At 61.8% G+C, this 57671-nt stretch carries 51 protein-coding genes and 2 pseudogenes (1 of these 53 running past the window's edge); 36 read left to right on the top strand and 17 right to left on the bottom strand.

The features are described 5' to 3' along the window. Positions 1–79: 79 nt before the first annotated feature. Genes AACV02_RS26930 through AACV02_RS26995 form a run of 14 tightly spaced genes read left to right on the top strand, consistent with a single transcriptional unit; the run spans position 80 to position 13228 of the window. Positions 80–814, top strand: a complete 735-nt coding sequence (locus AACV02_RS26930) for a glycosyltransferase family 2 protein (protein WP_119738022.1) — start codon at positions 80–82, stop codon at positions 812–814. Next, a complete protein-coding gene (locus AACV02_RS26935) occupies positions 811–1746 on the top strand; it encodes an LpxL/LpxP family acyltransferase (protein ID WP_119738024.1) in 936 nt (311 codons plus the stop codon). Before AACV02_RS26930 ends, AACV02_RS26935 begins: the two co-directional genes overlap by 4 nt. After that, positions 1730–3271: an HAL/PAL/TAL family ammonia-lyase gene (locus tag AACV02_RS26940; protein ID WP_106577546.1), complete on the top strand. Its 1542-nt coding sequence runs from the start codon at positions 1730–1732 to the stop codon at positions 3269–3271. The genes AACV02_RS26935 and AACV02_RS26940 overlap by 17 nt, the downstream gene beginning before the upstream one ends. Beyond that, positions 3264–3692 (top strand): acyl-CoA thioesterase, encoded by a 429-nt coding sequence (locus tag AACV02_RS26945; RefSeq protein ID WP_119738026.1) that lies wholly within the window; start codon positions 3264–3266, stop codon positions 3690–3692. The genes AACV02_RS26940 and AACV02_RS26945 overlap by 8 nt, the downstream gene beginning before the upstream one ends. After that, positions 3686–4369: an outer membrane lipoprotein carrier protein LolA gene (locus AACV02_RS26950; protein WP_119738028.1), complete on the top strand. Its 684-nt coding sequence runs from the start codon at positions 3686–3688 to the stop codon at positions 4367–4369. The genes AACV02_RS26945 and AACV02_RS26950 overlap by 7 nt, the downstream gene beginning before the upstream one ends. Beyond that, positions 4359–6671, top strand: coding sequence for an MMPL family transporter (locus AACV02_RS26955; protein WP_119738391.1), 2313 nt, complete (start codon positions 4359–4361; stop codon positions 6669–6671). Before AACV02_RS26950 ends, AACV02_RS26955 begins: the two co-directional genes overlap by 11 nt. A 33-nt stretch (positions 6672–6704) precedes the next feature. Then, on the top strand, positions 6705–7952 hold the full coding sequence (locus AACV02_RS26960) for an NAD(P)/FAD-dependent oxidoreductase (protein ID WP_119738030.1): 1248 nt from the start codon (positions 6705–6707) through the stop codon (positions 7950–7952). An 11-nt stretch (positions 7953–7963) separates the two neighbouring features. Then, positions 7964–8698, top strand: a complete 735-nt coding sequence (locus tag AACV02_RS26965) for a class I SAM-dependent methyltransferase (RefSeq protein WP_177413688.1) — start codon at positions 7964–7966, stop codon at positions 8696–8698. Next, on the top strand, positions 8695–9177 hold the full coding sequence (locus AACV02_RS26970; RefSeq protein ID WP_106577541.1) for a hypothetical protein: 483 nt from the start codon (positions 8695–8697) through the stop codon (positions 9175–9177). Before AACV02_RS26965 ends, AACV02_RS26970 begins: the two co-directional genes overlap by 4 nt. Beyond that, positions 9174–10340 (top strand): beta-ketoacyl-[acyl-carrier-protein] synthase family protein, encoded by a 1167-nt coding sequence (locus AACV02_RS26975; protein ID WP_106577540.1) that lies wholly within the window; start codon positions 9174–9176, stop codon positions 10338–10340. Before AACV02_RS26970 ends, AACV02_RS26975 begins: the two co-directional genes overlap by 4 nt. Continuing rightward, positions 10337–10798 (top strand): ApeP family dehydratase, encoded by a 462-nt coding sequence (locus tag AACV02_RS26980; protein WP_119738035.1) that lies wholly within the window; start codon positions 10337–10339, stop codon positions 10796–10798. Before AACV02_RS26975 ends, AACV02_RS26980 begins: the two co-directional genes overlap by 4 nt. Next, complete coding sequence (gene fabG, locus AACV02_RS26985; protein ID WP_106577538.1) at positions 10795–11523, top strand: 3-oxoacyl-ACP reductase FabG; 729 nt, start codon at positions 10795–10797, stop codon at positions 11521–11523. The genes AACV02_RS26980 and fabG overlap by 4 nt, the downstream gene beginning before the upstream one ends. After that, positions 11523–12749: a beta-ketoacyl-ACP synthase gene (locus AACV02_RS26990; RefSeq protein ID WP_119738037.1), complete on the top strand. Its 1227-nt coding sequence runs from the start codon at positions 11523–11525 to the stop codon at positions 12747–12749. The genes fabG and AACV02_RS26990 overlap by 1 nt, the downstream gene beginning before the upstream one ends. A gap of 26 nt (positions 12750–12775) precedes the next feature. Beyond that, positions 12776–13228 carry a hypothetical protein gene (locus AACV02_RS26995; protein WP_119738040.1) on the top strand — a complete coding sequence of 151 codons (453 nt, stop codon included), beginning with the start codon at positions 12776–12778 and terminating at the stop codon, positions 13226–13228. Between the two features lie 213 nt (positions 13229–13441). On the opposite strand, the gene AACV02_RS27000 is transcribed toward AACV02_RS26995, so the two are convergent. Continuing rightward, a complete protein-coding gene (locus AACV02_RS27000) occupies positions 13442–13828 on the bottom strand; it encodes a type II toxin-antitoxin system PemK/MazF family toxin (RefSeq protein WP_119738041.1) in 387 nt (128 codons plus the stop codon). A gap of 87 nt (positions 13829–13915) precedes the next feature. Further along, complete coding sequence (locus AACV02_RS27005; RefSeq protein WP_119738043.1) at positions 13916–14809, bottom strand: LysR family transcriptional regulator; 894 nt, start codon at positions 14807–14809, stop codon at positions 13916–13918. Between the two features lie 124 nt (positions 14810–14933). Between AACV02_RS27005 and AACV02_RS27010 the strand changes: the two genes are divergently transcribed. Next, positions 14934–16208, top strand: coding sequence for an MFS transporter (locus AACV02_RS27010; RefSeq protein ID WP_119738045.1), 1275 nt, complete (start codon positions 14934–14936; stop codon positions 16206–16208). 120 nt (positions 16209–16328) lie between these two features. Here AACV02_RS27010 and hemE read toward each other — a convergent pair whose 3' ends face one another. From hemE to pilM, 10 genes and pseudogenes are all read right to left on the bottom strand, one after another. Further along, positions 16329–17396, bottom strand: a complete 1068-nt coding sequence (gene hemE, locus AACV02_RS27015; protein ID WP_106577532.1) for a uroporphyrinogen decarboxylase — start codon at positions 17394–17396, stop codon at positions 16329–16331. A 242-nt stretch (positions 17397–17638) separates the two neighbouring features. Further along, positions 17639–19057 carry an FAD-dependent oxidoreductase gene (locus AACV02_RS27020; RefSeq protein ID WP_003171228.1) on the bottom strand — a complete coding sequence of 473 codons (1419 nt, stop codon included), beginning with the start codon at positions 19055–19057 and terminating at the stop codon, positions 17639–17641. A gap of 32 nt (positions 19058–19089) precedes the next feature. Continuing rightward, entirely contained in the window at positions 19090–23535 is a 4446-nt protein-coding gene (gltB, locus tag AACV02_RS27025) for a glutamate synthase large subunit (protein ID WP_119738047.1), read from the bottom strand. A 348-nt stretch (positions 23536–23883) separates the two neighbouring features. Continuing rightward, positions 23884–25452: an SPOR domain-containing protein gene (locus AACV02_RS27030; protein WP_106577530.1), complete on the bottom strand. Its 1569-nt coding sequence runs from the start codon at positions 25450–25452 to the stop codon at positions 23884–23886. A 10-nt stretch (positions 25453–25462) separates the two neighbouring features. Next, complete coding sequence (gene aroB / locus AACV02_RS27035; protein ID WP_119738049.1) at positions 25463–26563, bottom strand: 3-dehydroquinate synthase; 1101 nt, start codon at positions 26561–26563, stop codon at positions 25463–25465. A 124-nt stretch (positions 26564–26687) separates the two neighbouring features. Next, positions 26688–27206, bottom strand: a complete 519-nt coding sequence (aroK, locus tag AACV02_RS27040) for a shikimate kinase AroK (RefSeq protein WP_017138567.1) — start codon at positions 27204–27206, stop codon at positions 26688–26690. Between the two features lie 4 nt (positions 27207–27210). After that, a pseudogene (locus AACV02_RS27045) lies at positions 27211–28464 on the bottom strand (type IV pilus secretin PilQ); the annotation flags it as partial. 141 nt (positions 28465–28605) lie between these two features. Beyond that, positions 28606–29577 carry a pilus assembly protein PilP gene (locus AACV02_RS27050; RefSeq protein ID WP_119738053.1) on the bottom strand — a complete coding sequence of 324 codons (972 nt, stop codon included), beginning with the start codon at positions 29575–29577 and terminating at the stop codon, positions 28606–28608. Beyond that, on the bottom strand, positions 29574–30125 hold the full coding sequence (locus tag AACV02_RS27055) for a PilN domain-containing protein (RefSeq protein WP_106577526.1): 552 nt from the start codon (positions 30123–30125) through the stop codon (positions 29574–29576). Before AACV02_RS27055 ends, AACV02_RS27050 begins: the two co-directional genes overlap by 4 nt. Beyond that, a complete protein-coding gene (gene pilM / locus AACV02_RS27060; RefSeq protein ID WP_119738393.1) occupies positions 30125–30778 on the bottom strand; it encodes a type IV pilus assembly protein PilM in 654 nt (217 codons plus the stop codon). The genes AACV02_RS27055 and pilM overlap by 1 nt, the downstream gene beginning before the upstream one ends. Before the next feature lie 221 nt (positions 30779–30999). Here pilM and AACV02_RS27065 point away from each other — a divergent pair, with 221 nt between their 5' ends. Further along, on the top strand, positions 31000–33465 hold the full coding sequence (locus AACV02_RS27065; RefSeq protein ID WP_372239723.1) for a penicillin-binding protein 1A: 2466 nt from the start codon (positions 31000–31002) through the stop codon (positions 33463–33465). A gap of 211 nt (positions 33466–33676) precedes the next feature. Here AACV02_RS27065 and AACV02_RS27070 read toward each other — a convergent pair whose 3' ends face one another. Together AACV02_RS27070 and rpmE are read right to left on the bottom strand one after the other, a co-directional pair. Beyond that, the gene (locus AACV02_RS27070; RefSeq protein ID WP_071497103.1) at positions 33677–34945 is read right to left on the bottom strand and encodes a malic enzyme-like NAD(P)-binding protein; all 1269 of its coding nucleotides are present in this window, start codon (positions 34943–34945) and stop codon (positions 33677–33679) included. A gap of 287 nt (positions 34946–35232) precedes the next feature. Beyond that, entirely contained in the window at positions 35233–35463 is a 231-nt protein-coding gene (gene rpmE, locus AACV02_RS27075; RefSeq protein WP_049710411.1) for a 50S ribosomal protein L31, read from the bottom strand. A 437-nt stretch (positions 35464–35900) separates the two neighbouring features. On the opposite strand from rpmE, the gene AACV02_RS27080 reads away from it, so the two are divergent. From AACV02_RS27080 to AACV02_RS27125, 10 genes are all read left to right on the top strand, one after another. Next, entirely contained in the window at positions 35901–38120 is a 2220-nt protein-coding gene (locus AACV02_RS27080) for a primosomal protein N' (RefSeq protein WP_119738057.1), read from the top strand. A gap of 204 nt (positions 38121–38324) precedes the next feature. Next, positions 38325–40061, top strand: a complete 1737-nt coding sequence (argS, locus tag AACV02_RS27085) for an arginine--tRNA ligase (RefSeq protein WP_119738059.1) — start codon at positions 38325–38327, stop codon at positions 40059–40061. A 1-nt stretch (position 40062) separates the two neighbouring features. After that, the gene (locus AACV02_RS27090; RefSeq protein ID WP_053253947.1) at positions 40063–40764 is read left to right on the top strand and encodes an SPOR domain-containing protein; all 702 of its coding nucleotides are present in this window, start codon (positions 40063–40065) and stop codon (positions 40762–40764) included. Between the two features lie 258 nt (positions 40765–41022). Further along, a complete protein-coding gene (gene hslV, locus AACV02_RS27095) occupies positions 41023–41553 on the top strand; it encodes an ATP-dependent protease subunit HslV (RefSeq protein ID WP_010563201.1) in 531 nt (176 codons plus the stop codon). Positions 41554–41590: 37 nt separating this feature from the next. Beyond that, complete coding sequence (gene hslU / locus AACV02_RS27100) at positions 41591–42928, top strand: ATP-dependent protease ATPase subunit HslU (protein WP_119738061.1); 1338 nt, start codon at positions 41591–41593, stop codon at positions 42926–42928. 171 nt (positions 42929–43099) lie between these two features. Beyond that, on the top strand, positions 43100–43477 hold the full coding sequence (locus AACV02_RS27105; RefSeq protein ID WP_119738063.1) for a gamma-butyrobetaine hydroxylase-like domain-containing protein: 378 nt from the start codon (positions 43100–43102) through the stop codon (positions 43475–43477). 249 nt (positions 43478–43726) lie between these two features. Then, the gene (gene phaC / locus AACV02_RS27110) at positions 43727–45406 is read left to right on the top strand and encodes a class II poly(R)-hydroxyalkanoic acid synthase (protein ID WP_106577521.1); all 1680 of its coding nucleotides are present in this window, start codon (positions 43727–43729) and stop codon (positions 45404–45406) included. A 152-nt stretch (positions 45407–45558) separates the two neighbouring features. Continuing rightward, positions 45559–46404: a poly(3-hydroxyalkanoate) depolymerase gene (gene phaZ, locus AACV02_RS27115; protein ID WP_106577519.1), complete on the top strand. Its 846-nt coding sequence runs from the start codon at positions 45559–45561 to the stop codon at positions 46402–46404. An 88-nt stretch (positions 46405–46492) separates the two neighbouring features. Then, positions 46493–48175 (top strand): class II poly(R)-hydroxyalkanoic acid synthase, encoded by a 1683-nt coding sequence (gene phaC, locus AACV02_RS27120; RefSeq protein WP_119738065.1) that lies wholly within the window; start codon positions 46493–46495, stop codon positions 48173–48175. 27 nt (positions 48176–48202) lie between these two features. Next, positions 48203–48823: a TetR/AcrR family transcriptional regulator gene (locus AACV02_RS27125; RefSeq protein ID WP_119738067.1), complete on the top strand. Its 621-nt coding sequence runs from the start codon at positions 48203–48205 to the stop codon at positions 48821–48823. Positions 48824–48998: 175 nt separating this feature from the next. Here AACV02_RS27125 and AACV02_RS27130 read toward each other — a convergent pair whose 3' ends face one another. The 3 genes from AACV02_RS27130 to AACV02_RS27140 form a co-directional block, all read right to left on the bottom strand. Further along, positions 48999–49982, bottom strand: a complete 984-nt coding sequence (locus tag AACV02_RS27130) for a phasin family protein (RefSeq protein WP_119738069.1) — start codon at positions 49980–49982, stop codon at positions 48999–49001. Positions 49983–49994: 12 nt separating this feature from the next. Next, entirely contained in the window at positions 49995–50417 is a 423-nt protein-coding gene (locus AACV02_RS27135; RefSeq protein WP_106577515.1) for a phasin family protein, read from the bottom strand. Between the two features lie 105 nt (positions 50418–50522). Continuing rightward, positions 50523–50798, bottom strand: a complete 276-nt coding sequence (locus AACV02_RS27140) for a polyhydroxyalkanoic acid system family protein (RefSeq protein ID WP_106577514.1) — start codon at positions 50796–50798, stop codon at positions 50523–50525. 145 nt (positions 50799–50943) lie between these two features. Between AACV02_RS27140 and ubiE the strand changes: the two genes are divergently transcribed. From ubiE to AACV02_RS31030, 10 genes and pseudogenes are all read left to right on the top strand, one after another. Then, the gene (ubiE, locus tag AACV02_RS27145) at positions 50944–51714 is read left to right on the top strand and encodes a bifunctional demethylmenaquinone methyltransferase/2-methoxy-6-polyprenyl-1,4-benzoquinol methylase UbiE (RefSeq protein WP_106577513.1); all 771 of its coding nucleotides are present in this window, start codon (positions 50944–50946) and stop codon (positions 51712–51714) included. Continuing rightward, a complete protein-coding gene (locus tag AACV02_RS27150; RefSeq protein ID WP_106577512.1) occupies positions 51714–52337 on the top strand; it encodes a ubiquinone biosynthesis accessory factor UbiJ in 624 nt (207 codons plus the stop codon). The genes ubiE and AACV02_RS27150 overlap by 1 nt, the downstream gene beginning before the upstream one ends. Further along, a complete protein-coding gene (ubiB, locus tag AACV02_RS27155; RefSeq protein ID WP_106577511.1) occupies positions 52334–53938 on the top strand; it encodes a ubiquinone biosynthesis regulatory protein kinase UbiB in 1605 nt (534 codons plus the stop codon). The genes AACV02_RS27150 and ubiB overlap by 4 nt, the downstream gene beginning before the upstream one ends. A 41-nt stretch (positions 53939–53979) precedes the next feature. Beyond that, positions 53980–54372 carry a phosphoribosyl-AMP cyclohydrolase gene (gene hisI, locus AACV02_RS27160; protein ID WP_012721796.1) on the top strand — a complete coding sequence of 131 codons (393 nt, stop codon included), beginning with the start codon at positions 53980–53982 and terminating at the stop codon, positions 54370–54372. Between the two features lie 2 nt (positions 54373–54374). Further along, complete coding sequence (locus tag AACV02_RS27165; protein ID WP_003209299.1) at positions 54375–54707, top strand: phosphoribosyl-ATP diphosphatase; 333 nt, start codon at positions 54375–54377, stop codon at positions 54705–54707. Positions 54708–54732: 25 nt separating this feature from the next. After that, positions 54733–55023, top strand: a complete 291-nt coding sequence (locus tag AACV02_RS27170; RefSeq protein WP_106577509.1) for a twin-arginine translocase TatA/TatE family subunit — start codon at positions 54733–54735, stop codon at positions 55021–55023. A 10-nt stretch (positions 55024–55033) separates the two neighbouring features. After that, positions 55034–55462, top strand: a complete 429-nt coding sequence (gene tatB, locus AACV02_RS27175) for a Sec-independent protein translocase protein TatB (protein ID WP_119738072.1) — start codon at positions 55034–55036, stop codon at positions 55460–55462. Beyond that, positions 55459–56250, top strand: coding sequence for a twin-arginine translocase subunit TatC (tatC, locus tag AACV02_RS27180; RefSeq protein WP_106577507.1), 792 nt, complete (start codon positions 55459–55461; stop codon positions 56248–56250). The genes tatB and tatC overlap by 4 nt, the downstream gene beginning before the upstream one ends. Continuing rightward, the gene (locus tag AACV02_RS27185) at positions 56247–56954 is read left to right on the top strand and encodes a 16S rRNA (uracil(1498)-N(3))-methyltransferase (RefSeq protein WP_119738074.1); all 708 of its coding nucleotides are present in this window, start codon (positions 56247–56249) and stop codon (positions 56952–56954) included. The genes tatC and AACV02_RS27185 overlap by 4 nt, the downstream gene beginning before the upstream one ends. A 349-nt stretch (positions 56955–57303) precedes the next feature. Further along, positions 57304–57671 (top strand): annotated as a pseudogene (locus tag AACV02_RS31030) (methyl-accepting chemotaxis protein) (its annotated part continues 691 nt past the right edge of the window); the annotation flags it as partial.

Genomic DNA, 57671 nt, shown 5'->3' on the forward strand with positions numbered 1-57671 from the left:
GCCCAACGCGGGGCAAGCCCGCTCGCCACAACAAGCGCGCTCAGCACAGTAAGTGCGCTACCAGTCGGTTGGGTCAGCCATGCATAACCCCTGCGCCCTGATCCCGGTCTACAACCATGAAGCCGCCGTACCGGCCGTGGTTCACAGCCTGTTGAACAGCGGCTTGCCGTGCCTGCTGGTCGACGACGGCAGCAGCCCGGCTTGCGCGGCGGTGCTGGCGCAACTGGCGACACTCGACAACGTCACGCTGCTGACCTTGCCCAACAACCAAGGCAAAGGCGGCGCGGTCATGGCCGGTTTCCGCGAAGCCGCGCGCCGGGGCTTCACGCATGCCCTGCAAGTGGACGCCGACGGCCAGCACGACCTGCGCGAAGTCGAGGGCTTTCTCGATACCTCACGCAGGCACCCCGACGCGGTGATCTGCGGCTATCCCGAATACGACGACAGCGTGCCCAAGGGCCGCTTGTACGCGCGCTACCTGACCCACGTGTGGGTGTGGATCAACACCCTGTCGCTGCAGATACGCGACTCGATGTGCGGCTTTCGCGTATACCCGCTGGCGCCTACGCTAGCGCTGATGAACTCGGCCTACATCGGCACGCGCATGGATTTCGATTCCGACATCCTGGTGCGCCTGGCCTGGCGTAACCAGCCGATGCGCTGGCTGCCGACCCAGGTGCATTACCCCGCCGACGGCTTGTCGCACTTTCGCCTGTTTCGCGACAACGTGCGCATCTCGGCCATGCACACGCGGCTGTTTTTCGGCATGTTGGTGCGCGCGCCGATGATTCTGTGGCGACGGTGGCAGGCATGAGCGAGCGCACCAAACACTGGGCCGACCGCGAGGAGCGCGGCAGTTTCTGGCTGATGAAGCTCACTGCCGTCGCCGCCAGGGTCCTTGGCCGCCGCCTGCTGAGCCCGTTGCTGTACAGCATCGTGCTGTACTTCTTCCTGTTCGGCCGCACCGCCCGCCACAGCGCATGGGAATACCAACAGCGCCTGGCCGACTGGAGCGGGCGCGATGAGCTGCGGCCCACGCATAAAAAAGTCTTCGGCCAGTTCATGGCGTTTGCCGACTCACTGCTCGACAAACTCGACGTGTGGAACGGCAAGCTGCGCCTGGAGCAGATCGAAATCAACGACCCGGCGCAATTGCGCGGTCAACTGCGCGGCGAGCGCGGGCAGATGCTGGTCGGCGCGCACCTGGGCAACCTCGAAGTGTGCCGCGCGCTGGCCGAGATCGGTGAACAAGTCACCATGAACGTGCTGGTGCACACCAAGCACGCCGAGCGTTTCAACCGCCTGCTGGGCGAAGCCGGGGCCACGCATCTGCGCCTGATCCAGGTCAGCGAACTGGACCCGGCGACCATGCTGCTGCTCAGCCAGCGCCTGGACGACGGCGAGTGGCTGGCGATTGCCGGCGACCGCGTGCCGCTGCACGGCGGGCGCAAGGTGCGCGTGGATTTCCTCGGCGTTGACGCGGCGTTCCCGCAGGGCCCGTGGCTGCTGGCCGGGCTGCTCAAATGCCCGGTCAACCTGCTGATGTGCCTGAAACACAACGGTCGCTATCGCCTGACCATCGAGCCGTTCGCGCAATTGATCGAATGGAAGCGCAGCACCCGCGAGCAGGTCATCGCCCTGTGGACCGTGCGCTACGCCGCACGCCTGGGCCAGTTCTGCCTGGAAGCGCCCCAACAATGGTTCAACTTTTACCCTTTCTGGAAAACCGATGACGACGCATCTTGAGCCAGTAACCTTTGGCGAACGCGCTTTGCGCATTGAAGACGTGCTGGCCTTGGCCAACCGTCAGGCGCCCACGCAGTTGCAGGGCGACGCAGCGTATCGCCAGCGCATAGCCAAAGGCGCGCAGTTCCTCGACTCGCTGCTGGACAAGGAAGGCGTGATCTACGGCGTGACCACCGGCTACGGCGACTCGTGCGTGGTGGCGGTGCCATTGCAGCACGTCGAGGCGCTGCCGCGTCACCTGTACACCTTCCACGGTTGCGGGCTGGGCAAGTTGCTCGACGCCCAAGCCACCCGCGCGGTGCTGGCGGCGCGTTTGCAGTCGCTGTGCCACGGCGTGTCCGGGGTGCGTGTGGAATTGCTCGAGCGGCTGCATGCGTTTCTGCAACACGATGTGCTGCCGCTGATTCCGGAAGAAGGCTCGGTAGGCGCCAGCGGTGATTTGACGCCGCTGTCCTACGTGGCCGCGACCTTGTCCGGCGAGCGTGAAGTGATGTTCCGTGGCGAGCGTCGCCAGGCGGCTGACGTGCACCGCGAACTCGGGTGGGAACCGCTGGTACTGCGCCCCAAAGAAGCCCTGGCCTTGATGAATGGCACTGCCGTAATGACCGGCCTGGCCTGCCTGGCCTTCGCCCGCGCCGACTACCTGCTGCAACTGGCCACGCGCATCACTGCAATGAACGTCGTGGCGCTGCAAGGCAATCCGGAACACTTCGACGAGCGCCTGTTCGCCGCCAAGCCGCACCCGGGGCAGATGCAAGTCGCTGCGTGGCTGCGCAAAGACCTTGCGATTGATGCGCCGACCGCGCCGCTGCACCGCCTGCAGGATCGCTACTCGCTGCGCTGCGCACCGCACGTACTTGGCGTGCTGGCCGACAGCCTGAACTGGCTGCGCTCGTTTATCGAAATCGAACTGAACAGCGCCAACGACAACCCGATCATCGACGCCGAAGAAGAGCGCGTGCTGCACGGCGGGCACTTCTACGGCGGGCACATCGCCTTTGCCATGGACAGCCTCAAGACCCTGGTGGCCAACGTCGCCGACCTGCTCGACCGCCAGCTCGCGCTGCTGGTGGACGTGCGTTACAACCACGGCCTGCCGAGCAACCTGTCCGGCGCGCCGGCCGACCGCGCGATGATCAACCACGGTTTCAAGGCCGTGCAGATCGGCACCAGCGCGTGGACCGCCGAAGCGTTGAAAAACACCATGCCGGCCAGCGTGTTCTCGCGCTCCACCGAGTGCCATAACCAGGACAAAGTCAGCATGGGCACCATTGCCGCACGTGATGCTATCCGCGTGCTGGAATTGACCGAACAAGTGGCGGCCGCCACGTTGCTCGCGGCCAACCAGGGTGTGTGGCTGCGCGCCCAGGCGGACGATGCGCGCCCCCTGCCACCGGCGCTGGCAGCCATGCATGAAGCGCTGGGTAAAGACTTCCCGCCGGTCATCGAAGACCGTGCGCTGGAGGGCGAGCTGCGCCTGTGCCTGAAACGTATTGCCGAGCAACACTGGAGGCTGCATGCGTAGCCAGGGCGTGTTGCATTGCGACACTGAAATCCTCGTGCCGTTTTTCGACATCGACACCATGCACGTGGTGTGGCACGGGCATTACGTGAAGTACCTTGAAGTGGCGCGCTGCGCGCTGCTGGACAAGATCGGCCATAACTACACGGCGATGCTGGAGTCCGGCTACGCGTGGCCAGTGATCGACATGCAGCTGCGCTACGTACGCGGCGCGGTGTTCGGCCAGAGGATCAATGTGCGCGCCAGCTTGGTGGAGTGGGAGAACCGTTTGAAGGTCAATTACCTGATCACAGACCTCGCCAGCGGCGAACGCCTGACCCGCGCCAGCACCGTGCAAGTGGCGGTAGAAATCACCAGCCGCGAGATGCAGCTGGCCTCCCCCAACATCTTCACCGACGCCGTAGAAAGGGCCCTGAAATGCTGACCCCTGTGGGAGCGGGCTTGCCCGCGAAGGACGTTAACGATAACGCGAACCGCCTGACACTGCGCAGCGCCCTCAGGTTCTTCGCGGGCAAGCCCGCTCCCACATTGATCGGGTTATTGCTGAGCTTCAGCGCCCATGCTTTTGATCTGCAACAGCTCAGCGATCAGTTGGCCAAGCCCTCGGTGATCCACGGCAACTTCATCCAGGAAAAACACCTGCGCGCCCTGCCCCAACCCTTGGTCAGCAAAGGCACCTTCGTGCTCGCCAAAGACCACGGCCTGTTGTGGCTGTTGAAAACCCCGCTGCAGCAGGACTACCGCATCAGCGCCCAAGGCATTGCGCGCCGTGACGCCAATGGCTGGCAACTGCTGCCGAACAAGAGCGCCGGGGCCGAGCAGAACCGCCTGTTCCTCGCCGTACTCCAAGGCGACAGCAGTGGCCTGCAACGCGATTTCGAATTGCAGCTGCAAGGCGAAGCCAAGCAGTGGAAGCTGACGCTGATCCCGCGCTCATTGCTGCTCAAGCAGGTCTTCACCCAGATCAATATCGACGGCGGCGAATTGGTGCAGACCATCCAACTGCTGGAAACCCAAGGCGACAGCACCGTGCTGCGCATGCAGGACAGCACCGCCGCCCAACCGTTAAGCGATGCGGAGCAACACGACTTTGCCCAGTGAGCGCCTGCTGCCGCGCCTGTTCCTGATCCTGCTGGTGGCCGTGCTGGCACTGGCCGGCTGGCAGTGGCGCCATGGCGCGCCGCTGTCGGCCAACCTCATGGAGCTGGTGCCGGGCAGCACGCCGGATGCGCTTGAGCTAAAAGCCGAACAACGCATGCAGGAGCCGCTGAACCGCGAAATGCTGGTATTGGTCGGGCATGCGGATCGGCAAAAAGCCGTGGCGGTGGCGCAGCAATTGGGCGAGCGCTGGCAAGCCAGCGGGCTGTTCGAAAAAGTGCAGTGGAACCTGCAGGCCGACTTGCCGGCCCTGCGCGAGCAATTGCTGCGCGGGCGCCTGGCGATGCTCTCGGCCAAGGACCGCGAACAACTGATCGAGCACCCCGACGCGTTCATCCAACAACGCGTGCAAGCCCTGTTCGATCCCTTCACCGGGTTCAGCCTGGTGCCGAGCCAGGACGACTGGCTGGGCCTGACCGGGCGTATCCAGAACAGCCAGCCACAACACGGCTCGGTGCAATTGGATATCGGCAGCGGCGCCTTGATCGCCGATGCCGACGGCAAAAGCTGGGTGCTGCTGCGTGCGCGCACCACCGGCAATGCCTTTGATATGAAACTGCCGGTGCAAGTGGCGGATCTGCTCCAGGCCAGCCGCGCGCAGGCCGGCGAGCAAGGCGCGCAATTGCTCGCCGCCAGTGGCTTGCTCTACGCGGCCAATGGGCAACAGCAGGCGACCCGTGAAATTACCTGGGTGGGCGGCGGCGCCACGCTGGGCATCCTGTTATTGCTGTTGCTCGCCTTCCGCCGCTGGCGTGTGCTGCTGGCCTTTGTGCCGGTGCTGGTGGGCATGTTGTTTGGCGCGGTGGCCTGTGTGGCGCTGTTCGGCCATATGCATGTGATGACCTTGGTGCTCGGCTCCAGCCTGATCGGCGTGGCGGTGGATTACCCGCTGCATTACCTGTCCAAAAGCTGGAGCCTGCAGCCGTGGCGCAGTTGGCCGGCGTTGCGCCTGACCCTGCCGGGGCTGAGCCTGAGCCTGGCGACCAGTTGCATCGGCTACCTGGCGCTGGCCTGGACGCCATTCCCGGCGCTCACCCAGATCGCGGTGTTCTCTGCCGCCGGTCTGGTCGGCGCCTACCTGTCGGCCGTGTGCCTGTTGCCCGCGCTGCTCCAAGGCGTGGACCTGCGCCCGGCGCAATGGCCGCTGCGCATCGCTGAAGGCCTGTGGGTGCTGCGGGCCACTTTGATCAAACACTTACCGAGCCCGCTGCTCCTGGCGCTGGTGCTGCTGTTTTGCGCCGGCGGCCTGTGGCACCTGAACAGCAAGAACGATCTGCGCCAATGGATCGGCGCCCCGCCGCAATTGCTGCAGGAAGCCCAGGCCGTGGCGCGCATCACCGGGTTCCAGCCCACCAGCCAGTTCTTTCTGGTGCGCGCCGACAATCAGCAGCAGTTGCTCGAACGTCAGGCAGCCCTGGGCCAGCGCCTGGATCAACTGGTGAACATGGACAAGCTGCAGGGCTACCTGGCGCTTAACCAACTGGTCAATTTGCCCGCCGAGCAGCAACGGCTGCGCGACGCGCTGAACCAATTGCCGCAACACTGGCAGCCGCTGTTGGACCTGGGCGTGCCCGCCAGCGCCCTGCACGCCGAAATCGCGCAACTGCAAGGCTTGCCCATCGAAGACATCGACGCGGCGCTGGTCGGCCCGCTCGCCGAGCCTTGGCGCACGCTGTGGCTGGGGCCGGTGGACGGCGGCGTCGCGGCGATGGTCAGCCTGCAAGGCCTGAACAACCCGGCGCTGCTACGGGTGCAGGCGCTGGACTTGCCTGGCGTACAGCTGGTGGATCGCCTGGGCGACTTGAACCGGGTGTTCGCCGACACGCAGATCAGCGCCGCTGAATTGAAATTGATGTCGTGCGTGCTGATCGTGCTGTTGCTGATCCTGCCGTTCGGTGTCGGCGGCGCCTTGCGCATCGTCGCCCTGCCGCTGCTCGCAGCGCTGTGCAGCCTGGCCAGCCTGGGTTGGCTGGGCCAGCCACTGACCTTGTTCAGCCTGTTCGGCCTGCTGCTGGTCACAGCGATCAGCGTTGACTACGCGATCTTGATGCGCGAACAGATCGGCGGCCCTGCCGTGAGTCTTTTAGGTACGCTGCTGGCGGCGCTGACGACCTGGTTGTCGTTCGGCCTGCTGGCGGTGTCGAGTACACCGGCCGTGAGCAATTTCGGCCTGTCGGTCAGCCTGGGCCTGGCCTTCAGCTTTATGCTGGCGCCCTGGGCCGGCCATCAGAAGCACGCCTTATGAATGTGATTATCGCCATAGCGGCAAGGAGCCCTCGTGCCCACAGTTGAAATGGAACGTCGCCAGGTGGTGGTGATCGGTGCCGGCCCGTCCGGTGCCATCGCCGCCGCGCTGTTAAAGCGCAACGGGCATGATGTATTGATTATCGAGCGCCAGCATTTTCCACGCTTCTCGATTGGCGAAAGCCTGCTGTCGCACTGCATCGACTTTATCGAAGAAGCCGGCATGCTCGAGGCCGTGCAGGCAGCGGGTTTCCAGGTAAAAACCGGCGCTGCGTTTGCCTGGGGCGAGCGCTACAGCGCGTTTGATTTTGGCGACACGTTCAGCCACGGCAAACCCACCACCTTCCAGGTGCAGCGCGGTGAATTCGACAAACTTTTGGCCGACCAGGCCGCCTTGCAAGGCGTCGACATTCGCTACGGCGAAAGCGTCGTCGGTGTGGATTTTGCCGGCGACAGCCGCTACCTGCATGTGCGCCGCGAGAATGGCAGCGAGTACCACCTCAAGGCCAAATTTATCCTCGACGCCAGCGGCTACGGCCGTGTGTTGCCGCGCCTGCTGGACCTTGAGGCGCCATCGGATTTCCCGGTGCGCCAGGCGGTGTTCACTCACGTCGAAGACCGCATCGAACACCCCGGTTTCGACCGCACCAAAATCCTCGTGACCACCCACCCGACCCAGCGTGACATCTGGTTCTGGACCATCCCGTTCAGCAATGGCCGCTGCTCGGTGGGCGTGGTCGCGGCGAAGGCGCATTTCGACGGCCGCGACAGCGACCTCGACGCGTGCCTGCGCGGCTTTATCGCGGAAACGCCGAGCCTGGCCGGCGTGCTGCAAAACACCGTATGGGACACGCCTGCGCGCACCATCGGCGGCTACTCGGCCAACGTCAAAACCCTGCACGGTCCGGGCTTTGCGCTGCTGGGCAACGCGGCGGAATTCCTCGACCCGGTATTTTCTTCCGGCGTGACCATCGCCATGCGCTCGGCGAGCATGGCGGCGGGCTTGCTGCACCGCCAACTCAAGGGCGAAACGGTGGACTGGCAAACCGAGTTTGCCGAGCCGTTGAAACGCGGCGTCGACACTTTCCGCTGCTACGTCGAAGGCTGGTACGCCGGCACCTTCCAGGATGTGATTTTCCATCCGGGCAGCTCGCCGGACATTCGCCGGATGATCAGCTCGATCCTCGCCGGCTACGCGTGGGATGAGCGCAACCCGTTTGTCAGCGAGCCCAAACGGCGGTTGCGGATGTTGTCGGAGATTTGCGCGGGTGAGCCGGTATGAGCAGTCCAGCGCTGGAAAAAAACTACCTGAGTAAAAACTACGTCGAAGAAACCAGGTTCGGTTTCTGGTTCCTGCGCAGCCACACTTGGCAGCACCACGTGTTGCGCGTGGCGATCAACGACCTGCGCGGCTTGTTCACCGAGCCATTGCCGGTCGCGCCGGTGCTGCTGGACGCCGGTTGCGGCCAGGGCAAGTCGTTCCAGTATTTGCAGCAGGTGTTCGCGCCGCAGCGCCTGATCGGTGTGGATGCCGACCCGCATAGCCTGGCGCTGAGCAAGGCCGAAGCCGCGCGCCAGGGCCTGGCCGTCGAGCTGATCGGCAGCGACTGCGCCACCCTTGAAGTGCCCGACGCCAGCGTCGATATCGTGTTCTGCCACCAGACCTTCCATCATCTGGTGGAACAGCATCGCGCCTTGAAGGAGTTCTACCGCGTGCTCAAGCCGGGCGGCTACCTGCTGTTTGCCGAGTCCACCGAAGCCTATATCGATACCTGGGTGATTCGCTGGCTGTTCCGCCACCCGATGCACGTGCAGAAAAGCGCCGACCAATACCTGGAGATGCTGCGCGAGCAGGGTTTTGAATTCGCCCCGCAGAATGTCTCGTACCCGTATCTGTGGTGGAGCCGTTCCAGCGATTTTGGCCTGCTTGAGCGCTGGGGCCTGCGCAACCCGCCACCGGTGGGCCAGCGCGAAGAGACGCTGGTCAACTGTGTGGCGCGTAAACCTTTCGCGAGCGTCGCACCATGATCCGCCTGCTGTTGATCGGTTGCCTGTTGCTGCTGAGCGCCTGCGCCAGCCAACCGCCGTTGCCCGCAAAAACCCCGGCGCTGGCCTTGCCGATGCAATTGCATGTGCAGCGCCTTTCGGGTGGCCAGAGCCAGGACTGGCTGTTGGTGATCCAGCGCGAAGGCGCGGCCCTTCGCTGGTCGATGATGGACCCGCTGGGCATTCCCCAGGCCCGGCAAAAACTGCTCGATGGCCAGTGGCAGGCCGATGGTCTGCTGCCGCCCAACCCGGCGGCGCGCGAACTGTTTGCCGCCTTGCTGTTTGCCCTGACTTCATCGGATGACGTGCGCGCGCTTTATCCGAGCGCCCAGGCCATGGACCTCACGCGCACGCTGCCGGGTCATTGGCAAATCGTCTATCAGTCTTCAGAGGTGTTCAGCGTGAACATGACGGGCCAACCGCTGAGCTATCGCATCACCCCGCTGGGGGCCGCTCGATGACGGCTTATCTGAATGCGCTGGGCGTGATTTGCGCCCTGGGACGCGGCCAGGCCGAGGTCAGCCGCAGCCTGTTTGCCGGCGACTGCTCGGGCATGCGCGCCGAGAGCGGCTGGGTGCCGGAACGCGTATTGCCGGTTGGCGGCGTGCGCGGCGAGCTGGTGACTATTCCGGCCGAACTGAACCAGCAAAGCAGCCGCAACAACCAGTTGTTGCTGGAAGCAGCGTTGCAGATCGAGGGCGAGATCCGCCACGCCATTCACACCTATGGCGCCTCGCGAGTCGGCGTGGTGCTGGGCACCAGCACCTCGGGCATCGACGAGGCCAGCCGTGGCATCGCCAATTACCTGCGCGACAAGCAGTTCCCCGGCGACTACGACTACCAGCAACAGGAACTCAGCGCCCCCGCCAACTTCCTCGCCGACTGGCTGCAACTGAGCGGCCCGGCCTATGTGATTTCGACCGCCTGCACCTCCAGCGCCCGCGCGTTGATGAGCGCCCAACGCCTGTTGGACCTGGGTGTGTGCGACGCGGTGATCTGCGGCGGCGTCGACAGCCTGTGCAAGCTGACGCTCAACGGTTTTACCGCGCTGGAGGCGGTCTCCAGCGAGCGCTGCAATCCGTTTTCAGTGAACCGCAATGGCATCAATATCGGCGAAGCGGCCGTGCTGTTTCTGATGACCCAACACCCTGCGCCGATTGCCCTGCTGGGCAGTGGCGCCAGTTGCGACGCGCACCATATTTCTGCGCCCGAGCCTACCGGCAAAGGCGCATTGCAGGCGATGCGCAAGGCCTTGGCCAGCGCGAAGCTGGTGCCCGAGCAGATCGGTTACTTGAACCTGCACGGCACCGCGACCCAGCACAACGACGCCATGGAAAGCCTGGCCGTCGCCAGCCTGTTTCCCCACGGCGTGGCCTGTTCGTCGACCAAACCCATGAGCGGCCACACCCTCGGTGCAGCTGGCGCGCTGGAAGCGGCGTTCTGCTGGCTGAGCCTGACGCACGGCCGCGTGCCGCCGCATGTGTGGGACGGCCAGGCCGACCCGGCGCTGCCCGCCCTGCAATGGGCGCAGACCGGCGACACCTTGGAAAAACGCTGCCTGATGAGCAACTCGTTTGCCTTCGGCGGTAACAACGTCAGCCTGATAATCGCAGAGGCCCCATGATTGATTGGCCACTCGCCCAATTGCTGCCCCACGCGGGCGACATGATCCTGATCGACCAGGTGCTGTCGTTCGATGAAGAGCAGATTCACACGCGCCTTACCGTCAAGCCCGGTGGCCTGTTCAACCGCCCGGACGGCAGCCTGCCGGCCTGGGTCGGGATCGAGCTGATGGCCCAGAGCGTCGCCGCGTATGCCGGGTGCCGCGCGCGCCAGAACGGCGAAGCCGTGGAGCTGGGCTTCCTGCTCGGCACGCGTAAGTTCGAGTGCAACGTGGAACACTTCCCGGCAGGCGCCGAGCTGCGCATCCACGGCCTGCGCTCGCTGGAAGACGACAACGGCATGGGTGTGTTCGAATGCCACCTCACCGGCGACGGTATCCAGGCCAGCGCGCGCTTGAACGTATTTCGACCGCCCCAGGCGGCCACCTATTTAGATGAACCGAAGGACGAAACGCCATGACTGAATCCGTACTGGTCACCGGCTCCAGCCGTGGCATCGGCCGCGCCATTGCCCTGCGTCTGGCGCAGGCCGGGCATGACATCGTGCTGCATTGCCGCAGCGGCCGCGCGCAAGCGGACGCGGTGCAGGTCGAGATTGAAGCCCTGGGCCGCAAGGCGCGGGTGCTGCAGTTTGACGTGGCCGATCGCGCCAGCTGCAAGCAAATCCTTGAAGCCGACGTGGAGCAGCATGGCGCCTACTACGGCGTGGTGCTCAATGCCGGCCTGACCCGTGACGGCGCGTTCCCGGCCTTGTCCGAAGACGATTGGGACGTGGTGATGCGCACCAATCTCGACGGTTTCTACAACGTGCTGCACCCGGTGATGATGCCGATGATTCGTCGTCGCGCCGCCGGCCGCATTGTGTGCATCACCTCGGTGTCGGGGCTGATCGGCAACCGTGGGCAGGTCAATTACAGCGCGTCGAAGGCCGGTCTGATTGGCGCGGCCAAGGCGCTGGCCATCGAGCTGGGCAAGCGCAAGATCACCGTCAATTGTGTAGCGCCCGGCTTGATCGACACCGCCATGCTGGACGAAAACGTGCCGGTCGAAGAGCTGATGAAAATGATCCCGGCGCAGCGCATGGGCACCCCGGAAGAAGTGGCCGGTGCAGTGAATTTCCTGATGTCGGCCGAAGCCGGCTACATCACGCGCCAGGTGCTGGCCGTGAACGGAGGCCTGTGCTGATGAAACGCGTCGTCGTCACCGGCATGGCCGGCATGACCTCCCTGGGCAGCGATTGGGACACCATCGCCGCCAACTTTCGCGCCAACCGCAGCGGCATTCGGCGCATGGACGAGTGGGACCGCTTCACCGAACTGAACACGCGCCTGGCCGGGCCGATTGACGATTTCGTGGTGCCCGCCCACTGGACCCGCAAGCAACTGCGCAGCATGGGCCGCGTGTCGCGCCTGGCGGTGTGGGCGGCGGAACAGGCGTTGCAGGACGCCGGCTTGCTCGGCGACGAGTCGATCAAGGACGGGCGCATGGGCGTGGCCTGTGGCTCGTCCACCGGCAGCACCGACGAGATCAAGGCATTCGGCAACATGCTGCTGAACTCGGTGGCCGAGGGGCTGAATGCCAACTCCTATGTGCGCATGATGCCGCACACCACGGCGGCGAATATCAGCATCTTTTTTGGCCTCACCGGACGGCTGATCCCGACGTCCAGCGCCTGCACCAGCGGCAGCCAGGGCATCGGTTATGCGTATGAAGCGATCAAGTTCGGACGCCTGCCGTTGATGCTCGCCGGCGGCGCCGAAGAGCTGTGCCCCACCGAAGCCATGGTGTTTGATGCGCTCTACGCCACCAGCCTGAAAAACGACGCGCCGCAGACCAGCCCACGTCCTTACGACAGCGGCCGTGATGGCCTGGTGATTGGTGAAGGCGGCGGCATGCTGGTGCTCGAAGAACTGGAACATGCGTTGGCGCGTGGTGCGCACATCCACGCCGAACTGGTCGGCTTCGGCAGCAACGCCGACGGCCAGCACACCACCCGCCCGGAGCAGAAAACCATGCGCCGCGCGATGGAGTTGGCCCTGGAAGACGCCGGGCTTGAGCCTTCTGCCATTGGCTACGTGAACGGTCACGGTACCGCCACCGACCAGGGCGACATCGCCGAAACATTGGCCACCAGCAGCCTGTTCGGCAGCCGCATGCCTATCAGTTCGCAGAAAAGCTTTCTCGGCCACACCCTGGGCGCATGCGGCGCGCTGGAGTCGTGGTTCAGCATCGAAATGATGAACCGCGACCAGTACGTACACACCTTCAACCTGGATGTGGTCGACCCGCAATGTGGCGAGCTGGATTACCTGCAGGGCGGCTTTCGCGAGATGCACCACGATTACGTGATGAACAACAACTTTGCGTTTGGCGGCGTCAACACCTCGCTGATTTTCCGTCGCTGGGCCTGATTTTTTAATTGATTGGAGAAAATGGAATGTCTTCCTTGCTACGCGCCACCCTGATCACCCTGGCCTTGCTGACCGCCGGCGGTTGCACCAGCAAACCCGTGCTCAACACCCAGCACGCGCTGCCGGCCGGCACTCAGGTGAGCGAAGAAACCATGAAGCAGGTCATCGTCACGGCCCTGCAAAAACGCGAGTGGACCGTGCAGCGTTTCAGCCCACAACTCGTGCAGGCCGAGATCACCGTGCGCAACCAGTTCTACGCAGCCATCGACATCCGTTACAGCCGCAACAGCTACGCCATCACCTACCGCGACAGCCGCGACCTGGGCTACAAGGACGGCAAGATCCATCGCAACTACAACCGCTGGGTGAGCATGCTCGATCGCGACATCATGGCGGCGCTGCGCAGCAATGGCGTGGGTAACGCACCCGGATCGGCGGCGCAGTCGTTTGAGCAGACAGGGGCGTCGAAGCAGAACTGAGGATCGCGGTCCGTCAGAAACGACAAAGGGCGCCTTTCGGCGCCCTTTTCACAAACAGGTTGGCTTGTCATCGCCGCTTCCTGCCTGGCTCTGCGATGGCTGGTTACCCAGGGTCCTCAGAGTCTCACAAGCCCCTTTCGGGAACTCGGCGAGTATGCCTGAAAACAACTCGACTGCAATCGGTGGCAAAGCGCCGCTTGTTCTTTACCCACTTCATCGCAACCCCAGCGCACTGTGCACCGCTGCTTTTATCGCTGAAAACTGATCATTGGTGAGCTCCGCGATTGTGTAAGTTCGTTTTCCATGACGGTCTTTGCTTTTGATTCGATCCAGTCGCCCCAGGCTTACGGTCGCCACAACTTCGCACTTCGCCCAGCAGATGGGGTTCGCGCCCTGCAGATGACTGTCTAGCTGCAAATGATGCGCCAGCAGCGTTTGCGGGGCGGTGGTGCTCAAAGGCACAACCGTCACCAGCAGCTTATTGGTTCGGTGTTTGCGTATCACAATCACGGGTCGAACCTTGATGATTTCCGGGACCTCATAGCCTCGAAAATCACACATCAACACGCTGCCCTCCTTGGGCTGATAGAGCAGTGCCATCCATATCGCTCGCTTGAAAAAGAGCGATTCTGCGCAGGTTTCTGGCTAATCACTAAGGCAGTTCCGTTACCTGATATGTGACTTCGCCTACACCACGGCCTTGCGCGTCAACAACTCCACAAACGCCTTCGCCCTCGGCGACTGCGCGCCCTTGCGCTGCACCAGCCACACCGCCGTGACCGCCTCCTGATCGAGCAGCGTGCGATACACCACGCCATCAATGCGTATGCGCTGGTAAGACGCCGGCAGCACCGACACGCCCAAGCCCGCCGCCACCAACCCGATAATCGTCATCGCCTCCCCCGCTTCCTGGGCGAAGTGCGGGCTGAAGCCTGCGTCACGGGCCAGGCTGAGCAATTGGGCATAAAGGCCGCTGCCATAGCTGCGCGGGAAGAATACAAACGGCTCCTGCGCCAATTGCGCCAGGTGCAAACCGCGTTCGCTGCCTTCCGCCAGCGGGTGGCCGGCGTTGAGTACGGCTACCAGCGGTTCGCGCATCAGCTCGATGACACTCAGCGAATCCGGCAACGGCAGCGGGCGCATCAGGCCGACCTGGATCGATTGATCCACCAACGATTCGGCCACTTCGGTGCTGCTCATTTCCTGCAGGTTCAAGTGCACCGCCGGGAAGGCCTGACGAAACGCAAAGATCGCCTGCGGAATGCTCGAATTGAAGGGTGCGGACGAGGTGAAACCAATCTTCAGTTCCCCCAGCTCTCCCAACTGCGCACGCCGAGCGACATCCGCGGCCTTGTCGACCTGCGCCAGCACCAGTCGCGCCTCTTGCAGGAACAACCGCCCGGCCTCACTGAGCTCGACCCGACGATTGGTGCGCTCAAACAAACGCGCGCCCACCTCTTGTTCCAGGGCCTGGATCTGCTGGCTCAGCGGCGGCTGCGAGATGCCCAGCACCTGTGCAGCGCGGCCAAAATGCAGTTCTTCGGCGACGGCGATGAAGTACCGCAGGTGACGCAATTCCATGCAAACCTCATTAGGTCGTAAAAGCTATCAAACAGGTCGAACAATATATTGGAAAGAATCATTAGCCAGCTATATTCTTTTTTGCATTGCCAGTCCTGGCAGGCTTTCCCTCGCCGAGGTCCCCGTGAAATCTGCTGTCGCTTCATCCGCTCAAGAAATCCCGCCTACCGCCCTGGATGAGGTGGTGGCCCAGCTCAACGAACAGTTCATCGAAAAAGGCACGCCGATGTTCATGCGCACCGTGCTGGCGCTGTTCTCCGGTGGCTTTGCCACCTTTGCCCTGCTGTATTGCGTGCAGCCGATGATGCCCGCGCTGTCCCACGAGTTTTCCATCAACGCGGCGCAGAGCAGCCTGATCCTGTCAGTCGCCACCGCCATGCTCGCGTTTGGCCTGCTGATCACCGGACCGATTTCCGACACCCTCGGGCGTAAACCGGTGATGGTCGCCGCGCTGTTTTGCGCCGCCCTGGCCACCATCGCCAGCGGCCTGATGCCGTCCTGGGAAGGCATCCTGCTGATGCGTGCGCTGGTCGGCCTGTCCCTGAGCGGCCTGGCAGCCGTTGCGATGACTTACCTGAGCGAAGAGATCCACCCGCAACACATCGGCCTGGCCATGGGCTTGTACATCGGCGGCAACGCGATTGGCGGCATGAGCGGGCGCCTGATCATGGGCGTGCTGATCGACTTCGTCAGTTGGCACACCGCCACGCTGATCATCGGCGCCCTGGCGCTGATCGCTGCCACGGTGTTCTGGAAGATCCTCCCCGAGTCGCGCAACTTCCGCGCCAGCAGCCTCAAACCGCGCAGCCTGGTGGACGGCTTCGTGATGCACTTCAAGGATGCAGGCCTGCCCTGGCTTTTTCTCGAAGCCTTCCTGTTGATGGGCGCGTTCGTGACGATGTTCAACTACATCGGCTATCGCCTGCTGGCGTCGCCTTACGCGCTGAGCCAGGCCGTGGTCGGCCTGCTGTCGCTGGTGTACCTCTCGGGCATTTACAGCTCGGCGAAAATCGGCTCGCTGGCCGACCGCCTTGGCCGGCGGCGCGTGTTGTGGGGCACGATCGTGTTGATGCTGTCGGGCATGTTACTGACCCTGTTCACCCCGCTGTGGCTGGTGGTGCCGGGCATGCTGATCTTTACCTTCGGCTTCTTCGGCGCGCACTCGGTGGCCAGCAGCTGGATCGGCCGGCGCGCGGTCAAGGCCAAGGGGCAGGCGTCGTCGCTGTACCTGTTCTGCTACTACGTGGGCTCAAGCATTGCGGGGACGGCGGGCGGGTTCTTCTGGCACTTTGCCGGGTGGAACGGGATTGGCGGGTTTATCGTGGCGCTGTTGATTGGCGCGCTGCTGGTGGCCCTGAAGCTGGCGAAGTTGCCACCGCTGGGGAATGTGCAGGCCTGAGGATTTCTGGCTTTTAATGTGGGAGGGGGCTTGCCCCCGATTGCAGTGTGTCAGCCAATGAATGTGGTGACTGATACACCGCTATCGGGGGCAAGCCCCCTCCCACATTTGTTGCGCGTGTTATTCGTGGTACTGCGCCGACAGCTCGTGCACCGCGCGCAAGAACGCGCCGGCATGCTCCGGATTCACTTCCGGGGTGATGCCATGGCCGAGGTTGAACACGTGCCCCGTGCCTTTGCCGTAGCTGGCCAGGATGCGGCCGACTTCGGTGCGGATCGCTTCCGGCTTGGCGTAGAGCACGGTCGGGTCCATGTTGCCTTGCAGCGCGACTTGGTTGCCAACGCGACGGCGAGCTTCGCCAATGTCGCAGGTCCAGTCCAGGCCGAGTGCATCGGCGCCGGCATCGGCGATGCTTTCCAGCCACAGGCCGCCGCCTTTGGTGAACAGGATGACCGGCACTTTGCGGCCTTCGTGTTCGCGGATCAGGCCGCTGACGATCTTGCGCATGTAGGCCAGGGAGAATTCCTGATACGCCGCCGCCGACAAGTTGCCACCCCAGGTATCGAAGATCTGTACCGCTTGCGCGCCGGCCATGATCTGGCCGTTGAGGTAGGCGGTAACCGACTGCGCCAGTTTATCCAGCAGCAGGTGCATGGCCTGTGGGTTGTCGTAGAGCATGGCTTTGGTCTTGCGGAAGTCTTTCGACGAGCCGCCTTCGACCATGTAAGTCGCCAGTGTCCACGGGCTGCCGGAGAAGCCGATCAGCGGCACGCGGCCGTTCAGCTCGCGGCGGATGGTGCTCACGGCGTCCATCACGTAGCCCAGGTCTTTGTGCGGATCGGGGATCGGCAGTGCTTCGATGTCGGCAAGGGTGCTGACGACTTTCTTGAAACGCGGGCCTTCGCCGGTTTCGAAGTACAGGCCTTGGCCCATGGCGTCAGGGATGGTCAAAATATCGGAGAACAGGATGGCCGCGTCCAGTTGTGGGTAGCGGTCCAGCGGCTGCATTGTGACTTCGCAGGCGAACTCCGGGTTCATGCACAGGCTCATGAAGTCGCCGGCGTGGGCGCGACTGGCGCGGTATTCCGGCAGGTAGCGACCGGCTTGACGCATCATCCACACGGGCGTGACGTCTACGGGTTGCTTGAGCAGGGCACGAAGGAAACGGTCGTTCTTGAGGGCAGTCATGTCGGCATCCGCAAAAAAAGTGCGGGCATTTTCTCAGAGCGCGACGCAAAAGGCACGGAGTGAGCCGTGCCTTTTGTCTATCGGGTCAATTTGTCGCGGATATCAAAGCGCTACAAAACCAATGTGGGAGGGGGCTTGCCCCCGACTGCAGTGTGTCGGTTTCAGTATCTGTAACTGAACCACCGCTATCGGGGGCAAGCCCCCTCCCACATTTTGATCCCATTTCAACCTGGGATCAGGGGTCAGACCTGCAAGTAATCCAGGATACCTTCGGCGGCGTTGCGGCCTTCGAAGATCGCGGTTACCACCAGGTCAGAGCCGCGCACCATATCGCCACCGGCGAAGATTTTCGGGTTGCTGGTCTGGTGCTTGTACTGGCCTTGTTCCGGGGCTACAACGCGGCCCTGGCTGTCGGTCTGGATTTCGAACTGCTCGAACCACGGCGCCGGGCTTGGGCGGAAACCAAAGGCGATGACCACGGCGTCGGCCGGGATGATTTCTTCGGAACCCGGGATCGGCTCAGGGCTGCGACGGCCACGGGCGTCCGGCTCGCCGAGACGGGTCTCGACCACTTTCACGCCTTCAACACGGTCCTCACCCACAATGGCGATCGGCTGGCGGTTGTAGAGGAATTTCACGCCTTCTTCCTTGGCGTTCTTCACCTCTTTGCGCGAGCCGGGCATGTTGGCTTCGTCACGACGGTAGGCACAGGTGACCGACTTGGCGCCCTGGCGGATCGAGGTACGGTTGCAGTCCATCGCGGTGTCGCCACCACCCAGCACCACAACTTTCTTGCCTTTCATGTCGACGAAATCTTCCGGCGACTTTTCAAAGCCCAGGTTGCGGTTGACGTTGGCGATCAGGAAGTCGAGCGCGTCATACACGCCCGGCAGGTCCTCACCGGCAAAGCCGCCTTTCATGTAGGTGTAGGTGCCCATGCCCATGAATACGGCATCGTATTCGGCGAGCAGTTGCTCCATGGTGATGTCTTTGCCGATTTCGGTATTGAGACGGAACTCGATACCCATGCCGGTGAACACTTCACGACGGTTGCTCAGTACAGTTTTTTCCAGCTTGAACTCGGGAATGCCGAAGGTCAGCAAGCCACCGATTTCAGGGTTCTTGTCGAACACCACCGGGGTCACGCCACCACGCACCAGCACGTCGGCACAGCCCAGGCCCGCCGGGCCCGCGCCGATGATCGCAACGCGCTTGCCGGTTGGCTTGACCTTGGACATGTCCGGGCGCCAGCCCATGGCGAACGCGGTGTCGGTGATGTACTTCTCCACCGAACCGATGGTCACCGCGCCAAAGCCGTCGTTGAGGGTGCAGGCACCCTCGCACAGACGGTCTTGCGGGCACACCCGGCCGCACACTTCCGGCAAGGTGTTGGTCTGGTGCGACAGCTCGGCGGCGGCGAGGATGTTGCCCTCGGCCACCAGTTTGAGCCAGTTGGGAATGAAGTTGTGCACCGGGCACTTCCATTCGCAATACGGGTTACCGCAACCCAGGCAGCGGTGGGCCTGGTCGGCCGAGTGCTGGGGTTTGAAGGGCTCGTAGATTTCCACGAACTCTTTCTTGCGTTGACGCAACAGTTTCTTCTTCGGATCTTTGCGCCCGACATCGATGAACTGGAAGTCGTTATTCAGACGTTCAGCCATGTTAAAACCTCATCAAACTCTTCAGGCGCATATCACTGCGGGTTGGCACGGATGCTGGAAAGCAACGATTTCAGGTTGGCAGCCTTGGGCTTGACCAGCCAGAAACGACGCAGGTAATCATCGAGGTTTTCGGCGAGGTTGCGACCCCATTCGCTGCCGGTCTCCTCGACGTACTCGTCCAGCACGTGCTGCAAGTGGTTCCGGTAGGATTCCATGGCTTCGCCGCTGATCCGCTGGATCTCGACCAACTCGTGGTTGACCTTGTCGACGAAGGTGTTGTCCTGGTCGAGCACGTAGGCGAAACCGCCGGTCATGCCCGAACCGAAGTTGTAACCGGTCTTGCCCAGTACCGCGACAAAGCCCCCGGTCATGTACTCGCAGCAGTGATCGCCTGTGCCTTCCACCACGGTGTGGGCACCGGAGTTACGCACGGCGAAACGCTCACCGGCCGTGCCGGCGGCGAACAGCTTGCCACCGGTGGCGCCGTACAGGCAGGTGTTGCCGATGATCGCGCTTTCCTGCGACTTGTAGACGCTGCCGATAGGCGGAACGATCACCAGCTTGCCGCCGGTCATGCCTTTGCCCACGTAGTCGTTGGCGTCGCCTTCGAGGTACATGTTCAGGCCACCGGCGTTCCACACGCCGAAGCTCTGGCCCGCAGTGCCCTTGAAGCGGAAGGTGATCGGCGCCTTGGCCATGCCCTGGTTGCCGTGCTTGCGCGCGATTTCGCCGGAGATGCGTGCGCCGATGGAACGGTCGCAGTTGCAGATATCCAGCGCGAATTCGCCACCGCTGGCGTCGTTGATTGAGGCGCTGGCCATTTCGACCATCTTCTCGGCCAGCAGGCCCTTGTCGAACGGCGGGTTGCGGTCAACCTGGCAGAATTGTGGCTTGTCTGCCGGGATGTGGTCGCTGCCCAGCAGCGGCGTCAGGTCCAGGTGCTGTTGCTTGGCGGTCTGACCTTCGAGGATGTCGAGCAAGTCGGTACGCCCGATCAGCTCTTCCAGCGAGCGCACGCCCAGCTTGGCCAGCCACTCACGGGTTTCTTCGGCGACGTAGGTGAAGAAATTCACCACCATGTCGACGGTGCCGATGTAGTGATCCTTGCGCAGCTTCTCGTTCTGAGTGGCGACGCCGGTGGCGCAGTTGTTCAGGTGGCAGATGCGCAGGTATTTGCAGCCCAGGGCGATCATCGGCGCGGTGCCGAAGCCGAAGCTTTCGGCGCCGAGGATCGCGGCCTTGATCACGTCGAGGCCGGTTTTCAGGCCGCCGTCGGTCTGCACGCGCACTTTGCCGCGCAGGTCGTTGCCGCGCAGGGTCTGGTGAGTTTCCGCCAGGCCCAGCTCCCACGGCGCACCAGCGTACTTGATGGAGGTCAACGGCGAAGCGCCGGTGCCGCCGTCGTAGCCGGAGATGGTGATCAGGTCGGCATAGGCCTTGGCCACGCCGGCGGCAATGGTGCCCACGCCGGCTTCCGCGACCAGTTTCACCGAGACCAATGCCTGCGGGTTGACTTGTTTGAGGTCGAAAATCAGCTGCGACAAGTCTTCAATCGAGTAGATGTCGTGGTGCGGCGGTGGCGAAATCAGGGTCACGCCGGGCACTGCGTAACGCAGCTTGGCGATCAGACCGTTGACCTTGCCGCCGGGCAGTTGCCCGCCTTCACCCGGCTTGGCGCCCTGGGCGACCTTGATCTGCAGCACTTCGGCGTTGACCAGGTATTCCGGAGTGACACCGAAACGGCCGGTCGCGACCTGCTTGATTTTCGAGCTCTTGATGGTGCCGTAGCGCGCCGGGTCTTCACCGCCTTCGCCGGAGTTGGAACGCGCACCCAGGCGGTTCATGGCTTCGGCGAGGGCTTCGTGGGCCTCAGGCGACAAGGCGCCGAGGGAAATACCGGCAGAGTCGAAACGCTTGAGGATAGATTCCAGCGGCTCGATCTCGCTGATGGCCAGCGGCGTGTCCAGGGTCTTCACCTTGAACAAGTCGCGGATCATCGACACCGGGCGGTTATCCACCAGCGCGGTGTAGGCCTTGAACTTGGCGTAGTCGCCCTGCTGCACAGCGGCTTGCAGGGTGCTGACCACGTCCGGGTTGTAGGCGTGGTATTCGCCACCGTGCACGAACTTGAGCAGGCCGCCTTGCTGGATCGGCTTGCGCGCGCTCCAGGCTTCGGCTGCCAAGGCTTTCTGTTCAGCTTCGATGTCGACGAAACGCGCGCCCTTGATGCGGCTCGGCACGCCACGGAAGCTCAGCTCGCAGACTTCTTCGGACAGGCCGATGGCCTCGAACAGTTGCGCGCCGCGGTAGGACGTGACGGTGGAGATGCCCATCTTCGACAGGATCTTCAACAGGCCTTTGGTGATGCCTTTGCGGTAGTTCTTGAACACCTCATAGAGGTCGCCCAGCACTTCGCCGGTGCGGATCAGGTCACCGAGCACTTCGTACGCCAGGAACGGGTACACCGCCGACGCGCCGAAACCGATCAACACCGCAAAGTGGTGCGGGTCACGGGCGGTGGCGGTTTCGACGAGGATATTGGAGTCGCAACGCAGGCCTTTTTCGGTCAGACGGTGGTGCACCGCGCCAGTGGCCAGCGAGGCGTGGATCGGCAGCTTGCCTGGGGCGATGTGGCGGTCGGTCAGCACGATCTGGGTACGGCCGGCGCGCACGGCTTCTTCGGCCTGATCGGCGACGTTACGCACCGCGGCTTCAAGGCCGAGGCTCTCGTCGTAGTTCAGGTCGATGATCTGGCGGTCGAAGCCTGGGCGTTCCAGGGTCATCAACGAGCGCCACTTGGCCGGAGACACCACCGGCGAGCTGAGGATCACGCGCGAGGCGTGCTCAGGCGATTCCTGGAAGATGTTGCGCTCGGCACCGAGGCACACTTCCAGCGACATCACGATGGCTTCACGCAGCGGGTCGATCGGCGGGTTGGTCACCTGGGCGAACTGCTGGCGGAAGTAGTCGTACGGCGTGCGCACGCGCTGGGACAGCACGGCCATTGGCGTGTCGTCACCCATGGAGCCGACGGCCTCATAGCCTTGCTCGCCCAACGGACGAAGCACTTGGTCACGTTCTTCGAACGTGACCTGGTACATCTTCATGTACTGCTTGAGCTGGTCCACATCGTAGAAAGCCGAACCGTGGTCGTTGTCTTCCATGGTCGCCTGGATGCGCAGAGCATTCTTGCGCAGCCATTGCTTGTACGGGTGACGCGACTTCAAGCGGTTGTCGATGGCATCGGTGTCGAGGATCTGCCCGGTTTCGGTGTCCACGGCCAGGATCTGGCCAGGGCCGACGCGGCCTTTGGCGATCACGTCTTCAGGCTTGTAGTCCCACACGCCGATTTCCGACGCCAGGGTGATGAAACCGTTGGTGGTGGTGACCCAACGCGCCGGGCGCAGACCGTTACGGTCGAGCAGGCACACCGCGTAGCGGCCGTCGGTCATGACCACGCCGGCCGGGCCGTCCCACGGCTCCATGTGCATCGAGTTGTACTCGTAGAACGCACGCAGGTCCGGGTCCATGGTCTCGACGTTCTGCCACGCAGGCGGAATGATCATGCGCACGCCACGGAACAGGTCGATGCCGCCGGTGACCATCAACTCGAGCATGTTGTCCATGCTGGAGGAGTCGGAACCCACGCGGTTGACCAGCGGGCCGAGCTCTTCGAGGTCCATCAAATCGTTGGCGAACTTGGTGCGACGGGCCACGGCCCAGTTGCGGTTGCCGGTGATGGTGTTGATCTCGCCGTTGTGGGCGAGGAAGCGGAATGGCTGGGCCAGCGGCCATTTCGGCAGGGTGTTGGTGGAGAAGCGCTGGTGGAACACGCAGATTGCGGTTTGCAGTCGCTCATCGCTCAGGTCCGGATAGAAGGCGGTCAAATCCGCCGGCATCATCAGGCCTTTATAAATGATGGTTTTGTGCGAAAAGCTGCAGATGTAGTGGTCGGTGTCGGCGGCGTTGGACACCGACGAACGACGACGCGAGGTGAACAGCTTGATCGCCATGTCCTGGTCGCTCAGGCCTTCGCCTGCGATGAACACTTGTTCGATCTGCGGCAGGCGCTCCAGAGCCAGGCGGCCGAGCACGCTGGTGTCAATTGGCACTTTGCGCCAGCCAACCAGTTGCAGGCCGGCAGCCAGGATCTCGCGGTTCATGTTCTCGCGAGCGGCCTCGGCTTTCACCGAGTCCTGGTTGAAAAACACCATGCCCACGGCGTATTGCTTGGGCAGGTCGACCGCAAATTGCTCTTTTGCGACAGCGCGCAGGAACTGGTCGGGCTTTTGAATCAGCAAGCCGCAACCGTCACCGGTCTTGCCATCGGCGTTGATCCCACCGCGGTGGGTCATGCAGGTCAGGGCCTCGATGGCCGTTTGCAAAAGGGTATGACTGGGCTCGCCCTGCATGTGGGCTATCAGGCCGAAACCGCAGTTATCCTTGAATTCATCGGGTTGGTACAGACCTGCTTTCATAGACACTTTCTCACCAGGCTGCCTCTTATATCGAGGCAAATTTCTTTTCAATTCAACCGGTTACCTTCCACGCCGAACGTACGCCGGCTTAGCGGGGGCAAAAGGGAGGTCATTGTACACACCGACACGAACGCTCACAAATTTAACGACGAAATGTCGCAAATCTATGTCGCATTTATGAAAGGTTTAAAGCGATATGCTGTGCTAGTCAAAACTTTTTTAGTCTTGACTGCCACGACTCAAACGCAACGTGCGCAGACACCACAAAGCGCGCGGCCTTCAGGGCTGCACGCTTTTGTAGTTTTTTGAGGTGCCGGGAGAGGCGGCCTGGGTAAGGCCGCCGAATCTTCAGCGAGTTGTTGCGAGTTCTTGTTGAACGCTGGCAACAGTGCGAGGCCAAGGTTTACCAGCCTGAACCTTCGCTGGCAAGGCCTTGATAGCGGATTCAGCTGCTGCACGGCTGGAGAAGTTGCCGTAGGTGATCACGTAGAGAGGCTTGCCGTTGAGCACTTTCTTGAAATAACGGTACTCACCGCCCTGCTCTTTCACGAACGCCTGAGCGTTGGCTTCGGAGCTGGTGCCGAGGATCTGCACCACGAAGTTGCCGGTTGGCTGGCTGGTGTACCAGCTGCTGCCGGTGCCGCCGGCCTTGGCGACGGTGGCGGCGGGCTTCTCAGCAGGCTTGGCAGCCGGAGCCGGCGCTGGCTTGGCGGCTGGCGCGGGTGCGACAGGCTTGGTCACCGGCGCTGGCTTGGCAGTGGCGACAGTCGGTGCAGGGGTCGGCTTGGCAGCCGGAGCTGCTGGCTGACCGGCTGGCACGCCCGCAGGCGGCGCGGTAGTGGTCACGGTCGGCGGCGTGGCGCTGGAGCCCTCCACCGGCACACCGTCGTCACCTTCGGAAATGCCACCGGCTTCTTCGGCGAGCGGGCCGCGCATTACCGGCTGGCCAACCATCGGCAGGTTGGTCGGTTGGCCGGAGTTGGCGAATTCGACGTTTGGCGTGGGTTTGCCCAGTGGCAACTGCGCCTGTTCGGTTGGCGCGCCGGCCGTGGCGGGAGCCTTGCTACGACCTGGGATCAACCAGGCGGCGGCGACAGCGACCACGACAACGGCGGAAATAGCCAATACGTGCTTCTTAGGCATAGTAAACCCCATCTTTGGACGCTTAACCGCAGAGCGGCTTGCAATCATGGCTTCGATCAAGGCATCCCGGGCAACCTGGTTGATGGTGCCAGGCCAGCCGTCGGAGCTTTCGTGAATATCAGAGATCTGCGCAGCGGAGAAAAGTTCGATACCGGCCCCGGCGCCCTCAAGGCGTTGGGCCAGGTATTCGCGGGTTTCTTCCTCTTCGTACGGCTGCAATTCGATGACGTGAAACAGCTCCTGATCACCGCTGATCTGCTCCAGATCGGCGATCAACGACGACTCGCCAAACAGGAACACGTGCGGGCGGCCTTCAGGCGTACCCGCCGCCAGCGCCAGCAGCGCTTCCAGAGCGGATTCGTCGAGCTGCTCGGCGTCGTCGACCAGCAAGTAGACTTCCTGGCCGGTCAGGCCCAGTTGCACCACTTGCTTGAGAATCGCGTTCGGCTCGGCATTGGATACATTCAGCGCCTGGGCCACTTGGCGCAACACGCCCGCCGCGTCACCGGCACCACGGGCCGACACCACCACGCTCTGTACCGATTGCTTGTTGGTGCTGGCGACCAGTGCCTGGCGCAGCAGGGTCTTGCCGCTGCCCAACGGCCCGGTGACCACCAGCAACAGCTGGCTGTAGCGCGCCAGATGGTGCAACTGGCCAAGCACCGGCTTGCGCTGGGCAGGGAAAAATTTGAAGCCAGGTACCCGCGGAGCAAAAGGGTCGTGGCTTAACTGGTAATGGCCGAGGAACGCCTCGTCGGCATGCAAACTAGTCATCGGGATCTTATTAACCTTTAAGCTGGGCCAGGGCGCGGTAATCCGCTCCCAGCGTGGCCTGTAAAATCTCTTTCGGATAATCGTCGGTCACTACCGCTTCGCCCATGTGGCGCAGCAGCACCAGTCGTAGGCGACCGTCGATCACTTTCTTGTCTATTGCCATATGTTCGAGGAAATCCGCCTCGGTCATCTCCTGAGGAGGAATAACCGGCAAACCGGCGCGCTGGAACAGGCGAATACCCCGATCCCGCTCCTGGGCACTGATCCAGCCCAGGCGTTGCGACATCTCCAACGCCATCACTGTGCCAGCCGCTACGGCTTCCCCATGCAACCACACACCATAGCCCATGTGCGTTTCGATCGCATGGCCGAAGGTGTGACCCAGGTTCAAGGTGGCGCGTACGCCGGACTCCCGCTCGTCGGCATTTACCACCAGCGCCTTGGCGGCGCAGGAGCGTGAAATCGCCTCGGTCAGTGCCACCTGATCCAGAGCGCGCAGGGCGTCCATATGCTCTTCAAGCCAGGTCAGGAACGGCTCGTCGCAGATCAGCCCGTACTTGATGACTTCCGCCAGGCCCGCCGACAGCTCGCGCGGTGGCAGGGTGTTCAGCGTCGCGGTGTCGATCAGCACGGCCTGGGGCTGATAGAACGCACCCACCATGTTCTTGCCCAGCGGGTGGTTGATGCCGGTCTTGCCACCGACCGACGAATCGACCTGGGACAACAAGGTGGTCGGCACCTGGATAAAGTCCACGCCGCGCTGGTAACAGGCCGCCGCAAAGCCGGCCATGTCGCCGATCACACCGCCGCCCAGGGCGACGACGGTGGTCCGGCGGTCATGACGCGCAGTCAGCAGGCCATCAAAGATCAGTTGCAGGGTTTCCCAGTTCTTGTGGGCCTCGCCGTCAGGCAGGATCACCGAAATCACCGAGTACGCCGCAAGGCTGCGGCTCAGGCGCTCAAGATACAGCGGCGCGACCGTTTCATTGGAGATGATCGCCACTTGCCGACCGGCAATATGCGGGGCAAGCAACTCGGGCTGGTCCAACAAACCTTCGCCAATATGGATTGGGTAGCTGCGCTCGCCTAGATCGACCTTAAGTGTCTGCATGTGTCCCCGCGTGAAGATGGATATACGATCGGCAACGCTCAGATCTGACGCTGCCTGATGGCTCTACGCCACACCTCAAAGGCTGTTAGCGCGCCGCCGAGAATAGCGCATTTCGGGTCTGGCTTTAACGGGGTGGCAGCTGCTGTAAACGCTCGAGAATGTCGAGAACGACCATTCGCGGCGGCCGCTCATCGGTTTCCACCACCAGATCGGCAATTTCCCGATACAGCGGATCGCGCAGCGTCAGCAAATCCCGCAGGGTTTTTGCCGGGTCGGCAGTGCGTAACAACGGGCGATTCCGGTCGCGGGCGGTGCGGCCCACTTGCTGCTCGACCGACGCATGCAGGTAGACCACGCGCCCACCGGCATGCAGCGCCCGGCGGTTTTCATCGCGCATCACAGCGCCGCCGCCGGTGGCCAATACCACGCCGTCGCAACCGCACAGCTCGGCAATCATCGCCTGCTCGCGGTCGCGAAAGCCCAGTTCGCCTTCCTTATCGAAGATCCATGGGATATTGGCGCCCGTGCGCAATTCAATTTCCTTGTCGGAATCTTTGAATGGCAGGCGCAGCTCTTTGGCCAGCAAACGGCCGATGGTGCTTTTTCCAGCGCCCATCGGTCCTACAAGAATCAAATTTCGCACAGAATCAACGACTCACAGCAATCGCCTGGTTATTCATAATACGCGGAGTCAGGAATACCAGCAGCTCGGATTTTCTTTCCGCCATCACATCGCGCCGGAAAAGGCGGCCAAGATACGGCACATCGCCTAAAAATGGCACTTTATCTACCACTTTGCTCTGGGTATTGGAGAAAACGCCACCGATGACGATGGTCTCGCCATCCTTGACCAGCACCTTGGCGTTGACTTCGTTTTTCTTGATCGGTGGCACGTCATTGAGCTTGTTCAGGTAGTCGGGCTCATCCTTGGTCACCTTGACCTCCATGATCACCCAGCCATCAGGGGTGATTTGCGGGGTCACTTCCAGCGATAGCGAAGCTTCCTTGAACGACACTGAAGTGGCGCCACTGGAGCTGGATTCCTGATAGGGAATCTCGGTGCCCTTGAGGATCCGTGCCGTTTCCTTGTCGGAAGTGACCACCTTGGGCTGTGAGACGATTTCGCCGTTGCCGGTTTTCTCCATGGCCGTCAATTCAAGGTCCAGCAACAGGTTGTTGGTGATATAGGCGATGCCCAAGCCCGATGTGCCGGTGAGCGCCCCCATGTCGACAAATGGCGAACTGACAGGGTTCTGCGGTGGCTCGGCACCGGCGGCCAAGGGTTTGCTGATGCCCCCAGCGCCCCAATTGGCACGGTTGAGTCGCCCTCCCCAGCGCACGCCGAGGCTTTTGTCATAATCAACATTGGCCTCGACGATCCGCGCCTCGATCATCACTTGGCGCACCGGGACGTCCAGTTGCGCCACAATCCGGCGCAGCTCTTCGAGGCGCTCGCCAGTCTGGTAGGCAATGATGTTATTGGTGCGGTCATCCACTGCCACGGAACCGCGCTCATCGCCGGCGCCTTCAAGGCCTGTCACCGACTGGAACAGCTTGGCCAGGTCCGCCGCCTTGGCGTAGTTGACCTGCAACAGCTCGCGGCGCAAAGGCGCCAGCTCGGCCATCTGCCTGCGCGATTCCAGCGTGAGCAATTCACGCGCCGCCAGCTCATCGGCAGGTGCCACCAGCAAAACGCCGGCCTTCACGCGCTTATCCAGCCCCTTGGTCTGCAATACCAGGTCCAGCGCCTGGTCCCAGGGCACGTCCTTGAGCCGCAAGGTAATGGAGCCTTGCACTTCATCGCTGGCAACCAGGTTGAGCCCGGCAACATCGGCAATCTGCTGCAGTACCGCGCGCACATCGATGTTCTGGAAGTTGAGGTTCAGTTTGGCGCCGTTATAGGTGCCTGGCGCCGCGCTGCCAGGCGGCGGCAGCTGGATAAGGTCCACACGATTGGGCACAGCGAACGCCGTCGGTGCCGTGAACGCTATCCATAGCGCCACACCGAAGGACGAGAAAGTCCATTTCATTGTTTGATTCCGTTATGAGTTGAGTTTCAACACGAGGGTTCGCGGGCGCTCCAGCCACGCGCCCTGTTTATCGGGGAACAGCTCTGCCAGCTCGATGTAGTCGTCATGAATCGCCGTGACCTTGCCGTGGTTCGGCCCCAGGTAGTCGCCAACGGCCAGCCGGTGCACCGTGGAGGCCACACGCAACAGCGCAAAGTTCTGCTCACCACGAGACAGCGTACCGACCATCTCGAACTGGTCGATGGCGACCTTTTCCAGGGCGCCGCGGACTCGGGCAAGGTCGGGCGCCAGCACCGGGCGTCCGGGCAGGTGATCAACCTGCAATGCAACCGGCTGGAACGGGTCGCGCAGGGAAAATGCGTCGTAGACGAATGCTGGCCCCGACTCGAAAACCGAGTCAGGTTCGCCGCGCAGCGACGTGCTGCGGTAGGTCTTCACCAACATGCCGAGGCGCAGCAACGACCCTTCAGAACGAAGCGTGATGTCATGCACGGTAACGATCCGGGACAAGCCGCCCAACGCACTCACGAAGGTAGCCAGGTCGTGGTAGGCCCCAACCACATCGACCTGCACCGGCTCCTCGATGTAAAACGGCCGAGTTTGCTCGTCCAGCACCGTGACACCTTCGACCACCACGCCGTTGGCAGCCACCAGCCGCGCAATTTCATCCAGCAGGGCCGGCATGTCGGGTGTGCCAGACAAATGCCCTAAGGCCCCGCCGTTTTTTTCCTGCATCACCTGAGCCGGGTGGGCACCGCCCTCAAGGCGGGAGGCCAGATCGACTTTCTGCGCGAGCACCTGTTGTAAGACCTCTTCCTGCGCCTCCCGCTCGTGCAAACGCTCGCGTGACGGGCTCAAATAAACGCAATCGCCCACCACCAGCACCAAGCCTGCCAGCGCACAGCCCAGCAGAAGCTTGCCCGGCAAGGGCCATTTCGAAGCGTTGTGAGAGAACGTGGAAAAGTCGAGCCTGGGCAGGCTCAAGGCTGAGCCTCGGTGGATTCCCCCTGGCGCACCATCAACTGGAATTCGTTACCGCCCCGCTCGCCCTCTGCTCGCACATGCTGCAGCCGAGTGGCGTGGGTGCCCTGCGAGGCTTCCAGGCGGCGCATCAGTTGAGCAATGTCCTGGCTGGACTCGGCACTGCCGCTGACGCTGATGGTGTCGCCATTCGCCACCACTTCATGCAGATGGACACCCTCGGGCACCGCGCGGGCCAGCTGATCAAACATCTGGGCGCTGGAAGAGCGGGCATCATGCAGGTCCTGCACGACTTTCATGCGCGCGGCCAGTTGCTGGCTTTGCTCCTGCAAGTCGCCGATGGTCTTGATGCGCGAATCAACGACAGTCACTTCTTTGCTCAGGTGGTTATTGCGTGCGCCCTGCCGGTCGATGGCCTGGTCGATCACCTGGTCCGCCAGCCATAACGCCGCGAAGGCCGCACAGGCAAACGCCAGCAAAAACATCAGAAAGTATTTGCGACGCCGGTCCGCCAGGGCTTGGCGCCAGGGCAAAAGGTTGATTCTTGTCATCAAGCGAAACTCCTCAGGGCCAACCCGCAAGCAATTCCCATCCCGTGGGCATCCACGGCCCATTGTGTGCCATCGACTTGATGACCCGGCGTGAAGCTGGCGAAATCCTGACTGCAAGCGCGCTCCAATGCAAACCCTTCGACATCCACCACCCGCGTCACGAGCCCCGCCAGGGCCAAAACCGCAGTGCGAGCCTCGACTTGCTCCCTCAGGCAGGCAGCCAGTAAAACCTCGACCCGGGCCGGATCCTGGGCCGAAGGGCCACGCACCTGAAAATCGATGGCCACCTCATCCAGCGGGTAAGGAATGTACTGGTCGGCTTCCATCTGGATCTTCCACACCATCTCTTCATCACTGAGCCCTGCCTCCATGTCGATGACCCGCGTGATGACCGACGGGCCCGCTACAGCGACCGCCGCCTGCCGTGCGGACGTGCGTAGCCGGGATAACGCCAGTTGCAAGGCTCGCCCTGCCTCTTCAAGGTCCAACAAAGTGCCATCGACCATCGCATTCGGCGGCAACATTTGGGCGCTGTAGCCCTGCACCTGGTAACCCGCGGCCGAACGGCCCAGTTCTATCAGCTTGATGCCCGTGTCATTGATGTCGACACCCAGCAGGGTGTCGGTTTTGCGCCTGAAAAATCCCTTTCTCATAAAACTCCCCAAAACTTTGCCTGTCATACCGCCTGATTACCGCCGGCCACCGTGCATTCGGTCGACTTGTTTGAGTGGCGTGAATGACGCCCCAAGCCGAAAAATGCTTTAATGCCCAGCGTTTTTTCCCGCTATTTATCTGCTGCTCGGGTCGATCCATCGTTTGCCATGCATGCCCCGACGCCTAACTCATTCTTTTCTCTGGAAATCCAAAAGCCTTGATTCGTCTGCTGAAGTTTTTCGGGTACTCCATTGTCGCGATCGTCTGCGGGCTGCTGCTCGTACTCAGCGGTGCCTACCTCTACCTTAGTCCGGGTTTGCCTTCCGTAGAGGCACTCAGAAGTATCCAGTTGCAGATTCCTTTGCGGGTCTACAGCAGCGACGAAAAACTGATCGCGGAGTTCGGCGAGATGCGCCGCACACCGATCCGTTTCGCCGACATTCCACCCAATTTCATCAATGCTCTGCTGTCGGCAGAAGACGATAATTTCGCCAATCACTACGGCGTTGACCCCAGCAGTCTGGTGCGTGCGGCTACCCAGCTGGTAAAAAGCGGACACATTCAATCCGGTGGCAGCACCATCACCATGCAGGTGGCGAAGAACTTCTTCCTCACCAGCGAGCGCAGTTTTTCGCGCAAGGCCACTGAAATCCTGCTGGCCCTGCAGATCGAACGCCAGCTGACCAAGGACGAGATCCTTGAGCTGTACGTGAACAAGATCTACCTGGGTAACCGCGCCTACGGCATCGAAGCGGCGTCGCAGGTCTACTACGGCAAGTCGATTCGTGATGCCAGCCTGGCGCAAATGGCAATGATTGCCGGCCTGCCCAAGGCCCCTTCGCGCTTTAACCCGCTGGCCAACCCGGCGCGCAGCAAAGAGCGCCGCGACTGGATCCTCGGCCGCATGTACAAGCTGGGCAAGATCGACCAGGCCGCCTATGAAAGCGCCGTGGCCGAACCGCTGAATGCCAGCTACCACGTGCCGACACCGGAGGTGAACGCACCGTATATCGCTGAAATGGCGCGCGCCGAGATGGTCGGCCGTTATGGCAGCGAGGCCTACACCGAAGGCTTCCGCGTGACCACGACCGTTCCCAGCAACTTGCAGGAAATTGCCAACAACTCGGTACGCGATGGCCTCGTCACCTATGACCAGCGCCACGGCTACCGCGGCCCCGAATCCCGCCTGCCCGGCAAGACGTTGAGCGCCTGGACCACTGAACTGGGCAAACAGCGCCCGATCAGCGGCCTGGAACCCGCCATCGTCACCCAAGTGAAGAAAGATGGCGTGCAGGTGCTGACCCGCTCTGGCGAAGCGCATGTGGCGTGGGACAGCATGAAGTGGGCACGCCCCTTCCTGAACACCAACAGCATGGGCCCGATGCCCAAGCAGCCCTCGGACGTGGCGCAGGTGGGTGATTTGATCCGCGTGCAACGCCAGAAAGACGACAGCCTGAAATTCAGCCAGGTCCCTGTGGCCCAAGGCGCGCTGGTGTCCCTGGACCCGCAGAACGGTGCGATCCGCGCCCTGGTCGGCGGTTTTGCCTTCGAGCAGAGCAACTACAACCGTGCGACCCAGGCCAAGCGCCAGCCGGGCTCGAGCTTCAAGCCGTTCGTCTACAGCGCCGCACTGGATAACGGCTACACCGCCGCCAGCCTGGTCAACGACGCCCCGATCGTGTTTGTCGACGAGTACCTGGACAAGGTCTGGCGCCCGAAGAACGACACCAACACCTTCCTCGGCCCGATCCGCATCCGCGAGGCGCTGTACAAGTCGCGTAACCTGGTGTCGATCCGCCTGCTGCAGGCAATGGGCGTCGGCAAAACCATCGACTACATGACGCGTTTCGGCTTCAACAAGTCGGACCTGCCGCCCAACCTGTCCCTGGCGCTGGGCACCGCGACCCTCACGCCGATGGAAATCGCCACGGGCTGGAGCACCTTTGCCAACGGCGGCTATAAGATCTCACCGTACCTGATCGACAAAATCGAAAGCCGCAATGGCGACACCCTGTTTACCGCCAACCCTCCGCGCGTACCGGGTGACGTGGTCAACGGCGTGGCGGCGCCTGATGGCATCGCGGCGCCCAGCAACGGCGGCATCACCATCGAGCCGACACCGGGCGCAGCGCCAGCCACACCGAACACTGCCGCCGCAAACGAGCCACAAACGCCCGCAGTCGCTGAACGCGTAGTGGATGGCCGCACCACGTATATCCTCAACAGCATCCTGGAAGACGTGATCAAGAAAGGCACCGGCCGTCGCGCCCTGGCGCTGGGCCGTGCGGACATTGCCGGCAAGACCGGTACCACCAACGACTCCAAGGACGCCTGGTTCTCCGGCTACAACGCCGACTACGTGACCACCGTGTGGACCGGCTACGACCAGCCGGAAAGCCTGGGTCGCCGCGAGTTTGGTGGCACCGTCGCGTTGCCGATCTGGATGAGCTACATGGGCGCGGCCTTGAAGGACAAGCCGTTGCACACCCAGCCTGAGCCGGAAGGCATTCTCAGCCTGCGCATTGACCCGGTGAGTGGCCGTGCGGCTTCGCCAAGCACGCCGAACGCGTACTTCGAGCTGTTCAAGAGCGAAGACACGCCGCCGTCGGTCAACGAACTGGGCAATGGTGTTGCACCGGGCAGCCCGCTGCCGGCGGATGAAGGGGCGCCGATCGATTTGTTCTGATCGCGACCGCGAGCTGACGGGGTGCAAAATGTGGGAGGGGGCTTGCCCCCGATAGCGAACTTCCAGCCAATGAAGCTGCTGACTGATACACCGCAATCGGGGGCAAGCCCCCTCCCACATCTGGATTCCTACGCAGCTCCAGTTAATCGCAGGCAATAAAAAAGCCCCGACTCGCAAGAGCCGGGGCTTTTTGTTGGTGCGCTACAACGGCTTAGCCGTTGAACACATCATCCACGCTTTGCAGCGGGTAGTGCTTCGGATACGGCAGGGTCGCCACACCGGTCTCGATAGCGGCTTTGGCCACGGCATCGGAGATCAGGGTGATCAGGCGCTTATCCATTGGTTTCGGAATGATGTACTCACGGCCGAATTCCAGCTTGATGCCACCGTAGGCGTCGCACACTTCCTGAGGCACCGGCAGCTTGGCCAGTTCACGCAGGGCGTTGGCGGCAGCGACTTTCATCTCTTCGTTGATGCGCTTGGCGCGAACGTCCAGGGCACCGCGGAAGATGAATGGGAAGCCCAGTACGTTGTTGACCTGGTTCGGGTAGTCCGAACGGCCGGTGGCCATGATCACGTCGTTACGGGTGGCGTGTGCCAGTTCCGGGGAGATCTCCGGATCAGGGTTGGAGCAGGCGAACACGATCGGGTTGGCCGCCATGGACTTGAGGCCTTCGGCGCTCAGCAGGTTCGGGCCAGACAGGCCGACGAACACGTCTGCACCGTCAAGGGCGTCAGCCAGGGTGCGCTTGTCGGTCGCGTGGGCAAACATCGCCTTGTACTGGTTCAGGTCGGTACGCTCGGACTGAACAACGCCCTTGCTGTCGACCATGAAGATGTTTTCCAGCTTGGCGCCCATGCTCACCAGCAATTTCATGCAGGAGATGGCTGCAGCGCCGGCACCCAGGCAGACGATCTGCGCGTCAGCCAGGGTTTTGCCGGCGATTTCCAGGGCGTTGATCATGCCGGCCGCGGTAACGATCGCGGTGCCGTGCTGGTCATCGTGGAATACCGGAATGTCGCACTGCTCGATCAGGGCCTTTTCGATCTCGAAGCACTCAGGTGCCTTGATGTCTTCCAGGTTGATGCCACCGAACGTGATGGAAATGCGCTTTACGGTGTCGATGAAAGCCTGCGGGCTTTCGGAGTCGACTTCGATGTCGAAAACGTCGATGCCGGCAAAGCGCTTGAACAGCACGCCCTTACCTTCCATGACTGGCTTGGAAGCCAATGGGCCAAGGTTGCCCAGGCCGAGAATCGCGGTGCCATCGGAAATCACTGCAACCAGGTTGCCTTTGCCGGTGTACTTGTACGCCAGTTCAGGGTCGCGGGCGATTTCACGTACGGGCTCGGCAACGCCAGGGCTGTAGGCCAGCGACAGGTCGCGGGCGGTGGCAGTGGCTTTGGTGAGCTCTACACTCAGCTTTCCTGGACGAGGATGGGCATGATATTCGAGAGCGGCAGTTTTCAAATCAGACATATCGGCATTCCGCTTTTACTGTTGGTCGACGGACCGCCGAGGATACGCGTGTCGCAAAGTCCCTACAAGACTGGGCAGTCACAGGTGTCAAGGGCCCTGCGCTACGACTTTTGGCCAAGAGCCACGGGATACAAGGGCTCAACTGTTCACAATCGCATCAAAAAATGTCTACAATTTTTTTATTAAAATCGATTTGAATCACGCGCAGCCAAATTGCAGGCACAAAAAAGGCGTCCCAAAGGACGCCTTCTTCAACAGCTGACAAAAACCCGGAGGGCTTTTGAGCCTTACTCTGCTGGAGTAGCAGGCTTCTTGCCGAAAGCACCAAAGCGATCTGCGAAGCGCTGTACACGGCCGCCGGTGTCCAGAGTTTTCTGCTTACCGGTGTAGAACGGGTGGCACTCGTTGCATACGTCAGTACCCAGTGGCTTGCACAGGTTCGAACGTGTTTCGAACTTGTTGCCGCAGCTGCAGGTTACTTCGATGGTTTCGTACGCTGGATGGATATCGGCTTTCATGGTGACTTCCTCGGGCTAGCGTGCCGCCACTCGACACTATTGTCGAATACCGCACGTAATTAGGCCGCGGATTCTACCAGACCTTTTTAAACGCGCAAGCGGCGCTTCCGGCCGATTTCCCACATATGAGCCCCTTTCATCAGAAAAACTGCCGGTTCACCACGATCAATGTGGGAGCCGGGCGTGTTGTGGCGAGCAGGCTTGCCCTGCGCTGGGCTGCAAAGCAGCCCCAATAGGCCAATGGTGTTTTTGCAGTCAAAACTCGCTGTAGGCATCGGGGCCGCTGCGCGCCCCAACGCAGGGCAAGCCTGCTCGCCACGATAGGCCCGGTTCCCACAGAAGTGCTGGCTGCTGCAGCAGAGACGGGACACCTCTACCGCAGGTCTGCTAGGCTCCCGCCCCTGCGCCACCGCCTGCCTTTATATGAGATTCCCCGCGTGCCCGACGCCATTTTGCGCCTAGCCCTGCCCTCGCCCCTGCGCCGTCTGTTCGACTACCGAGCCCCCGCCGGCGTGCTGCGGGCGCAGTTGCAGCCAGGCATGCGCGTGCGCGTGCCGTTCGGGCGCCGAGAAATGATCGGCATTCTGGTCGAAGTCGCCGACCACAGCGAAGTGCCCGCAGAAAAGCTCAAGCCCGCCATAGCCATCCTCGACACCACTGCGCCGCTGCCACCGGCCCTGTTCAAGCTGTGCCTGTGGACCGCTCAGTATTATCAGCACAGCCTGGGCGATACGTTGAGCTGGGCGCTGCCGGTGCTGCTGCGTCAGGGCGAGCTGGCCGAAGCACGCCAGGAGCGCTTCTGGTCGATGGTGCCCGGCGCGCGCCTCGATGACCCGCGCATCGCCCGCGCGCCGCGCCAGCGTGAAGCCCTGGCCACGCTGGCGCAGCATCCCCACGGCGTGGCGCATCAGCTATTGAGCAAGCTGATGCTGAGCAAGGACAGCCTCGACCTGCTGCTGGCCAAGGGCCTGGTGCAGGTGGAAATCCGCAAGCACGCTCCCGACCCACGCCACGAACACTGGCTGGCCCAGCCCGAACTGCCGCTGAACACCGAGCAACGTGCTGCTTATGAAGCGATCCGCGCAGGCTTCGACAGTTTCCACGCGTTCCTGCTGGCGGGCGTGACGGGCAGCGGCAAGACCGAAGTCTATCTGCAGCTCATCCGCGAAACCCTGCAGGCCGGCAAGCAGGCGCTGGTGCTGATCCCCGAGATCAACCTGGGCCCGCAAACCCTGGCGCGTTTCGAGCAGCGCTTCAACGCGCGCATCGCCCTGGTGCACTCGGCGGTCAACGACCGCGAACGCCTGGAGTCCTGGTTGGCCGCGCGGGACGGCGAAGCCGACATTATTATCGGCACCCGCTCGGCGCTGTTCACGCCGATGAAGAACCCCGGGCTGATCATCATCGACGAGGAGCACGACGGCTCCTATAAACAGCAGGAAGGCCTGCGCTACCACGCCCGCGATCTGGCGCTGGTGCGCGCACGCCAGGAAGACATCCCGATTGTGCTGGGCTCGGCCACGCCGTCCCTGGAAAGCCTGCACAACGCCTACACCGGCCGGTACGGACTCCTTCGTTTGAATGAGCGTGCAGGCGGCGCCAAGCAGCCGCGCTTCCTGCGCCTGGATGTAAAAAGCCGTCCACTGGACAGCGGCATTTCCGGACCGATGCAGCAAGCCATCGGCCAGACCCTCGCCGCCGGCCAGCAAGTGCTGGTGTTTCTCAACCGCCGAGGGTTTGCGCCGACGTTGCTGTGCCATGACTGCGGCTGGATGTCCGAGTGCGAGCGCTGCGATGCGCGCATGACCGTGCACCAGCGCCACGGCGAGCTGCGCTGCCATCATTGCGGCCATGTGGAGCGGGTGCCGCGCCACTGCCCGCAGTGCGGCAAAGTGGATTTGCGCCCAGTGGGTGCGGGCACCGAGCGCGCCGAAGAGCGCCTGGGCATTCTGTTCCCGGACTACCCGGTGCTGCGGGTCGACCGCGACAGCACTTCGCGCAAAGACGCGATGAACCAGCTGTTCGCGACCATCCAGAAAGGCCAGCCGTGCATCCTGATCGGCACGCAGATGCTTGCCAAAGGGCACCATTTTCCGCGGGTGACGCTGGTGTCGATCCTGGATGCCGACGGCGGCCTGTTCTCCGGTGATTTTCGCGCCAGCGAGCGCATGGCGCAGCTGATCGTGCAGGTCGCAGGCCGCGCCGGGCGCGCTGAAGAGCCGGGCAAAGTGATTATCCAGACCCACCTGGCCGACCATCCGCTGCTGATCCAGCTGACAGAACAAGGCTATTTCGCCTTCGCCGAGCAGGCGCTGAGTGAACGCCGCTCTGCCGGCTTGCCGCCCTTCTCTCACCTTGCCCTGCTGCGGGCCGAGGCCCATAAACCGGGGCAGGCGGAAGGTTTTCTGGATGAGGCATGCAGCGCCGCCGAACGTTTGCTCGGCGAACTGGGTCTGACCGGCATCGAATTGCTCGGCCCGGTGCCTGCACCTATGGAACGCCGCGCCGGGCGTTATCGCGCTCAGCTACTCTTGCAGGCAACCTCCCGCGCGCCCCTGCATCGGCTATTAAGTAGCTGGTTGCTTGCTCTGGAGCAAATGCCCAGTGGCCGCCAGGTGCGATGGTCGTTGGATGTGGACCCGGTAGATTTGTATTGATAGCAAAACCGCTATCGCAGGCAAGCCAGCGCCCACATTTTGAAATGTGAATACCCTTAAATGTGGGAGCGGGCTTGCCCGCGACGAGGCCCGCAGGTCTACCAACCCGTCTGAACGGTTGGCAAGCCTGCCCTCGCCACGGATAATGCCCAGTTTTTCCACCTGCGCATCGCGCGCCGCCGCTTGCGGTCGAAAGAGAACACCATGAAAGACACCATTCGCCAGCTGATCCAACAAGCCCTCACCCAACTCGTCAACGAAGGTGTGTTGCCTGAAGGCCTGACGCCGGCGATCCAGGTGGAAAACACCCGCGACAAGACCCACGGTGACTTCGCCAGCAATATTGCGATGATGCTGTCCAAGCCTGCGGGCATGAAACCGCGCGACCTGGCGGAAAAAATCATTGCCGCGCTGCCGGCTGACGACAGCGTCACCAAGGCCGAAATTGCCGGCCCTGGCTTCATCAACTTCTTCCAGAACACCCAGGCCCTGGCCTCGCGCCTGGACGCCGCCCTGGCCGACGCCAGGATCGGCGTGCGCAAGGCCGGCCCGCTGCAGCGCGTGGCCATCGACCTGTCGGCACCCAACCTGGCCAAAGAGATGCACGTCGGCCACTTGCGTTCGACCATCATCGGCGACGGCGTGGCGCGGGTGCTGGAGTTCCTCGGCGACACCGTGATCCGTCAGAACCACGTGGGCGACTGGGGCACCCAGTTCGGCATGCTGATGGCCTACCTGCAGGAAAACCCGATCACCAGCAACGAGCTGGCCGACCTGGAAAACTTCTACCGCGCCGCCAAAAAGCGTTTTGACGAATCCGAAGAATTCGCCGACCGCGCCCGTGGCCTGGTGGTCAAGCTGCAAGCCGGTGACGAGGAATGCCTGGCGTTGTGGGGCCGCTTCCGCGAGATCTCGCTGTCGCACTGCCAGGAAATCTACGAGTTGCTCAACGTGAAGTTGACCATGGCCGACGTGATGGGCGAAAGCGCCTATAACGACGACCTGATCAACGTGGTCAACGACCTCAAGGCCAAAGGCCTGCTGGTCGAGAGCAACGGCGCGCAGTGCGTGTTCCTCGAAGAATTCAAGACCGCCGACGGCGAGCCGCTGCCGGTGATCATCGTCAAGGCCGATGGCGGCTACCTCTACGCCACCACCGACCTGGCGGCCGTGCGCTACCGCAGCGGTGTGCTCAAAGCCGACCGCGCGCTGTATTTCGTCGACCAACGCCAGGCCCTGCACTTCCAGCAAGTGTTTGAAGTGGCACGCCGCGCAGGTTTCGTCACGCACCCGATGCACATGGAACACATGGGCTTCGGCACCATGAACGGCGCCGATGGCCGCCCGTTCAAGACCCGCGACGGCGGCACCGTGAAGCTGATCGACCTGTTGAACGAAGCCCAGGAACGTGCCTACAACCTGGTGAAGGAAAAGAACCCGGAACTGGCCGAAGCCGAGCTGCGCAACATCGCCCGCGTGGTGGGCATTGGCGCGGTGAAATACGCCGACCTGTCCAAGCACCGCACCAGCGACTACAGCTTCAACTTCGAACTGATGCTCAACTTCGAAGGCAACACCGCGCCGTACCTGCTGTACGCCTACACTCGCGTCGCCGGTGTGTTCCGCAAACTGGGCAAGGACTTCAGCGAAGTTGAAGGCCGGATCGTGCTGGATGCCCCGCATGAACAGGAACTGGCGGCCAAACTGGCGCAATTCGGCGAAGTGCTGAACAGCGTCGGTGAGAAAGGCACGCCCCATATCCTGTGCACCTATTTGTACGAAGTCGCCGGCCTGTTCTCCAGCTTCTACGAGAACTGCCCGATCCTCACCGCCGACGACGAAGCCCAAAAGCAAAGTCGCCTGCGCCTCGCCGCACTGGCTGGACGGACCCTCAAGCAAGGCCTGGAACTGTTAGGCCTGGAAACCCTGGAGCGTATGTAAGTTGGCTGCCAAGAAAAAACCTGCACCCAAGCGCGGCGCCAGCCGCTATCAAGCCCCGGCAAAGAAGCCTATTCCGGGCTGGTTGTGGATGGCCATCGGCCTGGCGGTCGGTGCGTTCGTCGTGATCCTGATGAAGCTGGAGCCGGGCAAGGGCGATGACGTCAAGCGCGTCAAGCAAGAGCAGCAGAAGGCCACGAAAATGGCCGAAGCCAACAAGACGGCGCCAAGCCCGACTGCACCGGTGAAGCCAAAATACGACTTCTACACGCTGCTGCCGGAATCGGAAGTGATCGTGCCGCCCGACGCCGTGCCGGAGAAAACCCTGCCGACGCCGCAAGTGCCGACCACGCCGGTGACGCCAGCGGAAGCAGCGAAAATCGACACCGCGCGGGCGCAAGCTGCGCTGGCCGGGATCACCCCGCCGCCACCGCCGCCCGTGGCCACCACCAAGGCTGCGCCGGTGACCAAGTTCTTCCTGCAAGCGGGCTCGTTCCCGAAACAGGCGGACGCGGATCGCGTGCGTGCGCAGATCATCCTGCTGGGCCAGGCGGTGACGGTGGAGTCCGGCACGGTGAAGGATGCGACGTGGTATCGCGTGCTGGTGGGGCCATTCAGCAACCGTGAACAGCTGACCGTGGCGCAGAAGCAGCTGGCCGGCGCAGGGTTTAGCAACCTGTTGTTACAACAACGCCAGAGCCGTTGATTCAGAGTCAACGCGGATCAAAATGTGGGAGGGGGCTTGCCCCCGATAGCGGTAGATCAGTCACTATGTTTGGCGACTGAAGCGCCGCCATCGGGGGCAAGCTCCCTCCCACATTTGGTTTTGAGGTGTGCTTGAGAAAGTGTAAGACTTATAAACACCGCCCGTCCGCCATAACCCTCTACGGTTGAAATCCCTCCCGCCACCCCCATATGAGATTCCATCAGGGCATTTTCGCCCCGCTGCGTGGAGACTCTCCCCTTGACCACCATCGTTTCAGTACGTCGCCACGGCAAAGTCGTCATGGGCGGCGACGGCCAGGTTTCCCTTGGCAACACCGTGATGAAAGGCAACGCCAAAAAGGTGCGTCGTCTATACCACGGGCAGGTTCTCGCGGGCTTTGCCGGCGCTACCGCCGACGCCTTCACCCTCTTCGAGCGTTTCGAGGGCCAGCTGGAAAAACACCAGGGCCACCTCGTTCGCGCCGCGGTCGAACTCGCCAAAGAATGGCGTACCGATCGCTCCCTCAGCCGCCTGGAAGCCATGTTGGCCGTCGCCAACAAAGACGCGTCCTTGATCATCACCGGTAACGGCGATGTGGTTGAGCCTGAACATGGCCTGATCGCCATGGGTTCCGGCGGTGGTTATGCCCAAGCGGCGGCCAGCGCCTTGCTGAAGAAAACCGATCTGTCGGCCCGTGAAATCGTCGAGACTGCCTTGGGCATTGCCGGCGACATCTGCGTGTTCACCAACCACAACTTCACCATTGAGGAGCAGGACCTCGCCGAGTAAGCCGTAGGCTTATTCCCGCTTGAGGCCGCCAAACACTATGTCCATGACTCCCCGCGAAATCGTCCATGAACTTAATCGCCATATCATCGGCCAGGACGATGCCAAGCGCGCCGTTGCCATTGCGCTGCGTAACCGCTGGCGCCGGATGCAATTGCCGGAAGAATTGCGCGTTGAAGTAACGCCGAAGAACATCCTGATGATCGGCCCGACCGGCGTCGGTAAAACCGAAATCGCCCGGCGCCTGGCCAAATTGGCCAACGCCCCGTTCATCAAAGTCGAAGCCACCAAGTTCACCGAAGTGGGCTATGTGGGCCGCGACGTCGAGTCGATCATTCGTGACCTGGCCGACGCCGCACTGAAGTTGCTGCGCGAACAGGAAATGACCAAGGTCAGCCACCGCGCCGAAGACGCCGCCGAAGAACGTATCCTCGACGCCCTGCTGCCACCGGCGCGCATGGGCTTTAACGAAGATGCCGCGCCGTCGTCCGATTCCAATACCCGTCAGCTGTTCCGCAAGCGCCTGCGTGAAGGCCAGCTGGACGACAAGGAAATCGAGATTGAAGTCGCCGAAGTGGCTGGCGTGGATATTTCCGCACCGCCTGGCATGGAAGAAATGACCAGCCAGTTGCAGAACCTGTTCGCCAACATGGGCAAGGGCAAGAAGAAAAGCCGCAAGCTCAAGGTGAAAGAGGCGCTGAAACTGGTGCGCGACGAGGAAGCCGGGCGCCTGGTGAATGAGGAAGAACTCAAGGCCAAGGCGCTGGAAGCGGTCGAGCAGCACGGCATCGTGTTTATCGACGAGATCGACAAGGTGGCCAAGCGCGGTAACTCCGGTGGCGTCGACGTGTCCCGCGAGGGCGTACAGCGTGACCTGCTGCCACTGATCGAAGGCTGCACCGTGAACACCAAGCTGGGCATGGTCAAGACCGACCACATCCTGTTTATCGCCTCCGGCGCGTTCCACCTGAGCAAGCCAAGCGATCTGGTGCCTGAGCTGCAAGGCCGTCTGCCGATTCGTGTGGAACTCAAGGCGCTGACCCCAGGCGACTTCGAACGCATCCTCAGCGAGCCGCATGCGTCGCTAACCGAGCAGTACCGTGAGCTGCTGAAAACCGAAGGCTTGGCGATCGAGTTCCTGCCGGACGGTATCAAGCGCCTGGCGGAGATTGCCTGGCAGGTCAACGAGAAGACCGAAAACATTGGTGCGCGTCGCCTGCACACCTTGCTTGAGCGCCTGCTGGAGGAAGTGTCTTTCAGCGCCGGTGACATGGCCGGTGCGCAAAACGGCGAAGCGATCAAGATCGACGCCGACTACGTCAACAGCCACCTGGGCGAATTGGCGCAGAACGAAGACCTGTCTCGTTATATCCTGTAAGCCTTTTAGAAAAAGGCGTATGTAGGAGCCTGGCTTTTGTGGGAGCTGGCTTGCCTGCGATAGCATCACCTCAGTGTTTCTGAAACACCGAGGTGCCTGCATCGCGGGCAAGCCCGGCTCCCACAGAAGCCCTCCCACATTTTTGAGCCGGTTTCTTCAGGATTATTATCGATGTCGAAATTCCCTACTGCTGTAAACCTGCACAAAACCTCCAACACCCTCGGCCTCACCTACGGGCCCGATGAGGTCTACCAGCTCAGCGCCGAGCTGCTGCGCACCCACTCGCCTTCCGCCGAGGTCCAGGGCCACGGCAAACCCATCCTGCAATTCGGCAAGATCAACGTCAGGCTGATCAAGATAGAACCGGCCGGTCAGTACGCACTGAAATTGACCTTCGACGACGGCCATGACAGCGGCCTGTTCACCTGGGATTACCTCTACCAGTTGGCCGTGCGCCAGGAAGCCCTGTGGGCCGACTATCTCGCTGAGCTCAAAGCAGCCGGTAAAACCCGCGACCCGAGCGAGTCGGTCGTGCGGCTGATGCTCTAACTCAGGCGTCTTGCTCTTTAGAGGGCATTTTCTAATTTCATCTGCTTGAATGCCCTGTCGCGTGGTCAACGATTGGCCCGCTTGCGAAAAAAATTAAACTCGGGTAACCAATGGAACTGGCAAGTTCCCTGCATTTGACGATGCGGTATCAACGGTCACCCGAGTCGCAGTACCAGGCTGGTGTCGTGTATCGAAATTGGGTGCGCAGCAATCGCCGGTACTCGTCTTTCGGACAATGGAGCGTCGTAGATGAGTAACAAGAATAACGATGACTTGAAACGCCAGGCCTCTGAAAACACCCTGGGACTGAACCCGATCATCGCGTTACGAAAAAAGGACTTATTAGCTTCGGCGAAGATGGTGCTGACCCAAGCCATCAAGCAACCGTTACACAGCGTCAAACACGTCGCGCATTTTGGTGTCGAGTTGAAGAACGTGATGTTCGGCAAATCCGCGCTGGTGCCCGAAGGCGATGACCGTCGCTTCAACGACCCGGCGTGGAGCCAGAACCCGCTCTACAAACGTTACCTGCAAACCTACCTGGCGTGGCGCAAGGAACTGCACGACTGGATCGGCGACAGCAACCTGTCGGAACAAGACATCAGCCGCGGCCACTTCGTGATCAACCTGATGACCGAAGCCATGGCCCCCACCAACAGCGCGGCCAACCCGGCGGCGGTCAAACGCTTCTTTGAAACCGGCGGCAAAAGCCTGCTCGATGGCTTGTCCCATCTGGCCAAGGACATGGTGCACAACGGCGGCATGCCGAGCCAGGTCAACATGGGTGCCTTCGAAGTGGGCAAGACCCTGGGCACCACCGAAGGCGCCGTGGTCTTTCGCAACGACGTGCTGGAGCTGATCCAGTACAAGCCGATCACCGAACAGGTGCACGAGCGCCCACTGCTGGTGGTGCCGCCGCAGATCAACAAATTCTATGTATTCGACCTGAGCCCGGAAAAGAGCCTGGCGCGCTTCTGCCTGCGTAATGGCCAGCAGACGTTTATCGTCAGCTGGCGCAACCCGACCAAGGCCCAACGCGAGTGGGGCCTGTCGACCTATATCGAGGCGCTCAAGGAAGCGGTCGATGTGGTTACGGCGATTACCGGCAGCAAAGACATCAACATGCTCGGCGCCTGCTCCGGCGGTATCACCTGCACCGCGCTGCTGGGCCACTACGCGGCGCTGGGGGAGAAGAAGGTCAACGCCCTGACCTTGCTGGTGAGCGTGCTGGACACCACGCTGGACACCCAGGTAGCGCTGTTCGTCGACGAGCAGACCCTGGAGGCAGCCAAGCGCCACTCCTACCAGGCCGGTGTGCTGGAAGGCCGCGACATGGCCAAGGTGTTTGCCTGGATGCGCCCCAACGACCTGATCTGGAACTACTGGGTCAATAACTACCTGCTGGGCAACGAGCCGCCGGTGTTCGACATCCTCTTCTGGAACAACGACACCACGCGTTTACCGGCCGCCTTTCACGGTGACCTGATCGAGCTGTTCAAGAACAACCCGCTGGTGCGTGCCAACGCCCTGGAAGTGTGCGGCACGCCGATCGACCTCAAGCAGGTTACCGCCGACATCTACTCACTGGCCGGCACCAACGACCACATCACGCCGTGGCAGTCCTGCTACAAGTCGGCGCAGCTGTTTGGCGGCAAGGTCGAGTTTGTGTTGTCCAGCAGTGGGCATATCCAGAGCATCCTCAACCCGCCGGGCAACCCCAAGGCGCGCTACCAGACCAGCGATGGCCTGGCGGGCAAGGCGCTGGAATGGCAGGAAAATGCGACCAAGCACACTGACTCGTGGTGGCTGCATTGGCAGGTGTGGCAGGCAGAGCGGGCGGGTAAGTTGAAGAAAGCACCTACGAGTCTGGGTAACAAAACCTATGCGGCCGCTGAGGCGGCGCCGGGCACATACGTTCACGAAAGGTAGGCTGGAATGGGATCAAATGTGGGAGCTGGCTTGCCTGCGATGGCATCCACTCGGTAGGCCTGATACACCGCAGCGCCTGCATCGCAGGCAAGCCAGCTCCCACATTGACCGTGTTCCCGCAGGGAAATAGCGCCATTTTGCAGGGTAAGCCCATGCCGCAACCGTTCATCTTCCGTACCATCGACCTGGATGGCCAGGCCATCCGCACGGCGGTACGCCCGGGCAAGCCTCACTTGACGCCGCTGCTGATTTTCAACGGCATCGGCGCCAACCTTGAGCTGGTGTTTCCGTTCGTCCAGGCGCTGGACCCGGACCTGGAAGTAATCGCCTTCGATGTACCGGGCGTCGGTGGCTCCTCGACGCCGAGTCGGCCCTATCGCTTTCCTGGCCTGGCCAAACTCACCGCGCGCATGCTCGATTACCTCGACTATGGCCAAGTGAATGCCGTGGGCGTGTCATGGGGTGGCGCGCTCGCGCAGCAGTTCGCCTATGACTACCCGGAGCGCTGCAAAAAACTCATTCTCGCCGCCACCGCTGCCGGTGCGTTCATGGTGCCGGGCAAGCCCAAGGTGCTGTGGCTGATGGCAAGCCCACGGCGCTACATCCAACCGTCCCACGTGGTGCGCATTGCGCCGATGATTTATGGCGGCTCGTTCCGGCGCGACGCGAAACTGGCCGCTGAGCACGCAAGCAAAGTGCGCTCGGCCGGCAAGCTCGGCTATTACTGGCAGCTGTTCGCCGGGCTGGGTTGGACCAGCATTCACTGGCTGCACAAGATCCGCCAACCCACGCTGGTGCTGGCGGGTGACGACGACCCGCTGATTCCGCTGATCAATATGCGCATGCTCGCCTGGCGTATTCCCAACGCGCAGTTGCACATCATCGATGACGGTCACCTGTTCCTGATCACCCGGGCCGAAGCCGTGGCGCCGATCATCATGAAGTTTCTTGAAGAGGAGCGCCTGCGGGCGGTGATTCACCCGCGACCGGCCGTGTAAGGACCGCACTGCCGCGCAACTTGCCGAGAACCGACTATGGTTCTGAATTGGCGTGCCTGTTGTTGCCTTGACGAAGGAGTGTTGGCTCATGCGAGAAAGACCCGTGACGAACCCGGCGCCCACCCCTGCCGTGTTCATCAACGCGCAAAATGCAATCACCGGCCTGCGCGGTCGGGATTTGCTGGCGACCCTGCGCAGCGTCGCCGCCCACGGCTTGCGCAACCCGGTGCACACCGCGCGCCACGCCCTGGCGCTGGGTGGTCAGCTGGGCCGCGTGCTGCTGGGCGAAACCGTGCATGAGCCCAACCCCAACGACGCGCGCTTCATCGACCCGACCTGGAAGCTCAACCCGCTGTACCGCCGCAGCCTGCAAGCCTATTTGAGCTGGCAGAAACAGACCCGCCACTGGATCGACGACAGCAGTCTCAACACTGACGATCGCGCCCGCGCGCACTTTGCGTTCTCGCTGCTCAACGATGCGGTGTCGCCTTCCAATACCTTGCTCAACCCGCTGGCCGTCAAGGAACTGCTCAACTCCGGCGGCAACAGCGTGGTGCGTGGCGTGAGCAACCTGTTTGATGATCTGCTGCACAACAACGGCCTGCCCCGCCAGGTCAGCAAACACGCTTTCGAAGTCGGCAAGACAGTGGCGACCACCCCCGGCTCAGTGGTGTTTCGCAACGAACTGCTGGAGCTGATCCAGTACAAGCCCATGAGCGAAAAACAGTACGCCAAGCCGCTGCTGATCGTGCCGCCGCAAATCAACAAGTACTACATTTTTGACCTCAGCCCGGCCAACAGCTTTGTGCAGTACGCACTGAAAAACGGCCTGCAGACGTTTATGGTCAGCTGGCGCAACCCGGATGTGCGTCATCGTGAATGGGGCCTGTCCACCTACGTCGCCGCGCTGGAAGAAGCGCTGAACGTGTGCCGCGCGATCACCGGTGCCCGCGAAGTCAACCTGATGGGCGCCTGCGCGGGTGGCCTGACCATCGCCGCACTGCAAGGCCATCTGCAAGCCAAGCGCCAGTTGCGACGCATCTCCAGCGCCAGCTACCTGGTGAGCCTGCTGGACAGCCAGATCGACAGCCCCGCCACCCTGTTTGCCGATGAGCAGACCCTGGAAGCCGCCAAGCGCCGTTCCTACCAGCAAGGCGTGCTCGACGGCCGGGACATGGCCAAGGTGTTTGCCTGGATGCGTCCCAACGACCTGATCTGGAACTACTGGATCAACAATTACCTGCTGGGCAAGGAACCGCCGGCGTTCGATATCCTGTACTGGAACAACGACAACACACGCCTGCCTGCCGCGCTGCATGGCGACTTGCTGGACTTCTTCAAGCACAACCCGTTGAGCCATCCCGGTGGCCTGGAAGTGTGCGGCACGCCTATCGACTTACAGAAGGTCACGGTGGACAGCTTCAGCGTGGCTGGCATCAACGACCACATCACGCCGTGGGATGCGGTGTATCGCTCCACGCAACTGCTGGGCGGTGAGCGGCGCTTCGTGCTGTCCAACAGCGGGCATGTGCAGAGCATCCTCAACCCGCCGGGGAACCCCAAGGCCAATTACGTCGAAAACCTCAAGCTGAGCAGTGACCCGCGTGCCTGGTACTACGACGCCCACCACGTCGAAGGCAGCTGGTGGCCACAGTGGCTGGAGTGGATTCAACAACGCTCCGGCGTGCAGCGCGAAACCCTGACCGCCCTGGGCAACCAGAATTACCCACCGATGGAAGCGGCGCCGGGCACTTACGTGCGTGTGCGCTGAGCTCAACGATCACATTAAGAAGACTGGATGAAGACCCGCGACCGTATCCTTGAATGTGCCTTGCAGTTGTTCAACCACAAGGGCGAACCGAACGTGTCGACCATGGAGGTAGCCAATGAAATGGGGATCAGCCCCGGCAACCTCTACTACCACTTCCATGGCAAGGAGCCGTTGGTGCTTGGGCTGTTCGAGCGCTTTCAGAATGAACTGGCGCCGCTGCTTGACCCGCCGGCGGATGCGCAACTCAGGGCCGAGGATTACTGGCTGTTCCTGCATCTGATCGTCGAGCGCATGGCCCATTACCGGTTCCTGTTTCAGGACCTGTCAAACCTGGCGGGGCGCCTGCCAAAGCTGGCCAAGGGCATTCGCACCTTGCTCACGGCGCTCAAGCGCACGCTGGCGTCGCTGCTTGCGCGCTTGAAGGCGGCGGGGCAACTGGTCAGTGATACCCAGGCACTGGGCCAATTGGTGGAGCAGATCACACTGACGCTACTGTTTTCGCTGGACTACCAGCGCATCCTCGACCGAGAAGGCGAAGTGCGCGTGGTGGTGTACCAGATCATGATGCTGGTGGCGCCGCATCTGTTGCTGCCGGCGCGACAGGCGACCGAAAAATTTGCCCTCAAGTACCTGGATGACACGGATTAAAACCTGTGGGAGCGGGCTTGCCCACGATAGCGCCAGATCAGTTGGCACCTATGTCATCGATTCACCGCCATCGCGGGCAAGCCTGCTCCCACAGTGGACATGAGGGGGGTCATAAAATCGCCAATAAAAAACGCCCGACCTTCACAGGCCGGGCGTTTTTTGTGCCCTGAAAAAATCAGGACTGACTGGATGGCGTCGGGGTTGCCGGCGATGCAGTCGGGGCAGTAGCAGCGTGCGTCGGTGCGGACACCGAGTTGGCTGTCGAAGCGGTAGGCGCCGGCGTTGCAGGCTTGGCCGCAACCGCTGGTTTTGCCGCTGCGGGTTTTTTCGCTGCAGCAGGCTTCTTGGCGGCGGCTGGTTTTGCCGCTGGCTTGGCAGCCACAGCTTTGGGAGCCGGTTTTGCCGCGGCTGGCTTGGCCGCAGATTTCGCCGCAGGCTTGGCAGCCGGTTTTGCAGCAGCCGTTTTAGCCGCAGGTTTCGCGGCCGCCTTGGCAGCAGGTTTAGCCGCTGGCTTGGCAGCTGCTTTAGCGGCCACGGGTTTAGCAGCAGACTTGGCGGCAGGTTTGGCAGCGGCTGTTTTAGCGGCGAGCTTGGCAGCCGGTTTAGCCGGCGATTTGGCCGGAGCCTTCGCCGCAGGTTTGGTAGCGGTTTTTGCCGCCGCTTTAACCAGAGGCTTGGCTGCAGTTTTCGCAGCAGGTTTTGCCGCAGCCGTTTTAGCGGCAGGCTTAGCAGCTGGTTTGGCCGCTGCGGTTTTAGCCGGAGCCACTTTTGCACCCGTGAGTTTTTCGATTTGACGGGTCAGCGTATCGACCTTGCCGTGCAGCGTCTTCAGCTCAGCCTTGCTCGGCACGCCCAGTCGCGAAATGGCACTGTTAAGGCGCTTGTCGAAAGTTTCTTCCAACTTGCCCCACGTGTCAGAAATGCTCGACTTGGCAGAACCCGCACTCGCCTTTGCCGCTTCTACTTTCTTACCGACTGTAGTCTTGGTCAACTTCTCGGCCTTTTCGCCGTCCTTGACCAAAGTCTCGAAGTACTTACCGCCGTCACTGCTAACCTTCGAGTACACGCCTAAACCAGCAAGCCAGATCTTACGGGAATATTTTTCAACTTCCCCGATCCACGAGCTGCCTTCTTTCTGAGTAGTCTTTTTAACAGCCATCCCGATGTCTCCTTAGTGTTTACGCGCGACACGTTCTAGCAATGCCGTCAGCTCTTCGAGCTTAGCAGAGAGTGTCTCAACGTCATGTTTAGACGCAATGCCGATCCGATTCAAGGCACTGGCAACACGCGTGTCAAAAGCTTTTTCAACTTTATCCAGTTGAACTTCAACCACACCTTTGACGCTTGAGACATTACTCTTGACTTGATCAATCTGACTGTTGGCAGCATCAAGTTGTTCAACGACAACTTTTTTACCTTTACTTTCAACATGTTGACCAGTCTTAACCAGCTCTTTGAAGTACTCGCTGCCTTCACTGCCGACCTTGGCGTAGGCACCAAGACCTGCCAGCCAGATCTTGCGGGCGTAGCTTTTAACGTCACTCAGGGCGGTGGTCTGAATGTCGATTTTTTTCTTCAAAATAACTTTGGCCATGGTGCACCTCACGCAAATTAGGGTCGAGGAACGGCCCACAGGAGTTGAGGGCTTGGGCACAAAGTAGGGTGAAAAATTAGAATCGGCACCCTAAGCGCACTCGAATCAGGCCAACGCCTTATCCACGGCTTTCTCGATTTCGGATTTGATAGTGCCACTCATGGCCGACATCAACAGGCCCAGTTCCACATCAATGCGCAGCGAATCATCCGCCACAAGTACCGTGCCTTTAACCCCGGACCGTTTGAGCATCAGGGTGTCGCCGGACCACGTGGGCTCAAGGCCATATTGCTCTTTGAGTTTGTGCGCCAACTTCTCGGCCTTCGCCCGCGCGCCTTCTTTACCCAGGGAATGTGCACGCTCTACGGTAATACGGGCCATTGCAATGACTCCTCTTTATAACGACTCAGAACACCTGCCATGCGGCAAAAGGTCTCGGTAACCGTCTATCTTACCTTCAGCCTTGCCAAGACAAAGCAAGCCTTGGGGATTATCATGTCCCGCATTCTCTTTTGGTGACAGCGATATGACTGATCAGCGCAAAGGCAGCGATGCCGAACCCACCACTCACTTCGGCTTCAAGAACGTTCCGGAAAGCCAGAAAGCGGAAAAAGTCGCTGAGGTGTTCCACTCCGTAGCCGCCAAGTACGACCTGATGAACGACGTGCTGTCGGGCGGCATGCACCGCCTGTGGAAGCGCTTCACTATCGAGTTGTCGGGTGTACGCACCGGCAACCGCGTGCTGGACATCGCCGGCGGTACGGGCGACCTGGCGGCCAAGTTCTCCAAGCTGGTTGGCCCTACCGGCCAAGTAGTGCTGGCGGATATCAACGGCTCGATGCTCAAGGTTGGCCGTGATCGCCTGCTGGATAAAGGCGTGGCCGGCAACATCGAATTCGTCCAGGCCGACGCTGAAAAGCTGCCGTTCCCGGATAACCATTTCGACTGCGTGACCATCGCCTTCGGCCTGCGCAACGTAACGCACAAAGAAGACGCTATCCGCTCGATGCTGCGTGTGCTCAAGCCGGGTGGCCGCCTGCTGGTGCTGGAGTTCTCCAAGCCGACCAACGCGCTGATGTCCAAGGTCTACGACACCTACTCGTTCGCCTTCATGCCGTTGATGGGCAAGCTGATCACCAATGACGCCGAGAGCTACCGCTACCTGGCCGAATCGATCCGCATGCACCCCGACCAGGAGACCCTGAAGTCGATGATGGTAGACGCCGGCTTCGACCGCGTGACCTACCACAACATGACCTCGGGCATCGTCGCCCTGCACCGCGGCATCAAACCCTGATGCTGTTCGCAGGCCTTCTCGCCAGCGTTGAACACGGCCTCAATCGTGTTCTGCGCCTGGACAGCACCGCTCTGGCGCGGCTCGCGCACTTGAACGGCAAAGTCATTGCCGTCGACTGCACGAGCCCCGCCTTGCAGCTGTTTATCCTGCCCAGCGATGAAGGCGTGCTGCTCGCAAGCCAATGGGCCGCCGAAGCCGACTGCACCCTGCGCGCACCGGCGTCGAGCCTCTTGCACCTGGCACTGAGCCGCAACAAGACCGCCATCCTCCACGGCCCCGACGTGGAACTGGAGGGCGACAGCGCGGTGCTGATGGACCTGGCCGCCGTGCTGCAAGACCTGGAACTGGACTGGGAATACGAGCTGTCACGCTGGATCGGCCCCGTCGCCACCCAGTTGATCAGCGGGCACCTGCGCAGCCGCTCGCGCTGGTACCAGCAAGGGTTCGCCGCCCTCAACCAGAACCTTGCCGAATACCTGAGCGAAGAATCGCGCACCCTGGTCGGGGAACGGGAAGCGCAAGCGCGCTTTCGCGAACTCGACAAGGCCAAAATCGACCTGGAACGCCTCGAGGCGCGCGTTGAGCGCCTGAGCCGTTCCCTTGATCCAAGCGATAACGCATGAAGCTGCTCGCCGTCCGCCGTCTGTTTCGTATCCAGCGCGTCGTAATCCGCTACCGCCTCGATGACCTGCTGTTCGCCCTGCCCTTGCCGTGGTTTCTGCTGGCGGTGCGCTATGTACTGCCGTGGCGCTGGTTCCCGCGCAAACCGCTGGAGCTGAGCCGCGGCGCGCGCCTGCGCCTGGCGTTGCAGGATTTGGGGCCGATTTTTATCAAGTTCGGGCAGATCCTCTCCACCCGCCGCGACCTGCTGCCCGAAGACATCGCCGATGAGTTGATGCTGCTGCAGGACCGCGTGCCGCCGTTTGATTCCCAACAGTCGATGAAGCTGATCGAAGAGCAGTTGGGCAAGAAGATCAGCGACGTATTCAGCCGTTTCGACGTCGACCCGCTGGCCTCGGCCTCGGTCGCACAAGTGCACGCCGCGCAGCTCAAGACTGGCGAAGAAGTGGTGGTGAAGGTGATTCGCCCCGGCCTCAAGCCGATCATCGGCCAGGACCTGGCGTGGCTGTTCATTCTTGCGCGCGCCGCTGAGCGCTTCTCCGCCGACGCGCGCCTGCTGCACCCGGTGGACGTGGTCGCCGATTACGAAAAAACTATCTACGACGAACTCGACCTGCTGCGCGAGGCCGCCAACGCCAGCCAGCTCAAGCGCAACTTCGAAGGCTCGCAGCTGCTGTACGTGCCGCAAGTGTATTGGGACTGGTGCCGCCCCAAAGTGCTGGTGATGGAGCGCATCTACGGCGTGCAGGTCACCGACCTCGCCACCCTGGCCGACCAGCGCACCGACATGAAAATGCTCGCCGAGCGCGGCGTGGAGATCTTCTTCACCCAGGTATTCCGCGACAGTTTCTTCCACGCCGACATGCACCCGGGCAACATCTTCGTCAGCACCGTCAACCCGTGGAGCCCGCAGTACATTGCGATCGACTGCGGCATCGTCGGCAGCCTGACCCCGGAAGACCAGGACTACCTGGCGCGCAACCTGTTCGCCTTCTTCAAGCGTGACTACCGCCGCGTGGCGCAACTGCACATCGATTCGGGCTGGGTGCCGGCAGAAACCAAGCTCAACGAATTCGAAGCGGCCATCCGCACCGTGTGCGAACCGATCTTCGAAAAACCGTTAAAAGATATTTCATTCGGCCAGGTACTGATGCGCCTGTTCCAGACCGCGCGGCGCTTCAATATGGAAGTGCAGCCGCAGCTTGTTCTTTTGCAGAAAACCCTGCTCAACATCGAAGGCCTGGGCCGTCAGCTGTACCCGGACCTCGACCTGTGGAACACCGCGCAGCCGTTCCTGGAGCGCTGGATGCGTGAGCGGGTCAGCCCAAAAACCTTGCTGGGCAACCTGCAAAGCCAGGTCGAGCAGCTGCCGCACCTGGCCAACATGACGCGCGACCTGCTGGAGCGCATGTCCCAGCCCCATGCCAAAGACCCCGCGCCGCCCTGGCAGAAGCGCAAGGACGATTGGTTCCTGCGCCTGCTGGGCGCCGCGCACCTGGTGGGCGGCGTGATGCTGGCCATCGGTGGGCCGTTGAACCAACTGGGCCACTGGCCGGCCGGCATCATGGTCGCCGTGGGTGTTTATCTGATCGTGCGCCGATAGCCGATCCGGTTATACACTGTCGCAAATTGCCGGAGCGGAACATGAAAGACTGGCTGGACGAGATCAAATGGGACAGTGACGGCCTGGTGCCGGCCATTGCCCAGGACTACAAGACCGGGCGCGTGCTGATGATGGCCTGGATGAACCGTGAGGCCCTGAGCCTGACTGCCACTGAGCAGCGCGCCATTTACTGGTCACGTTCGCGTGGCAAACTGTGGCGCAAGGGCGAAGAGTCCGGGCACGTGCAAACCCTGCACGAGATGCGCATCGACTGCGACGCCGACGTGGTGATCCTCAAAGTCGAGCAGATCGGCGACATCGCCTGCCACACCGGCCGTCACAGCTGCTTCTATCGCGTGTTCGAGAATGGCGAATGGAAGGTGGTCGAACCGGTGCTCAAAGACCCGCACGCCATTTACTCGGCAGGACACTAGACATGAGCGATACCCTCAACCGCGTGGCCCAGGTGCTGGAAGACCGCAAAGGCGCGGACGCCGACAGCTCCTATGTCGCCAGCCTGTACCACAAGGGTTTGAACAAGATTCTGGAAAAACTCGGCGAGGAATCCGTCGAAACCATCATTGCTGCCAAAGACGCACAGATCAGCGGCGACTGCAGCGATGTCATCTACGAAACCGCTGACCTATGGTTCCACAGCCTGGTCATGCTCGCCCAACTGGGGCAGCATCCACAGGCCGTGCTGGACGAACTGGACCGTCGCTTCGGCTTGTCCGGGCACGCCGAAAAGGCCTCGCGCCCGTCCGCCTGAATAACTTTTACAGAGGAATTGCAGCATGGGCATTTTTGACTGGAAACACTGGATCGTCATTCTGGTGGTGGTGGTACTGGTGTTCGGCACCAAGAAACTCAAAAACCTGGGCACCGACGTGGGCGAGTCGATCAAGGGCTTTCGCAAAGCCATGAACGATGACGAAAAGCCAGCCGACCCCGTGGTCAACCCTGTCGTTAACCCAGCGCCGCCGGTCCAGCCTGTGCACCCGCAGGCCACCCAGCCCATCACCGAGCGTCGTACCTTCGACGTGCAGGCTGAAAAAGTCCAAGAGCCGACCCGCAAAGACTCGTGAGCACTGACTAATGTTTGGTATCAGCTTCTCTGAACTGCTCCTCGTCGGCCTCGTCGCCCTGCTGGTATTGGGGCCGGAACGCCTGCCCGGCGCCGCGCGCACGGCCGGCCTATGGATCGGGCGCCTGAAACGCAGTTTCAACGCCATCAAACAGGAAGTTGAACGGGAAATCGGCGCCGACGAGATTCGCCGCCAACTGCACAACGAACATATCCTTTCGCTGGAGCAGGAAGCGCGCAAGATTCTGTCGCCGGTCAATGAGCCGAGCAAACCGACAGAGCCCGTGGCCGAGCACAGCATCGCGCCGCCTGTGGCCGAAGCTGCACTGGTGTTGGAACACACCCCGGCACCCACCGCACCTGCCCCGACAGCGCCAGCGCCGACGCCCGTTGCGTCGCCCGCTCCCCATGACCCTACATTGCCGCCGCGAGCCCCATGAGCGCTGATAAACCGGAAAACGACCAGCACATGCCACTGGTCTCGCACCTCACCGAGCTGCGTACCCGCCTGCTGCGTTGCGTAGCGGCCATCTTCATCATCTTTGCCGGGCTGTTCGCCTTCACCCAGCAGATCTACACCTTCGTTTCGACACCGCTGCGCCAGTACCTGCCGGCCGGCGCGACGATGATCGCCACCGACGTGTCGTCACCGTTCCTGACGCCGTTGAAGCTGACCATGATGGTTTCGCTGTTCCTGGCGATCCCGGTGATCCTGCATCAGATCTGGGGCTTTATCGCGCCGGGCCTGTACAAGCACGAGAAGCGCATCGCAGTGCCATTGCTGGTGTCGAGCATCCTGTTGTTCTACACCGGCATGGCCTTCGCCTATTTCCTGGTGTTCCCGCTGATCTTCAAGTTCTTCGCCGCCGCCACCCCGGCCGGCGTGGAGATGATGACCGACATCACCAGTTACCTCGACTTCGTAATGACGCTGTTTTTCGCCTTTGGCGTCGCCTTCGAAATCCCGGTCGCCGTGGTGCTGCTGGTATGGATCGGCGTGGTTGACGTCAAGTACCTGAAGAAAGTGCGCCCGTACGTGATCATCGGTTGCTTTGTGGTGGGCATGATCCTGACGCCACCGGACATCTTCTCGCAGACCCTGTTGGCTGTGCCGATGTGGATGCTGTTCGAGATCGGCATCCTGTTTGGCAGTTTGATCAGCAAGCGCGGCGAGCACCCGGATGACCAACCCGCCGACGACGATCAGCCGCCAGCGACCCAGCCGTGAACCTGCTGCTGCTTGAGGAGGCCGACTTTATCGCGGCCGACCGGGTGATCCTGCGTGATCGCCGCCTGGTGCATATGCAGGACGTCCACCGCGCTGCGGTGGGCGACAACCTGCGTGTGGGGCGCATTGGCGGGCTGATGGGCAATGCCCAACTGCTGCGCCTGGAACCCGGCGAAGCCGAGCTGCAAGTCAGCTTCGACCTGCAGCCGCCGGCCAAACTGCCGTTGACCCTGCTGCTGGCCCTGCCGCGCCCGAAGATGCTGCGCCGGGTGTTGCAAACCGTTGCAGCCATGGGCGTGCCCAAAGTGGTGCTGCTCAACAGCTACCGCGTGGAGAAGAGCTTCTGGCAAACCCCGTTCCTTGAGCCCGAGGCGATTCGCGAGCAGCTGGTTCTGGGTCTGGAGCAGGCGCGCGATACGGTGCTGCCCGAGATCGTTATCGAAAAGCGCTTCAAGCCGTTCGTCGAAGATCGCCTGCCGGCCATGACCGCAGGCACCCTCGGCCTGATCGGCCACCCCGGCGACTACCCGGCCTGCCCGCGGGCGCTGGATGAGCCGGTAACGCTGGCCATCGGCCCGGAAGGTGGCTGGATACCCTACGAAGTGGACCTGCTGACCAAAGCCGGACTGCAACCCGTGCAGCTTGGTGCGCGAATCCTGCGCGTAGAAACCGCCGTCACCGCCCTGCTCGCCCGCCTGTTCTAAACCTCACCGCCCGCCAACAACACTGCCATCGGTAGCAGCGCGCCTGTTGTGGCGAGCGGGCTTGCCCCGCGTTGGGGCGCGAAGCGATCCCAAAACGGTCAGCTCGTTATGCCTGACAGACGCGGCGTTGCTCTGACTGGGGCTGCTGCGCAGCCCAACGCGGGGCAAGCCCGCTCGCCACAACAAACCAGCTCGCCACAACAAGCCCGCGGGCCACGGCCTGCCCGCCCAGCACACCAAGCCTGCCCGCCTCAAGACGCGCCACATGATCCATCGCGCCTACAGAATAATCCTGCCCAGCCGATAGCCTCTGAATAAGTCCAAGCCTTGTTCAAAGGGAGTTCGCAGCATGTATCGTTGGTTAGCCGAAAAACTGGGGAATGTGAGCGTCAACCGCAAGCTGAGCATTGGCTTTGGCTTGGTGTTAGTCCTGACGTTGTTGACCACCTTCACCGGCTGGACCGGCCTGGGCGATGTGATCAGTCGCGGTGACAAACTGGGCTTTATCTCCAGCCTCAACGGCCTGACCAAAGACCTGCGTCTGGCGCGCCTGGACTTCGAAATGCGTCGCGGCGAACAAGGCACGGATGCGGTCAACAGCCTGCTCACCCAGCTGGACAACGGCCTTAAAACTGCACAAACCCTGATAGAGCAACCCGACGACAAGGCCCTGGTGGAGCAACAACAGGAGGCCTTGAACCAATACAAAAAAGCCTT

The organism is Pseudomonas sp. Larv2_ips (assembly GCF_963879675.1).
Lineage (GTDB): Bacteria > Pseudomonadota > Gammaproteobacteria > Pseudomonadales > Pseudomonadaceae > Aquipseudomonas.

Excerpts from the sequence above, each read along its gene's own strand:
- phaZ (WP_106577519.1), top strand. The coding sequence starts at position 45,559 with ATGCCGCAACCGTTCATCTTCCGTACCATCGACCTGGATGGCCAGGCC.
- AACV02_RS26930 (WP_119738022.1), top strand. The coding sequence starts at position 80 with ATGCATAACCCCTGCGCCCTGATCCCGGTCTACAACCATGAAGCCGCC.
- fabG (WP_106577538.1), top strand. The coding sequence starts at position 10,795 with ATGACTGAATCCGTACTGGTCACCGGCTCCAGCCGTGGCATCGGCCGC.
- gltB (WP_119738047.1), bottom strand. The coding sequence starts at position 23,535 with ATGAAAGCAGGTCTGTACCAACCCGATGAATTCAAGGATAACTGCGGT.
- AACV02_RS27170 (WP_106577509.1), top strand. The coding sequence starts at position 54,733 with ATGGGCATTTTTGACTGGAAACACTGGATCGTCATTCTGGTGGTGGTG.
- AACV02_RS27000 (WP_119738041.1), bottom strand. The coding sequence starts at position 13,828 with ATGGCACTGCTCTATCAGCCCAAGGAGGGCAGCGTGTTGATGTGTGAT.
- AACV02_RS27030 (WP_106577530.1), bottom strand. The coding sequence starts at position 25,452 with ATGACTAGTTTGCATGCCGACGAGGCGTTCCTCGGCCATTACCAGTTA.
- tatB (WP_119738072.1), top strand. The coding sequence starts at position 55,034 with ATGTTTGGTATCAGCTTCTCTGAACTGCTCCTCGTCGGCCTCGTCGCC.
- AACV02_RS27135 (WP_106577515.1), bottom strand. The coding sequence starts at position 50,417 with ATGGCCAAAGTTATTTTGAAGAAAAAAATCGACATTCAGACCACCGCC.
- AACV02_RS27070 (WP_071497103.1), bottom strand. The coding sequence starts at position 34,945 with ATGTCTGATTTGAAAACTGCCGCTCTCGAATATCATGCCCATCCTCGT.
- phaC (WP_106577521.1), top strand. The coding sequence starts at position 43,727 with ATGAGTAACAAGAATAACGATGACTTGAAACGCCAGGCCTCTGAAAAC.
- AACV02_RS26995 (WP_119738040.1), top strand. The coding sequence starts at position 12,776 with ATGTCTTCCTTGCTACGCGCCACCCTGATCACCCTGGCCTTGCTGACC.
- phaC (WP_119738065.1), top strand. The coding sequence starts at position 46,493 with ATGCGAGAAAGACCCGTGACGAACCCGGCGCCCACCCCTGCCGTGTTC.
- AACV02_RS26935 (WP_119738024.1), top strand. The coding sequence starts at position 811 with ATGAGCGAGCGCACCAAACACTGGGCCGACCGCGAGGAGCGCGGCAGT.
- AACV02_RS26950 (WP_119738028.1), top strand. The coding sequence starts at position 3,686 with ATGCTGACCCCTGTGGGAGCGGGCTTGCCCGCGAAGGACGTTAACGAT.
- rpmE (WP_049710411.1), bottom strand. The coding sequence starts at position 35,463 with ATGAAAGCCGATATCCATCCAGCGTACGAAACCATCGAAGTAACCTGC.
- AACV02_RS27055 (WP_106577526.1), bottom strand. The coding sequence starts at position 30,125 with ATGACAAGAATCAACCTTTTGCCCTGGCGCCAAGCCCTGGCGGACCGG.
- AACV02_RS26945 (WP_119738026.1), top strand. The coding sequence starts at position 3,264 with ATGCGTAGCCAGGGCGTGTTGCATTGCGACACTGAAATCCTCGTGCCG.
- AACV02_RS26975 (WP_106577540.1), top strand. The coding sequence starts at position 9,174 with ATGACGGCTTATCTGAATGCGCTGGGCGTGATTTGCGCCCTGGGACGC.
- AACV02_RS27130 (WP_119738069.1), bottom strand. The coding sequence starts at position 49,982 with ATGGCTGTTAAAAAGACTACTCAGAAAGAAGGCAGCTCGTGGATCGGG.
- AACV02_RS27020 (WP_003171228.1), bottom strand. The coding sequence starts at position 19,057 with ATGGCTGAACGTCTGAATAACGACTTCCAGTTCATCGATGTCGGGCGC.
- hslU (WP_119738061.1), top strand. The coding sequence starts at position 41,591 with ATGTCCATGACTCCCCGCGAAATCGTCCATGAACTTAATCGCCATATC.
- AACV02_RS27165 (WP_003209299.1), top strand. The coding sequence starts at position 54,375 with ATGAGCGATACCCTCAACCGCGTGGCCCAGGTGCTGGAAGACCGCAAA.
- AACV02_RS27005 (WP_119738043.1), bottom strand. The coding sequence starts at position 14,809 with ATGGAATTGCGTCACCTGCGGTACTTCATCGCCGTCGCCGAAGAACTG.
- hisI (WP_012721796.1), top strand. The coding sequence starts at position 53,980 with ATGAAAGACTGGCTGGACGAGATCAAATGGGACAGTGACGGCCTGGTG.
- argS (WP_119738059.1), top strand. The coding sequence starts at position 38,325 with ATGAAAGACACCATTCGCCAGCTGATCCAACAAGCCCTCACCCAACTC.
- hemE (WP_106577532.1), bottom strand. The coding sequence starts at position 17,396 with ATGACTGCCCTCAAGAACGACCGTTTCCTTCGTGCCCTGCTCAAGCAA.
- tatC (WP_106577507.1), top strand. The coding sequence starts at position 55,459 with ATGAGCGCTGATAAACCGGAAAACGACCAGCACATGCCACTGGTCTCG.
- AACV02_RS27140 (WP_106577514.1), bottom strand. The coding sequence starts at position 50,798 with ATGGCCCGTATTACCGTAGAGCGTGCACATTCCCTGGGTAAAGAAGGC.
- AACV02_RS26940 (WP_106577546.1), top strand. The coding sequence starts at position 1,730 with ATGACGACGCATCTTGAGCCAGTAACCTTTGGCGAACGCGCTTTGCGC.
- AACV02_RS26970 (WP_106577541.1), top strand. The coding sequence starts at position 8,695 with ATGATCCGCCTGCTGTTGATCGGTTGCCTGTTGCTGCTGAGCGCCTGC.
- ubiE (WP_106577513.1), top strand. The coding sequence starts at position 50,944 with ATGACTGATCAGCGCAAAGGCAGCGATGCCGAACCCACCACTCACTTC.
- AACV02_RS26980 (WP_119738035.1), top strand. The coding sequence starts at position 10,337 with ATGATTGATTGGCCACTCGCCCAATTGCTGCCCCACGCGGGCGACATG.
- ubiB (WP_106577511.1), top strand. The coding sequence starts at position 52,334 with ATGAAGCTGCTCGCCGTCCGCCGTCTGTTTCGTATCCAGCGCGTCGTA.
- AACV02_RS26990 (WP_119738037.1), top strand. The coding sequence starts at position 11,523 with ATGAAACGCGTCGTCGTCACCGGCATGGCCGGCATGACCTCCCTGGGC.
- aroB (WP_119738049.1), bottom strand. The coding sequence starts at position 26,563 with ATGCAGACACTTAAGGTCGATCTAGGCGAGCGCAGCTACCCAATCCAT.
- pilM (WP_119738393.1), bottom strand. The coding sequence starts at position 30,778 with ATGAGAAAGGGATTTTTCAGGCGCAAAACCGACACCCTGCTGGGTGTC.
- AACV02_RS27125 (WP_119738067.1), top strand. The coding sequence starts at position 48,203 with ATGAAGACCCGCGACCGTATCCTTGAATGTGCCTTGCAGTTGTTCAAC.
- AACV02_RS27105 (WP_119738063.1), top strand. The coding sequence starts at position 43,100 with ATGTCGAAATTCCCTACTGCTGTAAACCTGCACAAAACCTCCAACACC.
- AACV02_RS27150 (WP_106577512.1), top strand. The coding sequence starts at position 51,714 with ATGCTGTTCGCAGGCCTTCTCGCCAGCGTTGAACACGGCCTCAATCGT.